The 57,671-nt window shown below is 39.9% G+C and carries 45 protein-coding genes, 29 tRNA genes and 1 pseudogene (2 of these 75 cut by a window edge); 30 read left to right on the top strand and 45 right to left on the bottom strand.

Going from position 1 to position 57,671, the window contains the following annotated elements; genetic code table 11:
- Both PNIG_RS05850 and PNIG_RS05845 read right to left on the bottom strand, forming a co-directional pair.
- A protein-coding gene (locus tag PNIG_RS05850; protein WP_016899201.1) for an efflux RND transporter permease subunit crosses the window boundary here: on the bottom strand, nucleotides 1-1,768 show its 5' portion. Its footprint begins 1,397 nt before the window's first position; only the first 1,768 of its 3,165 coding nucleotides appear in the window; the start codon lies at nucleotides 1,766-1,768; its stop codon lies off the left edge, out of view.
- Nucleotides 1,769-1,782: 14 nt separating this feature from the next.
- Nucleotides 1,783-2,859: pseudogene (locus tag PNIG_RS05845) on the bottom strand (efflux RND transporter periplasmic adaptor subunit); the annotation flags it as partial.
- Nucleotides 2,860-2,866: 7 nt separating this feature from the next.
- Between PNIG_RS05845 and PNIG_RS05840 the strand changes: the two are divergent.
- Nucleotides 2,867-3,451, top strand: a complete 585-nt coding sequence (locus PNIG_RS05840; protein WP_244181064.1) for a caspase family protein — start codon at nucleotides 2,867-2,869, stop codon at nucleotides 3,449-3,451.
- A gap of 468 nt (nucleotides 3,452-3,919) precedes the next feature.
- A complete protein-coding gene (locus tag PNIG_RS05835) occupies nucleotides 3,920-5,827 on the top strand; it encodes an aminotransferase class V-fold PLP-dependent enzyme (protein ID WP_089367987.1) in 1,908 nt (635 codons plus the stop codon).
- A 232-nt stretch (nucleotides 5,828-6,059) separates the two neighbouring features.
- Here PNIG_RS05835 and fbaA read toward each other — a convergent pair whose 3' ends face one another.
- The gene (fbaA, locus tag PNIG_RS05830) at nucleotides 6,060-7,142 is read right to left on the bottom strand and encodes a class II fructose-bisphosphate aldolase (RefSeq protein ID WP_011327779.1); all 1,083 of its coding nucleotides are present in this window, start codon (nucleotides 7,140-7,142) and stop codon (nucleotides 6,060-6,062) included.
- A 66-nt stretch (nucleotides 7,143-7,208) separates the two neighbouring features.
- Entirely contained in the window at nucleotides 7,209-7,343 is a 135-nt protein-coding gene (locus PNIG_RS20260) for a hypothetical protein (RefSeq protein WP_011327778.1), read from the bottom strand.
- Nucleotides 7,344-7,905: 562 nt separating this feature from the next.
- On the opposite strand from PNIG_RS20260, the gene gloA reads away from it, so the two are divergent.
- On the top strand, nucleotides 7,906-8,307 hold the full coding sequence (gloA, locus tag PNIG_RS05825) for a lactoylglutathione lyase (RefSeq protein ID WP_011327777.1): 402 nt from the start codon (nucleotides 7,906-7,908) through the stop codon (nucleotides 8,305-8,307).
- A gap of 54 nt (nucleotides 8,308-8,361) precedes the next feature.
- On the opposite strand, the gene PNIG_RS05820 is transcribed toward gloA, so the two are convergent.
- From PNIG_RS05820 to PNIG_RS05765, 12 genes are all read right to left on the bottom strand, one after another.
- Nucleotides 8,362-8,628 (bottom strand): DksA/TraR family C4-type zinc finger protein, encoded by a 267-nt coding sequence (locus tag PNIG_RS05820; RefSeq protein WP_089367986.1) that lies wholly within the window; start codon nucleotides 8,626-8,628, stop codon nucleotides 8,362-8,364.
- A gap of 124 nt (nucleotides 8,629-8,752) precedes the next feature.
- Complete coding sequence (locus tag PNIG_RS05815; RefSeq protein WP_089367985.1) at nucleotides 8,753-11,620, bottom strand: M16 family metallopeptidase; 2,868 nt, start codon at nucleotides 11,618-11,620, stop codon at nucleotides 8,753-8,755.
- Nucleotides 11,621-11,904: 284 nt separating this feature from the next.
- A tRNA-Glu gene (locus PNIG_RS05810) sits at nucleotides 11,905-11,980 on the bottom strand.
- A 178-nt stretch (nucleotides 11,981-12,158) separates the two neighbouring features.
- Nucleotides 12,159-12,234 (bottom strand) — tRNA-Glu (locus PNIG_RS05805).
- A gap of 89 nt (nucleotides 12,235-12,323) precedes the next feature.
- Nucleotides 12,324-12,399, bottom strand: a tRNA-Glu gene (locus tag PNIG_RS05800).
- A gap of 144 nt (nucleotides 12,400-12,543) precedes the next feature.
- A tRNA-Glu gene (locus tag PNIG_RS05795) sits at nucleotides 12,544-12,619 on the bottom strand.
- Between the two features lie 178 nt (nucleotides 12,620-12,797).
- Nucleotides 12,798-12,873 (bottom strand) — tRNA-Glu (locus tag PNIG_RS05790).
- Nucleotides 12,874-12,962: 89 nt separating this feature from the next.
- A tRNA-Glu gene (locus PNIG_RS05785) sits at nucleotides 12,963-13,038 on the bottom strand.
- Between the two features lie 144 nt (nucleotides 13,039-13,182).
- Nucleotides 13,183-13,258: transfer RNA gene (locus PNIG_RS05780), tRNA-Glu, on the bottom strand.
- 174 nt (nucleotides 13,259-13,432) lie between these two features.
- Nucleotides 13,433-13,508 (bottom strand) — tRNA-Glu (locus PNIG_RS05775).
- A 144-nt stretch (nucleotides 13,509-13,652) separates the two neighbouring features.
- A tRNA-Glu gene (locus tag PNIG_RS05770) sits at nucleotides 13,653-13,728 on the bottom strand.
- A 37-nt stretch (nucleotides 13,729-13,765) separates the two neighbouring features.
- Nucleotides 13,766-13,841: transfer RNA gene (locus PNIG_RS05765), tRNA-Ala, on the bottom strand.
- A gap of 735 nt (nucleotides 13,842-14,576) precedes the next feature.
- Here PNIG_RS05765 and PNIG_RS05760 point away from each other — a divergent pair.
- The 10 genes from PNIG_RS05760 (at nucleotide 14,577) to PNIG_RS05710 (ending at nucleotide 18,602) form a co-directional block, all read left to right on the top strand.
- Nucleotides 14,577-14,652 (top strand) — tRNA-Val (locus PNIG_RS05760).
- Between the two features lie 150 nt (nucleotides 14,653-14,802).
- Nucleotides 14,803-14,878: transfer RNA gene (locus PNIG_RS05755), tRNA-Val, on the top strand.
- 156 nt (nucleotides 14,879-15,034) lie between these two features.
- Nucleotides 15,035-15,110, top strand: a tRNA-Val gene (locus PNIG_RS05750).
- A 151-nt stretch (nucleotides 15,111-15,261) separates the two neighbouring features.
- Nucleotides 15,262-15,337 (top strand) — tRNA-Val (locus PNIG_RS05745).
- A gap of 158 nt (nucleotides 15,338-15,495) precedes the next feature.
- Nucleotides 15,496-15,571, top strand: a tRNA-Val gene (locus PNIG_RS05740).
- Nucleotides 15,572-15,721: 150 nt separating this feature from the next.
- Nucleotides 15,722-15,797, top strand: a tRNA-Val gene (locus tag PNIG_RS05735).
- A 56-nt stretch (nucleotides 15,798-15,853) separates the two neighbouring features.
- Nucleotides 15,854-15,929 (top strand) — tRNA-Val (locus PNIG_RS05730).
- A 523-nt stretch (nucleotides 15,930-16,452) separates the two neighbouring features.
- Nucleotides 16,453-16,543: transfer RNA gene (locus tag PNIG_RS05715), tRNA-OTHER, on the top strand.
- 57 nt (nucleotides 16,544-16,600) lie between these two features.
- Nucleotides 16,601-16,692, top strand: a tRNA-OTHER gene (locus PNIG_RS19885).
- A gap of 269 nt (nucleotides 16,693-16,961) precedes the next feature.
- Nucleotides 16,962-18,602 carry a tetratricopeptide repeat-containing response regulator gene (locus PNIG_RS05710; protein WP_011327774.1) on the top strand — a complete coding sequence of 547 codons (1,641 nt, stop codon included), beginning with the start codon at nucleotides 16,962-16,964 and terminating at the stop codon, nucleotides 18,600-18,602.
- A gap of 5 nt (nucleotides 18,603-18,607) precedes the next feature.
- On the opposite strand, the gene msrB is transcribed toward PNIG_RS05710, so the two are convergent.
- The 17 genes from msrB to PNIG_RS05620 all read right to left on the bottom strand — a co-directional run bounded on the left by msrB (nucleotide 18,608) and on the right by PNIG_RS05620 (nucleotide 38,838).
- Entirely contained in the window at nucleotides 18,608-19,048 is a 441-nt protein-coding gene (gene msrB, locus PNIG_RS05705; RefSeq protein WP_089367984.1) for a peptide-methionine (R)-S-oxide reductase MsrB, read from the bottom strand.
- An 87-nt stretch (nucleotides 19,049-19,135) separates the two neighbouring features.
- Nucleotides 19,136-19,576, bottom strand: coding sequence for a hypothetical protein (locus PNIG_RS05700; RefSeq protein WP_011327772.1), 441 nt, complete (start codon nucleotides 19,574-19,576; stop codon nucleotides 19,136-19,138).
- A 2-nt stretch (nucleotides 19,577-19,578) separates the two neighbouring features.
- Nucleotides 19,579-20,094 (bottom strand): DUF2919 domain-containing protein, encoded by a 516-nt coding sequence (locus PNIG_RS05695; protein ID WP_011327771.1) that lies wholly within the window; start codon nucleotides 20,092-20,094, stop codon nucleotides 19,579-19,581.
- Complete coding sequence (locus tag PNIG_RS05690) at nucleotides 20,091-20,435, bottom strand: DUF3392 family protein (protein ID WP_089367983.1); 345 nt, start codon at nucleotides 20,433-20,435, stop codon at nucleotides 20,091-20,093. The genes PNIG_RS05695 and PNIG_RS05690 overlap by 4 nt, the downstream gene beginning before the upstream one ends.
- Complete coding sequence (gene ligA / locus PNIG_RS05685; RefSeq protein ID WP_089368944.1) at nucleotides 20,428-22,449, bottom strand: NAD-dependent DNA ligase LigA; 2,022 nt, start codon at nucleotides 22,447-22,449, stop codon at nucleotides 20,428-20,430. The genes PNIG_RS05690 and ligA overlap by 8 nt, the downstream gene beginning before the upstream one ends.
- 81 nt (nucleotides 22,450-22,530) lie before the next feature.
- Nucleotides 22,531-23,277, bottom strand: a complete 747-nt coding sequence (gene zipA / locus PNIG_RS05680; protein ID WP_089367982.1) for a cell division protein ZipA — start codon at nucleotides 23,275-23,277, stop codon at nucleotides 22,531-22,533.
- A gap of 68 nt (nucleotides 23,278-23,345) precedes the next feature.
- The gene (locus PNIG_RS05675) at nucleotides 23,346-26,759 is read right to left on the bottom strand and encodes a chromosome segregation SMC family protein (protein WP_089367981.1); all 3,414 of its coding nucleotides are present in this window, start codon (nucleotides 26,757-26,759) and stop codon (nucleotides 23,346-23,348) included.
- Nucleotides 26,760-26,812: 53 nt separating this feature from the next.
- Entirely contained in the window at nucleotides 26,813-27,544 is a 732-nt protein-coding gene (locus PNIG_RS05670) for a TrmH family RNA methyltransferase (RefSeq protein ID WP_089367980.1), read from the bottom strand.
- Between the two features lie 67 nt (nucleotides 27,545-27,611).
- Nucleotides 27,612-29,663, bottom strand: a complete 2,052-nt coding sequence (locus tag PNIG_RS05665) for an FUSC family protein (protein WP_089367979.1) — start codon at nucleotides 29,661-29,663, stop codon at nucleotides 27,612-27,614.
- Nucleotides 29,663-30,523 carry an efflux RND transporter periplasmic adaptor subunit gene (locus PNIG_RS05660; RefSeq protein ID WP_086997979.1) on the bottom strand — a complete coding sequence of 287 codons (861 nt, stop codon included), beginning with the start codon at nucleotides 30,521-30,523 and terminating at the stop codon, nucleotides 29,663-29,665. Before PNIG_RS05660 ends, PNIG_RS05665 begins: the two co-directional genes overlap by 1 nt.
- Nucleotides 30,523-30,732, bottom strand: a complete 210-nt coding sequence (locus PNIG_RS05655) for a DUF1656 domain-containing protein (RefSeq protein ID WP_011327763.1) — start codon at nucleotides 30,730-30,732, stop codon at nucleotides 30,523-30,525. The genes PNIG_RS05660 and PNIG_RS05655 overlap by 1 nt, the downstream gene beginning before the upstream one ends.
- Before the next feature lie 233 nt (nucleotides 30,733-30,965).
- Nucleotides 30,966-31,889, bottom strand: a complete 924-nt coding sequence (gene speB, locus PNIG_RS05650) for an agmatinase (RefSeq protein ID WP_011327762.1) — start codon at nucleotides 31,887-31,889, stop codon at nucleotides 30,966-30,968.
- Between the two features lie 2 nt (nucleotides 31,890-31,891).
- Nucleotides 31,892-33,805 (bottom strand): biosynthetic arginine decarboxylase, encoded by a 1,914-nt coding sequence (gene speA / locus PNIG_RS05645; protein ID WP_011327761.1) that lies wholly within the window; start codon nucleotides 33,803-33,805, stop codon nucleotides 31,892-31,894.
- A 374-nt stretch (nucleotides 33,806-34,179) separates the two neighbouring features.
- Nucleotides 34,180-34,623, bottom strand: coding sequence for a hypothetical protein (locus tag PNIG_RS05640; protein WP_011327760.1), 444 nt, complete (start codon nucleotides 34,621-34,623; stop codon nucleotides 34,180-34,182).
- A 201-nt stretch (nucleotides 34,624-34,824) separates the two neighbouring features.
- Nucleotides 34,825-34,995 (bottom strand): hypothetical protein, encoded by a 171-nt coding sequence (locus PNIG_RS20015; RefSeq protein ID WP_167376930.1) that lies wholly within the window; start codon nucleotides 34,993-34,995, stop codon nucleotides 34,825-34,827.
- A gap of 1,354 nt (nucleotides 34,996-36,349) precedes the next feature.
- Nucleotides 36,350-37,915 carry a BCCT family transporter gene (locus PNIG_RS05625; RefSeq protein ID WP_089367978.1) on the bottom strand — a complete coding sequence of 522 codons (1,566 nt, stop codon included), beginning with the start codon at nucleotides 37,913-37,915 and terminating at the stop codon, nucleotides 36,350-36,352.
- A 569-nt stretch (nucleotides 37,916-38,484) separates the two neighbouring features.
- A complete protein-coding gene (locus tag PNIG_RS05620) occupies nucleotides 38,485-38,838 on the bottom strand; it encodes a YkgJ family cysteine cluster protein (RefSeq protein ID WP_011327756.1) in 354 nt (117 codons plus the stop codon).
- Between the two features lie 352 nt (nucleotides 38,839-39,190).
- Here PNIG_RS05620 and cysZ point away from each other — a divergent pair, with 352 nt between their 5' ends.
- The gene (gene cysZ / locus PNIG_RS05615) at nucleotides 39,191-39,904 is read left to right on the top strand and encodes a sulfate transporter CysZ (RefSeq protein ID WP_172459247.1); all 714 of its coding nucleotides are present in this window, start codon (nucleotides 39,191-39,193) and stop codon (nucleotides 39,902-39,904) included.
- 72 nt (nucleotides 39,905-39,976) lie between these two features.
- Here cysZ and rlmM read toward each other — a convergent pair whose 3' ends face one another.
- The 11 genes from rlmM to hemA all read right to left on the bottom strand — a co-directional run bounded on the left by rlmM (nucleotide 39,977) and on the right by hemA (nucleotide 49,860).
- Nucleotides 39,977-41,062, bottom strand: a complete 1,086-nt coding sequence (gene rlmM, locus PNIG_RS05610; protein ID WP_011327753.1) for a 23S rRNA (cytidine(2498)-2'-O)-methyltransferase RlmM — start codon at nucleotides 41,060-41,062, stop codon at nucleotides 39,977-39,979.
- 9 nt (nucleotides 41,063-41,071) lie between these two features.
- Nucleotides 41,072-41,440, bottom strand: coding sequence for a DUF423 domain-containing protein (locus PNIG_RS05605; RefSeq protein ID WP_041454382.1), 369 nt, complete (start codon nucleotides 41,438-41,440; stop codon nucleotides 41,072-41,074).
- A 19-nt stretch (nucleotides 41,441-41,459) separates the two neighbouring features.
- On the bottom strand, nucleotides 41,460-42,089 hold the full coding sequence (locus PNIG_RS05600; RefSeq protein WP_089367977.1) for an alpha/beta family hydrolase: 630 nt from the start codon (nucleotides 42,087-42,089) through the stop codon (nucleotides 41,460-41,462).
- A 1-nt stretch (nucleotide 42,090) separates the two neighbouring features.
- Nucleotides 42,091-42,987, bottom strand: a complete 897-nt coding sequence (locus tag PNIG_RS05595; protein ID WP_011327750.1) for a transcriptional regulator GcvA — start codon at nucleotides 42,985-42,987, stop codon at nucleotides 42,091-42,093.
- Between the two features lie 110 nt (nucleotides 42,988-43,097).
- Complete coding sequence (gene kdsA, locus PNIG_RS05590) at nucleotides 43,098-43,952, bottom strand: 3-deoxy-8-phosphooctulonate synthase (protein ID WP_011327749.1); 855 nt, start codon at nucleotides 43,950-43,952, stop codon at nucleotides 43,098-43,100.
- Between the two features lie 9 nt (nucleotides 43,953-43,961).
- Nucleotides 43,962-45,215 carry a DUF819 family protein gene (locus tag PNIG_RS05585; protein ID WP_011327748.1) on the bottom strand — a complete coding sequence of 418 codons (1,254 nt, stop codon included), beginning with the start codon at nucleotides 45,213-45,215 and terminating at the stop codon, nucleotides 43,962-43,964.
- A 14-nt stretch (nucleotides 45,216-45,229) separates the two neighbouring features.
- Nucleotides 45,230-46,060, bottom strand: coding sequence for a tetratricopeptide repeat protein (locus tag PNIG_RS05580; RefSeq protein WP_011327747.1), 831 nt, complete (start codon nucleotides 46,058-46,060; stop codon nucleotides 45,230-45,232).
- Nucleotides 46,061-46,208: 148 nt separating this feature from the next.
- On the bottom strand, nucleotides 46,209-46,583 hold the full coding sequence (locus tag PNIG_RS05575) for a SirB2 family protein (protein ID WP_011327746.1): 375 nt from the start codon (nucleotides 46,581-46,583) through the stop codon (nucleotides 46,209-46,211).
- An 83-nt stretch (nucleotides 46,584-46,666) separates the two neighbouring features.
- Complete coding sequence (prmC, locus tag PNIG_RS05570; RefSeq protein ID WP_086997954.1) at nucleotides 46,667-47,506, bottom strand: peptide chain release factor N(5)-glutamine methyltransferase; 840 nt, start codon at nucleotides 47,504-47,506, stop codon at nucleotides 46,667-46,669.
- A gap of 5 nt (nucleotides 47,507-47,511) precedes the next feature.
- A complete protein-coding gene (gene prfA, locus PNIG_RS05565) occupies nucleotides 47,512-48,597 on the bottom strand; it encodes a peptide chain release factor 1 (RefSeq protein ID WP_011327744.1) in 1,086 nt (361 codons plus the stop codon).
- A gap of 6 nt (nucleotides 48,598-48,603) precedes the next feature.
- Nucleotides 48,604-49,860, bottom strand: coding sequence for a glutamyl-tRNA reductase (hemA, locus tag PNIG_RS05560; RefSeq protein WP_041454381.1), 1,257 nt, complete (start codon nucleotides 49,858-49,860; stop codon nucleotides 48,604-48,606).
- Nucleotides 49,861-49,943: 83 nt separating this feature from the next.
- On the opposite strand from hemA, the gene lolB reads away from it, so the two are divergent.
- From lolB to PNIG_RS05480, 16 genes are all read left to right on the top strand, one after another.
- A complete protein-coding gene (gene lolB / locus PNIG_RS05555) occupies nucleotides 49,944-50,531 on the top strand; it encodes a lipoprotein insertase outer membrane protein LolB (RefSeq protein WP_089368943.1) in 588 nt (195 codons plus the stop codon).
- Between the two features lie 2 nt (nucleotides 50,532-50,533).
- Nucleotides 50,534-51,388, top strand: a complete 855-nt coding sequence (gene ispE, locus PNIG_RS05550; protein WP_089367976.1) for a 4-(cytidine 5'-diphospho)-2-C-methyl-D-erythritol kinase — start codon at nucleotides 50,534-50,536, stop codon at nucleotides 51,386-51,388.
- Nucleotides 51,389-51,475: 87 nt separating this feature from the next.
- Nucleotides 51,476-52,423, top strand: coding sequence for a ribose-phosphate pyrophosphokinase (locus PNIG_RS05545; RefSeq protein WP_011327740.1), 948 nt, complete (start codon nucleotides 51,476-51,478; stop codon nucleotides 52,421-52,423).
- Between the two features lie 170 nt (nucleotides 52,424-52,593).
- The gene (locus PNIG_RS05540) at nucleotides 52,594-53,208 is read left to right on the top strand and encodes a 50S ribosomal protein L25/general stress protein Ctc (protein ID WP_011327739.1); all 615 of its coding nucleotides are present in this window, start codon (nucleotides 52,594-52,596) and stop codon (nucleotides 53,206-53,208) included.
- An 18-nt stretch (nucleotides 53,209-53,226) separates the two neighbouring features.
- A complete protein-coding gene (gene pth, locus PNIG_RS05535; protein ID WP_011327738.1) occupies nucleotides 53,227-53,811 on the top strand; it encodes an aminoacyl-tRNA hydrolase in 585 nt (194 codons plus the stop codon).
- A gap of 52 nt (nucleotides 53,812-53,863) precedes the next feature.
- Nucleotides 53,864-54,955 carry a redox-regulated ATPase YchF gene (gene ychF, locus PNIG_RS05530; RefSeq protein ID WP_011327737.1) on the top strand — a complete coding sequence of 364 codons (1,092 nt, stop codon included), beginning with the start codon at nucleotides 53,864-53,866 and terminating at the stop codon, nucleotides 54,953-54,955.
- A gap of 319 nt (nucleotides 54,956-55,274) precedes the next feature.
- Nucleotides 55,275-55,351: transfer RNA gene (locus tag PNIG_RS05525), tRNA-Met, on the top strand.
- 65 nt (nucleotides 55,352-55,416) lie between these two features.
- A tRNA-Leu gene (locus tag PNIG_RS05520) sits at nucleotides 55,417-55,501 on the top strand.
- A 36-nt stretch (nucleotides 55,502-55,537) separates the two neighbouring features.
- Nucleotides 55,538-55,612: transfer RNA gene (locus PNIG_RS05515), tRNA-Gln, on the top strand.
- Nucleotides 55,613-55,617: 5 nt separating this feature from the next.
- Nucleotides 55,618-55,694 (top strand) — tRNA-Met (locus PNIG_RS05510).
- A gap of 92 nt (nucleotides 55,695-55,786) precedes the next feature.
- Nucleotides 55,787-55,871: transfer RNA gene (locus PNIG_RS05505), tRNA-Leu, on the top strand.
- Nucleotides 55,872-55,909: 38 nt separating this feature from the next.
- Nucleotides 55,910-55,984, top strand: a tRNA-Gln gene (locus PNIG_RS05500).
- 84 nt (nucleotides 55,985-56,068) lie between these two features.
- Nucleotides 56,069-56,153 (top strand) — tRNA-Leu (locus tag PNIG_RS05495).
- A 38-nt stretch (nucleotides 56,154-56,191) separates the two neighbouring features.
- Nucleotides 56,192-56,266: transfer RNA gene (locus tag PNIG_RS05490), tRNA-Gln, on the top strand.
- 70 nt (nucleotides 56,267-56,336) lie between these two features.
- Nucleotides 56,337-56,421 (top strand) — tRNA-Leu (locus PNIG_RS05485).
- A 39-nt stretch (nucleotides 56,422-56,460) separates the two neighbouring features.
- A tRNA-Gln gene (locus tag PNIG_RS05480) sits at nucleotides 56,461-56,535 on the top strand.
- Between the two features lie 283 nt (nucleotides 56,536-56,818).
- Here PNIG_RS05480 and PNIG_RS05475 read toward each other — a convergent pair.
- On the bottom strand, nucleotides 56,819-57,671 hold the 3' portion of the coding sequence (locus tag PNIG_RS05475) for an FAD-dependent monooxygenase (protein ID WP_089367975.1). 317 nt of this gene lie beyond the right edge of the window; 853 of the gene's 1,170 nt are visible here — the last part of the coding sequence; its start codon lies off the right edge, out of view; it ends in the stop codon at nucleotides 56,819-56,821.

The raw sequence follows: 57,671 nt of genomic DNA, 5'->3' as shown, positions 1-57,671 counted from the left end.
GAATAAGCTTGTCTGTTTGCTGCAATAACTCCCTTGCTTTACCAATTGAAATACCGGGATAGGTAGTAGGCATATACATGAGATCGCCTTCATCCAATGGCGGAATGAATTCACTACCAATTTTATCGACAGGCCAAAAGCCAACGATAGTCACTAATATTGCTGCTACTATTGTCGATTTTGGAAACTTCATGACTTGCTTTAAAACAGGCATGTAGATAGCAATCAATAATCGGTTTAACGGGTTTTTCTTTTCAGAAACAACTTTGCCTCGAATAAAGTAGCCCATCAAAACAGGCACCAATGTGATCGCCAAACCTGCTGATGCCGCCATTGCATAGGTTTTTGTATAGGCGAGCGGAGAGAACATTCTTCCTTCTTGCGCTTCCAAGATAAATACAGGTAAGAATGAGACTGTAATGATCAGTAAGCTAAAAAATAGTGCAGGGCCTACTTCACTCGCAGCCTTAGCAACAATTTGCCAGCGATTTTCATCTGTTAGTGGTGTTTTCTCCATATGCTTGTGCATATTTTCAATCATCACTATTGCACCATCAGTCATCGCACCAATCGCAATAGCGATACCGCCTAAAGACATAATGTTGGCATTGATGCCTTGCATATACATGATAATGAACGACACCAAGATACCTAATGGCAGAGTAATAACTGCCACAATAGATGAGCGAAGATGAAATAGGAAAGCCACACAGACAATAGCCACGACTGCAAGCTCCTCTAGCAACTTGCTCCAAAGGTTATCAACAGCACGATCTATTAACTTCGATCTGTCATAGACAGGGACAACCTCCACCCCCTCTGGTAAAGAAGATTTGAGCGACTCAAGCTTTTCTTTTACCCCATTTATGGTTTGTTGAGCATTTTCACCAAAGCGCATAACGACAACACCACCAACAACTTCGCCTTCGCCATTAAGTTCTGCGATACCACGGCGCATTTGAGGACCAAGGTTAACGTTGGCAACATCTCCAATACGCAACGGCGTGCCTTGTTCGTTAATACCAAGTGGAATTTTCTCTATATCACTAACTGATTGAATATACCCCGTTGCGGTAACCATATATTCAGCTTCAGCCATTTCCACAACGGATGCGCCAGTTTCTTTGTTCCCTTTTTGTAAGGCTATTTGTATTAAACTTAGAGGAATATCGTAAGCTCTCAATTTGTCAGGATCTACTTGCACCTGATATTGCTTAACCATACCGCCAACGGCGGAAACCTCAGACACGCCCGGAACAGTTTGTAGTTCATACTTTAAAAACCAGTCTTGAATACTTCTTAATTGGCTTAGATCATGGTTTCCTGACTTATCTGTTAAAGCGTAGATGTATACCCAACCCACTCCTGTCGCATCAGGTCCTAATTGTGGTTTTGCCGAATCAGGCAGGCTTGATGCTACTTGGCTTAAGTATTCAAGTACTCTGCTTCTAGCCCAATACAAATCAGTATCATCATCAAAAATGATATAGACGTAGGAATCACCAAAAAATGAGTAACCACGAACAGTTTGCGCTCCCGGTACTGACAACATGGCTGTAGTAAGGGGAAACGTCACTTGATCTTGCACTACTTGTGGTGCCTGTCCCGGATAGCTCGTCTTAATTATCACCTGCACATCAGAAAGATCGGGGAGTGCATCTACTGGTGTTTTTTGTAATGAATACAAACCACCAAACGCGATAATTAAGGTAATCAACAAAACAAAGAAACGATTGCCGATAGACCATCTAATAATTGATTCAATCATTATTTTTCTCCCACTTAATGATTAGAATGATCAACAGCAGCTTTATTTTCCTTGCCGTGTTGTTCATCTGATTCAAGAGAAATGTCAGTGATAACTAAGTCATCTCTAACCTCAAAAGTGAAAGTGACATTATCACCGACATTGAAATCAACCATTTCTATATTGTCCGCGACGATAAAATCCATCGTCGCAGCAGGTCTATCCCATTTCTCTATTGGGCCTCTGCTAATATTTAGAATCCGTGTATCAATATCAATCGCATTGATCAAACCAGATACTGTTGCTGATGATACTTCAGGCTCACTCATGATATGAATTCCAGTAATTTCATATCCACCGTCTTCGGTTTTGCTCACTTCAAAGTGCAAAGATTGACCTGACTTTAATGAGTCAATATCGACTTTTTCAGCCACAGTAAAATCCATAACCATTTCAGGCCAATCCCAAGCTTCAGCAGGGCCATGTGAAATATTAACCATGCGGTGCCCTGCCATAACACTATTAACATCCCCTTGCATCCAAACAGAGTTAGGCACTTCATCATGAGTCATTCGTTTAAAGTCAGAGCTTTTACTTGATTCAGAATCAATCAAGAATTGGGCAGATGTCACCACAACGTCATCTTCATTTAAGCCGTCTAATATTTCGATGCTGTCGATATCAACCCGGCCAATAGTCACTTCAATAGATTTAAATTGCCCATCACCTAACGCAAGTACTACTCTGTCCTGTTTACCTGTTCTAATAACGGCTTCTTTAGGCACGAGGATGGTGCTATCAGCTTGATTAGCGTGAATAGAGACTTGTGCAAACATATTTGGTTTTAATTGATAGTCTGTGTTATCAAATTTCAATCTCACTCGGAGTGTGCGTGTTTTACTGTTCAATGTTGGATAAACATAATCAACGACACCAGCCCAGTCCTCACCGGGTAAATAATCCAGTGTCATTGATACAGGAAGTCCTTTTTTAATTAAAGCTGCGTCACGTTCAAACACTTCTGCTTCAACCCAAACTTGATCTAGCTGGCCAATGCTTAATAAGGTGTTTCCCGGCTTTACATAAAAACCTTCTCTAACCTTCAAACCATCGAACAGCTTGCAGTATGACCTACAAGGCCTTTTCTATGGATTATCCTCAAAAGATCGCCTTATTTTTTATTATGTTGGTCACGGCTTTCATAATGGTGTAACTAATTACTTATCTACTTACGATATGCATCCAATGAATGTCGATAAAACTGCAATTTCACTTCGCGATGTTTTATTAGATCCACTGTCTAAGTCGGAGTGCAATTCTGCGATGATTTTTATTGATGCTTGTGCACAGTCATTTGTATGTGCCAATAGCAGGAATACACTGTCTAATATTGATGTTGATGAAATAAAGATCATATTAAGTGATAGTAACTACTTGGCATCATATTTTTCGTGTCAACCAGGACAAAGCTCGTATTCATGTGACAACTTAAAGCAAGGGATTTGGACATATCACTTATCTCAAGCTATGAAAGGTGAAAAACCTGATGCTGTTTTATCAAAAAAATACGTAACAGATAGATCTTTGAGTGATTATTTGGCTAAATCAGTAACTACCTATGTTAAAGACGAGCTTGGATATGTTCAAAATCCGAAGTCAATCTTAGATGCTGATAGCGAAAATGTATTAGTTCAAATTCCATAAGGCCGAGACCAAGCTATAAATTTTCACCTGAGAAAATGCCTATGCTGATATCTTGAATAAAATAAAGCACTGGCATTGTAGGATGGTTTCTAACTAAGAACACACTCAAGACAATTTATTCAAAATAGTTTTTCATAGTATGGGCAACAAGCCGTCCTCAGTCCGTAACTCATTTTTGTCCAAAAACGAGTTTAACCGACCGTCTGCTTCTCGCTCATAGCTGTAAGTCAGATATGAGCTACTTCAACTCAATAATTAATGCGCATTCCAGTATTACTTTTTGTTTTTTAAAGTAGGTGGCTGACTTTGGCACCTTTGATTTTTCATACCTTGCAAGTCAATTTAAATAAAATCTATTTATTCGTGATTTTGCGTAATTATTGGCGCATTTTCAAAGTATTAATTTCACAAGTATCAATCCTTTAGTTATGCTACTAAACATTATGAAATTTTATTGCGAAAACGCCTATGTTACCTTTACTTCGTATCTTGTTAATTGAGCAAGACCCTATCATCTTGCAAGAGCTTTCAACGAATCTGTCGAAAACGATCCCTAACTTTGAGCGAAATGATGTTCATATCGACATAATTGAATGTCTTGATTTAAAGCAAGCGTTGGAATATGTAGAGGAAGATGGCGATATTCAAGCCGTGGTTCTCAGTTGGGATGTACACAACAAGGGTGAGAGAACTTATAGTCGCTTTATCGAGCAGTTAAAGGGGATCCGTATCGAGTTGCCTGTGTATGTTATTGGCGACGACACGAAAGGATTAGAGATAGTTAACGAGTCGGAGGAAATTGAGTCTTTCTTTTTTAAAGATGAGGTAATTTCTGACCCGGAAGCGATTTTAGGCTATATGATCAACGACTTCGATGATCGAGGAGAAACCCCATTCTGGACGGCATATCGTCGTTATGTTGGCGAAGCAAACGATTCATGGCACACACCTGGCCATAGTGGCGGCTCTAGCTTTAGAAACTCTCCCTACATCAAAGATTTTTATCAGTTTTATGGCCGTAATGTATTTGTTGGCGACCTGTCGGTTTCAGTCGATTCGCTAGGTTCATTGTCAGACAGTACCAATACCATTGGCCGTGCTCAAGAATCAGCCGCGGCGACGTTTGAAGTTAAGCATACCTATTTCGTCACGAACGGTTCATCTACCTCAAATAAAATCATTTTGCAGACACTGCTGCGCAAGGGCGATAAAGTAATCATCGACCGAAATTGTCATAAATCGGTGCACTATGGCATATTGCAATCAGCTAGTTTTCCTATTTATTTGTCGAGTATTTTAAATCCTAAATATGGGATTTTCGCGCCACCCTCGTTGGCCGATATAAAGCAGGCGATCGAGCAAAATACCGATGCAAAATTGCTGGTTCTTACTGGTTGCACTTACGATGGCTTACTGAGCGATTTGAAACAAGTGGTAGCGTTTGCCCATCAACATGGTATTAAAGTGTTTATCGACGAAGCGTGGTTTGCTTACTCCCTTTTTCATCCCAGCTTACGCTATTATTCTGCCATTCATGCTGGAGCCGACTATATCACCCATTCTGCGCATAAAGTGGTATCGGCGTTTTCTCAGGCGTCTTACATTCATATTAACGATCCAGATTTTGATGCCGATTTCTTTCGAGAAATTTACAGTATTTACGCCAGCACATCGCCAAAGTATCAGCTTATAGCGTCGCTTGACGTGTGCCAAAAGCAGTTAGAAATGGAAGGCTATAAGCTGCTCAATGCCTTGCTAAAACATGTGGAAGAATTTAAACAACAAATGGCCTCGCTCAACCATATTAAAGTGCTTGGTAAGCAAGACTTTATGGAAATATTTCCGCATTTTAGCGGAGACAATATGGGCCATGATCCACTAAAAATTCTCATCGATATTAGTCAATTGCCTTATTCGTTAAAAGATATTCATAAATTCCTGCTGGATGAAATTGGGCTAGAAATAGAAAAATACACTCACAGTACTATCTTGGTTTTACTGACGCTTGGAGGTACGCGTTCGAAGATCATTCGTCTGTACAATGCATTAAAAAAACTCGACAGCGGTAAGGTAAAACTGTCAACATCGACGCGTCGCTCCCGCTTGCCGGAGAATTTACCTGCCATCGACCTAGCGTGTATTCCAAGCGATGCTTTTTATGGCGAGCGCGAATCTGTGCCTATTAGCAAAAGCAACAACCGCATTTGTGCCGGTTTAGTTACGCCATATCCACCGGGCATCCCACTGTTGGTTCCGGGGCAGCATATAACTGAAGATCATATAGAGTATCTGAAAGAGTTAGCGGGACAAGGATTGACGATTCAAGGAAGCTTCGATGGCGAGATCTATGTTCTTAAAGGCAAGGTTAAGAAGTAAAGCGTCTTTTGGTCATAGTCTTTTTACTGAGCAGCTGTGTCGCTAGGCATTGCTGCTGTATAAAGCGTTATTGAGTTAATTTTTGAATTACTATTTTAATGTTTAGCTGTATTTTATTTAACGAATAAATAGCTTAGCCATAGAAAACGGTGTTATTAGTATTAAAAGGCTCAACAGATCTGTTGAGCCTAACATAACGAGTAACTTACCTTAGCTTACTAACAAGCTATTTTTATGAGCTGTACCGATTTACACAATTTAAATCGTTAAAACATTGCTCTAGTCTTGCGGCCATATGCTGCTCTGTATGACGAAGCCATACGCGAGGATCATAGTATTTTTTATTAGGCTTGTCGTCCCCTTCTGGGTTACCAATTTGCCCTTGTAAATACGCTTGTTTGTCTTGGTAATAGTTTAAAATACCGTTCCAACACGCCCACTGCGTATCTGTATCGATATTCATTTTTACTACGCCGTATGTTAACGACTCTGCAATTTTATCGTACTCAGAGCCACTACCGCCATGAAACACAAAATTGATTGCGTTATGCTCTAAGCCAAATTGTTTTGCTACATAGGCCTGTGAGTCTTTTAATATAGTAGGAGTAAGCACAACATTACCCGGTTTATATACCCCATGAACATTGCCAAATGACGCCGCTATAATAAAGTTTGGACTAATACGACTTAAGCGCTCGTAAGCGTAAGCTACATCTTCTGGCTGGGTATAAAGCGCAGAACTATCGAGATGTGAGTTATCCACCCCGTCTTCTTCACCACCGGTGCATCCTAGTTCAATTTCTAGGGTCATGCCTATTTTTGCCATGCGCGCTAAGTAACGTTCACATATTTCAATATTTTCTTCTAAAGATTCTTCTGAAAGATCGATCATGTGCGAACTAAAAAGCGGCTTGCCAGTAAGTGCAAAATGCTGCTCGCCTTCATCTAATAAACCATCAATCCAAGGTAATAATTTTTTTGAAGCATGATCGGTATGTAGCATAACCGCTACACCATAATGCTTAGCAACAGAGTGAACATACTTAGCAGCACTAACCGCGCCAAGTACAGCCCCTTGGTGTTCAGGTAGCGACAAGCCCTTACCACAAAAAAACTGCGCTCCACCATTTGAAAGTTGAATGATAACCGGTGACTTCATTGTTTGCGCGGCTTCAAGAGTTGCATTTATAGACGAGGTACTAACAACGTTAACTGCAGGTAATGCATATTGATTTGTTCGGGCATGCTTATATACCGCACTTACTTCATCGCCAACTATAACGCCAGGTTGAATAGTTGTAGCTAAATAATTCATTATAGGTTCCTTACTGTTTTAAAGCTTTTATACAAGCATCTGTAATTGCTCGCCAGTTTTGTTGCTCTACTCACCCTTTTTAGCAACGCCTGTTACGGCAAAAACTAACAGAGCAAAAAATACAGCCGATAAAAAATCAATACCATCACACAAAGATGGCGGAAAATGTTTTTGCTCATCAAAGCCGTATTTTAACGCCATAATATCACGGTATTAAAAACACCGGGCAATACTGGCACATTACAGTTAACAAGTTTGCTGAGTGATTTTGGTTACGTAGCAGTTGTACCTATTAAATCGGTACCCACTGCACATACTTGCTCTAGTATAGCTGTATTTATGACTGTACCTGTACCTACTTTACGCTTCGGCTGGTGTTTTTATTGCTTTTAATACCTCAACTAAGCTTGCGCCTTAGTAGAAACAGAGCAATTAGATTGCTGCACGCTAAATAAATCCCATAGTGAAATTGTTTAAGAGGTTGTGCAACCTAGATGTATTGCAAATCTATATGAAAACCATAGAATGTGCATCAAGACTTACTACTGTTATATTTTCTGGCCTGCGCTGAATACACAATTATATTTTGAGTCTCAAATTGCAGTGTTTTACTCTGTGTATGGCCAAAGTAGCTGCTAAGCAAACATGCGATATATTATAAAAATGAGTTTTAGCTTACTTTTATAATAAGCGCTATTTTGCGCAGTCTTCGTCATGTTGTAACAGTATTTTTTAAATTTAAAGACAATCCAAGGGTGCTTAAATGCGTTTATTACACACTATGTTACGTGTTGCTGATTTAGAAAAATCAATCGAATTTTATACCAAAGTACTTGGGATGAAAGAGTTACGCCGTGCAGATAACGAAGAATATCGTTATACCTTAGCCTTTGTTGGTTACGGAGACGAAAAAGACAATACGGTATTAGAGCTAACCTATAACTGGGATCAAGACAGTTACGACTTAGGCAATGCTTATGGCCATATAGCCATTGAATTTGATGATATTTACAAAACATGTGCTGATATTAAAGCTGCCGGTGGCAATGTTAGTCGTGAACCTGGGCCTGTAAAAGGTGGTACTACTGAAATTGCTTTTGTAAAAGACCCTGATGGCTATGCAATTGAGCTTATTCAGAAAAAAGAAGATATGAGTCGTTTTTAAATTTGTATTAAAGCAAGTAGGTTTAAATTAAAAAGGTGCTTTTAGCACCTTTTTTTAGCGCAATTGACTGTCTTTACTGCCTCGGCGATTAAAAGCCCCCACTGTTGCGCTCTTGCCTTCAATTGCTTGCTGGCATGCAACACAATAACGAACACCGGGTAACGCCAATCTACGCGCTTGAGGGATCGCAGCATCACATTCTTCGCACAACTCAGCACTTGAGCCTGAAGCCAAATTACTGCGAGCGTACTGAACAGCATCGTTAACACTTGCGTCTATTTGATCTTGAACTGCACCTTCTCGTGCCCATCCACTTGCCATATATAACCTCCTAATGAGTTGGACGTTTATACTTATAATAGCTATTAACAGCTTTATTGGCACTGAATAGAACAAAAAAGCCGCTTGTAGCGGCTTTTTGTTTTTAATCGATTAATTTTAACAGTTATAAACTGTAATCAATCACCTGCATGCCTAACTTTTCAAGCTCAGGGCGCAAGGTTTTGGCATCACCAACAACTAAATAAATCATCTCTTTAGTGTTTAAATGTTTTTTAGCTAAGGCGTTAACTTCTTCTTTGCTAATATTACTAACAATTTCATTTCTTTCTTTTACAAAGCTAGGTTTTAAATCAAACTCTAATATTTGTGCTAAAAAGCCAAGTTTTGCATTAGGTGTTTCGTATTTAAGCGCATCTTTTTGGTTAATAGCTTTGCGCATAAACATAAGCTCTTGGTCTGTTACACCATTTTGAGCGTAGTTATTAAGCTCGTTGGTAAACTCTGTAATAGACGCAGCAGTAGAATCTGCTCTCACCGCTGCAGAGGCTGTAAAGCCACCTGATGTTTTATCACCCCAAAAATGAGAGCGAGCACCATAAGTGTAGCCTTTATCTTCGCGTAAATTTAGATTGATACGGCTGTTAAACGTGCCACCCAATGCAAAGTTCATTAAGTTAGCTTTAAAAAACTCACCGGTAATATCTTCAACCATGCCACGCTTACCAATACGAATTTCTGATTGCGGTGCGCCAGGCTTATCAACTAAATAAATTACATTTGTTTGTACTTTTGGCTCAGCAAAATTTAAATCAACGCTTGAAGCTTTGCCCTGCCAGTTTGTAAGGGCAGCTTTAATTTTAGGTTCAATTGTTGATTCTTTTAAATCAGAAACAATAATAACTTGGGCACCCTGCGGTTTAAAGTTTGCATTATAAAAAGCTTTAACATCATCGAGCGTAATGGCTTCTATACTTTCAACAGTACCGCTACTTGGTAGTGAAGCTATGTTATTTCCGTATAGTAATTTGCTATACGTATTAGAGGCTAAATAACCTGCATCTTTCATTGAATGTTGGATGTTTTGAATGCTTTGCTTTTTATTACGCTCAAAGTCATCTGCATTAAATGCCGGTTTAAATAACTTTTCTTCTACAAGCTTTAATGTTGCATCTAGATTTTTAGTTAAGCTAGAAACATATACATTTGTATGTGTTTTATCAGCGTATATGCTTACTTGACTACCCAACTTTTCAAGCGCGTTACTCATTTGCTCTGTGGTGTAGTTTTGCGTAGCCTCACTCATTAGCGATGCAGTCATTGACGATAAACCCACTTTACTCGCTTGTTCATTATACAAGCCACCCGGAACTTTAATAAAAATAGCAGTCGTTGGCGTTTCGGTGCTTTGAGTACCTAATATTTTAATACCGTTTGCAGTATTAGCTTGCCAAAGTGCAGGAACATCCACAGCAGGATTTGCACCGGCCTCTGGATGAACACTTCGATCAAATGTATCAACTGCTCTTCGTGCCACTAAATCATCAGCTGAAGTGGTCGATGGCCCTCCAAAATCATGCGCTTTAGGAGTAAAGTTGTCTGGGGCAGCTATAAGTTGAGTCTGCCCTTCTGGCACAACACTCATAATAACGGCAGATTTACCTTTGATATATTGATTAAAAACACGCATAACATCAGCTTTTGTAACTTTGTTATAACGTGCAATCTCATCTTTAGCTGAGTTTGGGTTACCTGTAAACGTTTCTGACGCGGCAAGTTGAGAGACTTTTCCTGATACGCTTTGCAGACCAAAAATTGCACCCGATTCTATTTTAGCTTTTACTTTATCTAAATCATCTTGTGTAACACCACGCTCTTCAAATTCAACAAATGAATCACGAATAATTTTTTCCATATCAGCTAACGTTTTTCCTGCTGTAGGATTAGGTAAAGCATAAAGACTAATTGAGCATGCTAACTCTTGGCATGGATGGTTTGCACTTGCTTGAACTGCAAGCAGGTTTTTAACTAGGTTTTTGTATAGTAATGAATTGTTCCCCCCACCTAATATTTCTGCAAGTATATCCAGCGGTGCTTCATCTTCAGAGCGAGCGTAAGTCGTTGGAAAACTCATACTTAATAAAGGTAAGTGAACCTTATCTTCCATTGAAATATATCTATCAGCATTTAGTGTTACCGCTGTTTTTTCTACTTTAGGTATTGCAGGGCCTTTTGGAATTGGCGCAAAGTATTTAGTAACCAGTGGTAGTATTTCATTAGCGTTGATGTCGCCACCAATGGTAAGCGTTGCATTATTAGGGCCATACCACTTTAAAAAGAATGCTTTTAAGTCATTCACATTTACACGGTTAAGGTCATCCATAAAACCAATTACAGGCCAAGAATACGGATGCCCATCTGGATACATTGCTTGAGCAACACGCTCACCTAAACGACCATAAGGGCGATTATCAACGCGTTGGCCGCGCTCATTTTTTACTGTTTCGCGTTGTACTTCAAATTTTTCTTGGGTTACAGCATCTAGTAAAAAGCCCATTCGATCAGCTTCTAGCCACAACATTTTTTCTAATTGATTTACAGGTACGGTTTCAAAATAATTTGTTCTATCTGAGTTAGTTGTACCATTTAAAGTACCGCCTGCTTCAGAGATTATTTTAAAATGTTCCTCATCAGCAACGTTTTCTGAGCCTTGAAACATCATATGCTCAAAAAAGTGAGCAAAGCCTGACTTACCCAACTCTTCGCGAGCAGAACCAACGTGGTATGTTACATCAACGTGTACTAAGGGATCTGAATGATCCTCATGCACAATTACAGTTAAACCGTTATCTAGTTTATATTTTTTATACGGTATGTTGATTTCACCTGCGTTTGATTTCACTGATTCAATAAGTGTAACGCCTGGGATTGATGCTTCTGTAATAATCTTTTTATCAACAGCTTGAGTTGAGCTATTACATGCAGCTAACCCTGATGCAAGTAAAACAGCAAGTGCGATTTTTGTGAGTTTCATTTTTTAGTCCATATTTAAATTAACTCAATGAGTTTAAAGACTAATTAAAAGTACAACAAGGAATATGAAACAATTGTAAGATTGGTTTTGTAACGAAGTGTAAATAGATAGATATAAAAATGAAGTGTGAAATGAGGGTATAAATTTGTAGTTTTATTCTTATAACACTGCACTAGCTTATTAAATAAATTAAGCGGCATTTACAAGATATAATTGTTCTTGATAACGTCATGAATAGAACGTCTGGTATCACACTGCTTTATACAATACTTAAAATAAGTAAGTGGCGTCCCCAAGGGGATTCGAACCCCTGTTACCGCCGTGAAAGGGCGGTGTCCTAGGCCTCTAGACGATGGGGACGCAGAAATTGGTTTGCAAATCATTGATTTGCTATTTCTGTGTAAGATGAGACCGAGCCTGTGAGGCGAATGGCATTATCTTCTCAGAAACATTTTCTGTGTCACTAGGACAACTGAATTTTTAGACTCGTTTCAGGCGAGCTTTCTTAATAACACTGCACTGACTATTAAATAGTAAGTGGCGTCCCCAAGGGGATTCGAACCCCTGTTACCGCCGTGAAAGGGCGGTGTCCTAGGCCTCTAGACGATGGGGACACATAAATGTGTCACTAGGACAACTGAATTTTTAGACTCGTTTCAGGCGAGCTTTCTCAATAACACTGCACTGACTATTAAATAGTAAGTGGCGTCCCCAAGGGGATTCGAACCCCTGTTACCGCCGTGAAAGGGCGGTGTCCTAGGCCTCTAGACGATGGGGACACATAAATGTATCACTAGGACAATTGATTAGTTTAACTCACATCCTGAGTTTTAAGGTAATTGCGCTTAATACAAGTAAAGACTCGAGCTTTAATTGTGACGCTATTTTCTCGGTAAAACCGCCTTTAACTAATTAAAGCTAAATGGCGTCCCCAAGGGGATTCGAACCCCTGTTACCGCCGTGAAAGGGCGGTGTCCTAGGCCTCTAGACGATGGGGACGCAGAAATTGGTTTGCAAATCATTGATTTGCTATTTCTGTGTAAGATGAGACCGAGCCTGTGAGGCGAATGGCATTATCTTCTCAGAAACATTTTCTGTGTCACTAGGACAACTGAATTTTTAGACTCGTTTCAGGCGAGCTTTCTCAATAACACTGCACTGACTATTAAATAGTAAGTGGCGTCCCCAAGGGGATTCGAACCCCTGTTACCGCCGTGAAAGGGCGGTGTCCTAGGCCTCTAGACGATGGGGACACATAAATGTGTCACTAGGACAACTGAATTTTTAGACTCGTTTCAGGCGAGCTTTCTTAATAACACTGCACTGACTATTAAATAGTAAGTGGCGTCCCCAAGGGGATTCGAACCCCTGTTACCGCCGTGAAAGGGCGGTGTCCTAGGCCTCTAGACGATGGGGACACATAAATGTATCACTAGGACAATTGATTAGTTTAACTCACATCCTGAGTTTTAAGGTAATTGCGCTTAATACAAGTAAAGACTCGAGCTTTAATTGTGACGCTATTTTCTCGGTAAAACCGCCTTTAACTAATTAAAGCTAAATGGCGTCCCCAAGGGGATTCGACCCCCTGTTACCGCCGTGAAAGGGCGGTGTCCTAGGCCTCTAGACGATGGGGACGCAGAAATTGGTTTGCAAATCATTGATTTGCTATTTCTGTGTAAGATGAGACCGAGCCTGTGAGGCGAATGGCATTATCTTCTCAGAAACATTTTCTGTGTCACTAGGACAACTGAATTTTTAGACTCGTTTCAGGCGAGCTTTTAATAACACTACCCTACTATAAATAGTAAGTGGCGTCCCCAAGGGGATTCGAACCCCTGTTACCGCCGTGAAAGGGCGGTGTCCTAGGCCTCTAGACGATGGGGACACATAAATGTATCACTAGGACAATTGATTAGTTTAACTCACATCCTGAGTTTTAAGGTAATTGCGCTTAATACAAGTAAAGACTCGAGCTTTAATTGTGACGCTATTTTCTCGGTAAAACCGCCTTTAACTAATTAAAGCTAAATGGCGTCCCCAAGGGGATTCGAACCCCTGTTACCGCCGTGAAAGGGCGGTGTCCTAGGCCTCTAGACGATGGGGACACAGAAAACTGCTACCCTAGGACAAACACTAATAAGTTGGTGGAGCTATGCGGGATCGAACCGCAGACCTCTTCACTGCCAGCGAAGCGCTCTCCCAGCTGAGCTATAGCCCCAACTTATTTACACACGCTGTGATAAACACGTCGTGTATTGCTTAGTGCGGGGCGCATTCTATGCACCACCCAAAATAAAGTCAACAGTTTTTTGTTCTGCTTTATTTAAATGGTTTATTTTTCAACAAACTGGCTACCAAGCAGGCTAAAAAGGGCAATTTACAGTAAATTAGCCCCTTGAGTGTATTATAAATTATGGCTGGATGATTAGATAACCCCTGCTCTGCTTGTTTTAATTTTTATTGAGCATAGAAAAGGTATACATTTATATGCAAATTCAACTTGGCATATTTAGTTCATCGTTCAATGACGTATCCTTACTTTATGCCTTGGCATAATAACCACTTTACGCACTATTAGATCGCATTGGTTTTTTGCGGATTAAAATTGGTTTAATTTAAAGGCGATTTAATCACGGCGTAAATTTATAACTTAAGTGATTACTTTATATAAGCTGCACTTTATGATCAATAAACACACCACAGCAACTAAGTTAAAATAGATTGGCTTATTACTTTCTTGATTTTCGATATTAACTATCTAAGCCTAAACAGATAATACGGCGTTTATTTAAACACTAAGCATTGATTTGTCGATAAAACAAACTCCAAACATTACTTGTTGTTTATAAAACCCCCACTCAGCACATTTTTATCATTCAAGTGTTGACACATTTACAACTCTATCTATAATAGCGCCCCACAACAACGCAGCATTGTGTTGTTGTTTAGATGTGGGTGATTAGCTCAGTTGGGAGAGCATCGCCCTTACAAGGCGAGGGTCACTGGTTCAAGTCCAGTATCACCCACCACTTTTTATAAGTGTTCACATCTAAATTTCTATATGAGTAATTAGCTCAGTTAGAAAAAGAGAGCATCTCCGCTACTAATAAGCAACGGCGAAGTTCACTGGTTAAAGTCCAGTACTATTTATTTTAATAGTAGCGTTTTAATTTATATGTGGGTGATTAGCTCAGTTGGGAGAGCATCGCCCTTACAAGGCGAGGGTCACTGGTTCAAGTCCAGTATCACCCACCACATATAAAACCTATGATTATATAATAGTCTTGTTTTAAAATTGTAATATGGGTCGTTAGCTCAGTTACAAAAAGAGAGCATCACCGCTACTTACAAGTAATGGCGAAGTTCACTGGTTAAAGTCCAGTACTATCTATAGATAGTAGCATGTAATATGGGTCGTTAGCTCAGTTGGGAGAGCATCGCCCTTACAAGGCGAGGGTCACTGGTTCAAGTCCAGTACGACCCACCATTTTTAAAATGGTGTATATTACAAAAATCTAAATGGGTAATTAGCTCAGTTAGAAAAAAGAGAGCATCGCCGCTATTTACAAGTAAAGGCAGTGTTCACTGGTTAAAATCCAGTACTATTTATTTTAATAGTAGCGTTTTAATTTATATGTGGGTGATTAGCTCAGTTGGGAGAGCATCGCCCTTACAAGGCGAGGGTCACTGGTTCAAGTCCAGTATCACCCACCACATATAAAACCTATTATTATATAATAGTCGCGTTTTAAAATTTTAATATGAGTCGTTAGCTCAGTTACAAAAAGAGAGCATCACCGCTACTTACAAGTAATGGCGAAGTTTACTGGTTAAAGTCCAGTACTATCTGTATAGGTAGTAGCATGTAATATGGGTCGTTAGCTCAGTTGGGAGAGCATCGCCCTTACAAGGCGAGGGTCACTGGTTCAAGTCCAGTACGACCCACCATTTTTAAAATGGTGTATATTACAAAAATCTAAATGGGTAATTCGCTCAGTTAGAAAAAAGAGAGCATCGCCGCTATTTACAAGTAAAGGCAGTGTTCACTGGTTAAAGTCCAGTGTTAACTATCACCCTTGATAGTTAATAATGTAATTTGGGTGATTAGCTCAGTTGGGAGAGCATCGCCCTTACAAGGCGAGGGTCACTGGTTCAAGTCCAGTATCACCCACCAAATTACAGTTTAAATGTTTAAAGCATTTAATTAAGCGTTATACCTATTTTATATGTGGGTGATTAGCTCAGTTGGGAGAGCATCGCCCTTACAAGGCGAGGGTCACTGGTTCAAGTCCAGTATCACCCACCACATATAAACACTTCTTAGTATCTCGGAATATCTCCATCAAATACTTAAATAATATATAAATCCTTTTGGGCAATTAGCTCAGTTGAAAGAAAAAGAGCATCGCCGCCCTTTAGAACGAATGGCAAGGGTCGCTGGCATCAAGTCCAGTATCACCCACCACATATAAACACTTCTTAATATCTCCATAAAATACTAAAATAATATATAAGTCCTTTTGGGAAATTAGCTCAGTTGAAAGAAAAAGAGCATCGCCGCCCTTTATAACGAATGGCAAGGGTCGCTGGCATCAAGTCCAGTATCACCCACCACATATAAACACTTCTTAGTATCTCGTAATATCTCCATCAAATACTTAAATAATATATAAATCCTTTTGGGCAATTAGCTCAATTGAAAGAAAAAGAGCATCGCCGCCCTTTATAACGAATGGCGAGGGTCACTGATTCAAGTCCAGTATCACCCACCACATATAAACACTTCTTAATATCTCCATAAAATACTAAAATAATATATCAGTCCTTTTGGGCAATTAGCTCAATTGAAAGAAAAAGAGCATCGCCGCCCTTTATAACGAATGGCGAGGGTCACTGGTTCAAGTCCAGTATCACCCACCACATATAAACACTTCTTAATATCTCCATTAAAGACTAAAATAATATAAAAGTCCTTTTGGGTAATTAGCTCAGTTGAAAGAAAAAGAGCATCGCCGCCCTTTATAACGAATGGCGAGGGTCGCTGGTATCAAGCTAAGTATTACCCACCACATATAAACACTTCTTAATATCTCCATTAAATACTAAAATAATATAAAAGTCCTTTTGGGCAATTAGCTCAGTTGAAAGAAAAAGAGCATCGCCGCCCTTTATAACGAATGGCGAGGGTCGCTGGTATCAAGCTAAGTATTACCCACCACATATAAGCCTATGAATGCATATTAAGTACTTAATAAAGTTGAGTAATAACCTAAATTCCCTTGTAAGCAGCTAAACTGTTGATTATAGTCTGTGTTACACGTAATCACTGTTAAGCCAAATGCCAACAAAGATCTATTCAACAGCCAAAATACTTATAGTGGAGGAGCAACCGCTCGCCCAAAGCTATATGAAACAATCGCTAGAAAAGCTTGGCTTTGGACAGTTACGATTTGCAGATCATGCTAACTCGGCAAAAGAGCAGTGTATAAACGAGCAATTTGATTTAATTGTATGCTCATTCAATCTAAATAAGCATCAAGATGGTTATCAGCTTTATGAGGAATTGCGAATAAAGCAGTTAATTAAAAGCTCCACTGGGTTTATTTTTATTTCTGCAGAAACAAGTGGCTCGCTTGTACATAGTGTTCTTGAATTACAACCCGATGATTTTTTGGTTAAACCATTTACAGCACAAGAGCTTAAAATACGTATAGAGCGTATTTTAAAACGTAAACGTGATTTACAAACAGTTTACAACTTTATTGATGACGGTAATGATTCCAAAGCACTTAAGTACATAAGTGCAGCATTAAATAAAAACAACAACTACAGCCCTATTTTACTGCGATTAAAAGGTGATGCCCTACTACGCCTTAATCGTAACCAAGAGGCCAAAGACTTTTTTAAGTCGGTACTCGATATCCAAAAATTTGCATGGGCTAAAGTAGGTTTAGTAGAAGCACTGATAGAAAATAATGAACATATTTTAGCCCAACGCATGCTTAAAACCATGTTAGAGCGCAACGAAACTCGTTTAATCGCGCTTGATTTATTAGGTCGTTTAGAAATAAAACTTAATCAATTTGAGCTCGCACAAGAGTTTTTAAGTCAGGCTGCGGATATTGCTCCTCTTAATATTATGCGTCAAAAGTCTTTGAGTAATGTATCGTTAATTAATCACGATTATGAAAAGAGCTATTTAACCCAAAAAGATATTGCAAGCTATGCAAAATACTCAATTCACGATAGCCCAGATATTTATTTAAATGCGGCGCGTGCCGGTATCGACTTTGCGCTAACCACAGATCAAACGGATCAAATACAACGAATTTCTCGCCAAACTAATCAATATATTAATGATTTAAAAAAGCAGTTTCCTAATAATGTAAACCAGGCGCAAATCGATGTATTAAACGCACGCCTACACTACTTAAAAGATGAACACCAAAAAGCTAAGCGACTAATAGAGCAGCTTGATGAAGATGATACACAAATTCGCTCTGTAGACGGCGCACTCGATAAAGCAAAAGCATTTCACGAACTTGGCTTTCATCAAAAAGCCCAAAATTTATTTGCCCAAATAATTACGCATTGCCAGCGTCATCCAAGTGTAAGCGACACAACCTATTTACGTTATATTCAACAACAACAAAGCGAGCGTCGTGATATTAAAATGGGGCCTAAAGAGTTAAACAACCATGCTGTGAATCAATTTAATAGAGGGCAATTAAATACGGCACTAGAAGCGTTTACTCAAGCATTTAGGGTGATGCCTCGTAATCAGAGTATCGCACTTAACTTATTACAGTGCTTGTTTGATTCGACCAAGCAACAAGGGGGGGATTCGTTTAATATGGGGCTTGCTAAAAAATGCTACGCCTTACTGAGCAAAGCTAAACTACCTGCAGATCAGGCGCAGCGTTTAAATAAAATTTTGCATAAAGCAAAAGATATGCAGCTAGATATTCAAGCCGACTAAACGCGTTAAAGCTTTTTCATTGACGCGGCATTAACGCAGTATCGCAGGCCAGTCGGTAATGGGCCATCAGGAAACACATGACCTAAGTGCGCATCGCACACATTACATACTGCTTCAATACGCTGCATCCCATGAGTGTTATCACTAATATAGGCAATAGCTTCTATTGTTGCGGGTTTTGTAAACGAAGGCCAACCCGTACCGCTATCAAACTTTTCATCTGCGTCAAACAATAAGTTATCGCAACATATACATATATACTTGCCTGGCTCTAACAATGTGCAGCTACCGGAGCTGTGCGGTCGCTCAGTGCCTTTTTTACGAGTAACGTAATAGGCATCTTCAGATAATAACTCTTGCCACTGAGCGTCGGTTTTAATAACCTTTTTCGGCGGCGTTGGATTGCCATTATTGGCAAAATTAATAACATCATTCCACTTCAACATAACAGCCTCTTTAAATGCTTGCTTAGCTATAATCGTATTTAGCTCTATTGGTTAATTATTACGTTATTACATTTGCTTAAGATCAACTTAATCAAATGTAATACTTCGTCTTTCTGAATTAGTCAGTATCTGCTGTAAAAAAGCATCTAGCTCTACTTTTGACGCAGGTAAACTAATACTAAATTGCGTTTGCTGGTAGCTGTGTACTAGCAGTTCATTATTGCGGGTTGAAAGGTGCTTAATATTTTTAATTGCTAACCACTGCGGGCCAGATTTTTTATCAAAAAATCCCGCTAAGCTAAACAATACTAAATGTTTTGCATCGCGCTTAATAAAATCATTAACTTGGTTTCGTGTTTTAAACAGTGGGGTTAATCGGTAACAACAAGAGCAAAAAACAAATACCCATAAGACAAATAAAAATATAAACCAAGGCTGCTCTGTAAGCTTTGTAGTTAGCATTAGCACACTAAGCGCCACACCTATAAACAGCACCACCACCGCTATTTTTTTATTTATAGCGTCCACTTTTAATCCTTATTAAGGCGTTTTTCTGCTGCGGCTTTTTCGGTAGGCTCAGGCCAATCATTAAAAAACACTGTTAAATAACGACTTTTAGCTAAGTACCACAGCACCCATAATACAACCACCATTTGAATCGCTAAAAATAACGAAAAATGATAATAGCTATGAGCCGCTTGAATACTTAACCAAGTTAAGTCTATTACCGCACACAAAATAAGAGGCCAGCGCATATAACGCCAAATCTTAGCTAAGCGTTCACTACTTTTATGAGACTCGCGGGGTCGACGCAAACAAAATAAAATAATTGGTACTATGGCTATAGCGCCAATGGCAATAGCAATAAAAAAATCGTTTTTAGATTTAAAAAATATCGACATCAAATCCAATTCTGGGCGTCGGCTTAACCCTGCCACTATCCAAATAAAGTAAGCTCGTAACAATACCAGCACACTTAAATGAAAGGCGATGGGTGTACGGTAACTGCCGTACTTATCCCAGTACTCTGGGCCATAGCGGCTCATAATTGATTTTTCCTATCGGCAATAGTGCCCAATATAAAAAATGCTGCTAACAAGGTAACACCTAACCACTTAGTGCCAAAAAACAATAACGCCTTAATCAGTAGCGGGCTAAGCCACACAACCACAAAACCAAATCCAAAGGCGGTGATCAATACAAAGCACAGCACTCTTACTATAAAATGACGACGTGCAACCAGCCCTTTGGTTAGCTTTATAATATCGCCTGCGTATAAAGACACTAAGCACACCATTATCAGCATAGATAAATGATATAAATAACTATGCAGCCACTGCCCTACGTTAATTAAAAGTGAATTTAATATATTTAATAAATCAGCCATTATGTTGCTCTAATAAATTAATTAAATCTTCTTCTGTCAGTACATCTATACCTAAGTCTTGTGCCTTAGTTAGTTTAGAGCCGGCCTTTTCGCCTGCTACTAACGCATCGGTTTTAGCCGACACACTACCCGACACTTTAGCACCTAACTGCTGCAAACGTGCTTTGGCGTCATTACGGTTTAATGTGTTTAAGGTACCGGTAAGCACATAAACAAGGCCAGCTAATGGCTGCTCTTGCGCTGAAGGTGGAGTAAGTTCAGGCCAATTAATACCCTGTTCTACCAGCGCATTTACAACATCTAAATTATGCTGTTCGGAAAAAAAGCTACGTACATGGGTTGCTACTATTTCGCCCACATCACTTACTTGAGTTAAACTATCAATGCTGGCATTTATTACGTTTTCAAGGGTTAAGAAATGATTAGCTATATTTTGTGTGGTTGCCTCACCCGCTTCACGAATACCCAATGAGTATAAAAACTTAGCCAACGTTGTCGCTTTAGCGTCTTGAAGCGCAGTAACCAAATTTTTAGCCGACTTTGGCCCCATACGCTCAAGCGATTCAAAATGTCCTTGCTTTAAAATAAACAAATCTGCAGGGGTTTTAATCAGCTCTCTGTCGACGAGTTGATCAACAATTTTATCGCCAAGGCCGTCAATATCGAGTGCTTTGCGCGATGCAAAGTGTTTAATCGCTTGTTTACGTTGCGCCGGGCACACTAAACCACCAGTACAACGCGCTACGGCTTCACCTTCTACTTTTTCTACATGGGAGTCACAAATTGGGCAAGTTACCGGAAACTCAATATCGCGGGCATCATCAGGGCGGCGCTCAAGTACTACTTGCGTTATTTGTGGAATTACGTCCCCTGCACGGCGAATAATTACCGTGTCGCCCACTTTTACGCCTAAGCGCGCTATTTCATCGCCATTGTGCAAGGTAGCGTTTGATACAGTAACACCACCAACAAATACCGGCTCTAAGCGTGCAACGGGTGTAATTGCTCCCGTACGCCCCACCTGAAACTCTACATCGAGTAATTTGGTTATTTCTTCTTGGGCCGGAAACTTATAGGCAATAGCCCAACGCGGAGCGCGTGCTACAAAGCCTAAACGCTCTTGTAAGGCTTTTTGATTTATTTTTATTACCACGCCATCTATTTCATATTTAAGCTCGCCACGGCGCGTTAAAATATCAGTATAATAAGCCAGTGCAGCTTGTGGGCCTTCTACTAATTTTGTTTCAGGGCAAAGTGGTAACCCCCAATCAGTCAATTTTTCTAATTGCTGATAATGATCCTCTGCAATGCTACCGTCGGCTACAAGACCTGTGCTGTAGGCATAAAACATCAGTGGGCGTTTAGCCGTAATTTTAGAGTCAAGCTGGCGCAGGCTACCTGCGGCGGCGTTGCGTGGGTTTACAAATACTTTTTCACCACGTTTTTCAGCTTCAATGTTAAACTTTTCAAAGCCTGCATTATCCATAAACACTTCGCCGCGCACTTCTAGTTCAGCAGGATAATCGCTACCTCGTAATTTAAGTGGCACATTACGAATTGTTTTAACGTTTTGAGTTACATTTTCTCCCGTCAACCCATCACCTCGGGTCGCGGCTTGCACTAGTACGCCATCACGATAAATAATCGACACAGCTAAGCCATCTAGTTTTGGCTCACAACAAAAAGTAAGCTCTTCGGTACTCATTAAACGCTCTTTTATACGGCGATTAAAGGCAATAAACTCATCTTCGCTAAAGGCGTTATCAAGCGATAACATAGGCACTTGGTGCGCTACTTGCTCAAATTTACTTAGCGCAGCACCGCCCACTTTTTGGGTTGGTGAGTCGGCAGTTATTAATTCTGGGTGCTGAGTTTCTAGTGCGCTGAGTTGTTGTAATAAACGGTCGTATTCAGCATCAGGAATACTGGGGGTATCAAGTACATAATAATTGTAACTGTGCTGTTCAAGCGTACTACGAAGATGGTTTATTTGCTCACTAATGCTGCTTGCCATTTTGACCTCAAAAAACATAAAAAAAGCCACTTTGACGAGTCAACGCCCAGTGGCTTATAAAAATTTAACCTATTGCGTTAATTACGCAGAAAATGCACGTACCTGTTCAACATATTGACGAACGCGATCTACGGTCATTTCTTCACGCTTCGCATCTAAAATTTGCGCACCAAATTCGTCGCTAAGCTTTTTAGCTGCACTGTGCAGCATATTAAATGCTGCTAAGCCATCACCTTCACACGGTAAGGTCATAAATAAGCTAACGCCTGCGGTACTAAATTGTTCCATATTATCAATATCGAAGGTACCTGGGTTATACATATTTACTAGTCTAAATAATACCGGGCCTTGGCCTGCTGGATCTAAATGACGATTAAAAAAGCCTTCCTCTGAGTATTTAAACCCTAAGGTGTTTACCGCGGGCAATAATTTACTGCCTTGCATGCTCATTCCATCTGGCATTTGAATATGCACAATCACAAAGTCTGAAACCTCTGCAGGCTCTTCGCTTGGCTCAAGGTCATGCTCTGCCTCAATTACACTAAGGTCATCTTCAATTGGCACTTCTGGCACGCTAGTATCTGTTTGCGGCTCGTTGGCATCAAAATTTAGTTCACCAAATTGTGGTTCTTCTTGCTCAAAGGCAACGCTCTGTGCGGGCTCTGCACTTGGCGAATGAGAGTGAGCTGTGTGTTGTGGTTCGACCCGCTCGTTAGCAGGTATTTCTGGGTTGTCTTTTTTTCGCACTGACCATAAACCGTGTACTAATAAGCCACCTATGACAAATACACTGATCACGATTAAAACCCATCTTAATTCTTCGGCCATCCCCTCACCTTTTTTATTTTATATGCCTAAACCTGTGTATTAGTTAAAACCTAATACGTTTAATTTAACTATGCCTGTGCAAGTTGCACAGCTTGTTCAATATCTACAGCCACTACGCGCGATACACCTGGCTCAGCCATGGTAACACCTGTTAATCTACCAGCCATTTCCATCGCAATTTTATTATGACTAATATAAATAAACTGCACCGATTGTGACATTTCTTCAACCAAACGGCAAAAACGTACCACGTTGGCATCATCTAGCGGTGCATCTACTTCATCCAGCATACAGAATGGAGCTGGATTGAGCCTGAATATAGAAAACACTAATGATAATGCGCTCAGCGCTTTTTCTCCACCACTTAACAAATGAATTGTTGAATTTTTTTTACCTGGTGGTCGTGCCATTATACTAACACCACTTTCGAGTAAATCGTCACTGGTTAATTCTAAATAAGCACTTCCACCACCAAAAACCTTTGGAAATAGCTTTGCAAAGTCTTGGTTAACTTGATCAAAGGTCGCTTTAAAGCGAGTTTTGGTTTCTATATCAATTTTACGAATAGCCCCTTCTAGGGTACTCAGCGCTTTTGTTAAGTCATCTAATTGATTATCAAGATATTCGCTGCGCGCTTTGGCTTGATCAAACTCATCAATAGCGGCTAAATTTACCGCACCTAAGCGCTCCAACTGATTAACAATATCTGCGAGTTTATTTTGTGCTGTGCTTATAATGAGTGTTTCTGGTAACTCATCAAGCACCTGCTTTAGGTTTTGCTTTAACTCTTCTAGCGGTTCAAGCGCCAACTGTGCTTTTATTAATAAACTTTGCTCTTCTATGCTTAATTTTTGATGCTGCTCTTGTAGCGCCACCAGCTCACCTTGTGAACTTTTAAGACTCGCTTGCTTCGTGCTTAAGCTCTCTTTTGCTTGGTTTAATTTATTTTGTAATGTGTTTAAGTTTTTCTCGCCTTGCGCATGCTGTTTAAGTAACTGGGCTATTTTTTCAAGTAGTTCTTGCTCGGGTATTAGCAGCTGGGTTAATTGATCGTGTAATTCTTTTGCACCCTGCTCTGCACTTAAATGCGCTTGCTCTGCATGGCTTAGTTTAGCTTGGCTTAATTGCCACTCGCTACGTGACTGTTGCTCTGCAAGCGTTGCTTGATGGGCTTGCGTTTTATATTGCTCAAGCCTAGCTAATACTTGGCTATAATTTGTATCACTGTGGGTGCGCTTGTTATTTGCAGTAGCAAGATCACTGCTTAAACTTAACTGTTGCTGCTTAAGTGTTTCAAACTGCACTGTTTGATCTTTAAGCACCCCTTTTATTTGTGCTAACTGTATAACCAATTGCTGTTGTTGCGTTTGGTACTGTTGCAATTGCTGCTGGTACTGCGCTACTTGCTCTTTTAACATATCGTTGCGCGTACTCGCTACGGCAATATTTTGAGCCAGCTGATGTATGGTTTCTTTAAGTTCACTTTGCTGCGTACTAAGCTCACTTTGCAGTGCTTTTTGCTGCTCAAGCACTTGGGCTGCGAGTTGTAACTCACCCTCTACATTTTTTAGCTGCGCTGTTTTAAGCTGCAATTGCTTGTGCTTTACCAGTAATGAGTTTTCAGCATTTCGATCTGAGCTTATATGCCAGTTCCGACCATGCAAAGCGGCGGTTTCATCCATTACGGCAATATAAAAATTATCCTCTAATGCTTTAAGTTCGCCGCTTTTACTATAAGCAATACGGCTCAATACTTCAGGGTAAACCCCCTGAGTTATAAATGCCGCTAAGCTATTTTTTACATTTGCCTGATTGCTTTTTGTTGATGCGATATGCCACACACTATTATTTGCCGACTGCTCACTTACATTTAAATGCTCAAGCGATTTAAGTGCTTGTTCAATACAGTGCTCAAACCCGTCTTTAACCTTTAATTGGTTAAATAAGGTGTTGTGGTGCTCGCTCTCATTATCTAGCCCTAATGTACTGCTTAGTCCTGCGATACTGGCTTTTAGCTCGTTAGCTTGCTGGCTAAGTTGCTGATATTGCTGCTCGGCATTGTTTAACTGCGAACTTTGCTCTAAAAGCAGCATTTGGCCTTTACTGTGCGCCGTTTGCTTAGTTGCTAACTCTTGAGTAAGCACTTGCCTTTGTTGTTTTTGAGAAGCTAACTGCTGTTCAACATCGCTACTTTTTAGGTGTGTAATTTGCTTATTTAACTGCTCACTTTGTTCATTAACGTGTTTGCTTTGCTGCTGAGTTTGCTCAATATTATTTGCTTGCATCTGCAACTTATTATTAAGTTGCTGCAGTTGCTCGCTAAGCGATTGCCAATCCTCAGTGTGTTGCTGCTTTAGCTCTAAAGCACTCTCAAGCTCTTGGCTTAACTCACTTACTTGCTCGTTGCGCATTAAGTTGTTTTCTATTGCCTGCTGCAAAGCGTGTTCTAGTTGTTCGCACACTGTTTGCTGCTGCGTTTTAAGCTCTAAACTATGCGTTTGGCGCTGCTGTAGTTTAATCTGATTTTGTTTAAGCGTTTGAATTTGTTGCTTTATGCTTATTTGTTGTTGCTCAGATCGCGTAAGCTCAGTGTGTATTACATGTTGTTGCTGTTGCGCATCACTTACGCTTTCTTGCGAGGCTTGTACTTGGGTTTCTAAGCTTGCAAGTACGTCGTCGTGACCAGAATGAGCCGTTTTAAAAAACGTAACTTGCTCATTTAATTTATTTATTTGTTGGCTTTTTTCGAGTTGTTGTTGGTGTAGTTTTTGCCATTTTAAAACGGCAATTTGCCCTTTTAACGTTCGCTCTTGCGCTTTTAACTCGCGGTATTTTTTAGCATCAACCGACTGCACCGCTAACTTAGTAAGTTGACTTTGTAACTCTTTGCGTACATCGAGTAAGCGCTCTAAGTTTTCACGGGTGCTTTTTATTCGAGTTTGCGTTTCGCGGCGGCGCTCTTTGTATTTAGATACTCCTGCGGCTTCTTCTAAAAACACCCTAAGTTCTTGCGGTTTGCTCTCTATTAAGCGCGAGATCATGCCTTGCTCAATAATGGCGTAACTACGTGGGCCAAGGCCTGTGCCCAAAAATATATCAGTAATATCGCGTTTGCGGCATTTACTGCCATTTAAAAAATACAACGACTGACCATCGCGAGTAACTAAACGCTTTATTGCAATTTGATTACGATCGGCAAAGGTATTAGGAAAGTCGCCTTTGTCGTTATCAAAAGTAAGCTCTACCGAGGCCTGCGAAATAGCTTTACGATTAGTTGAGCCATTAAAAATGACATCGGCCATGGCGTCGCCACGTAAATTTTTAGCCGAGCTTTCGCCAAGCACCCAGCGCACTGCATCAATAACATTAGACTTGCCGCAGCCATTAGGGCCTACAACACAGGTCATTTGATCAGGAAATGGAATTTTAGTTGGCTCTACAAACGATTTAAAGCCTGCCAATTTTATAGTGCTTAAGCGCATCTTTTTGTTATTACCGAATATTATTGGTTATAAACATTAACCTTGCTTTAGTTTTAAGCTTGGCGTTTAAAATTATCTAAAATAATACCGGTTGCCATAGCCACGTTCAGCGACTCAGCCTGACCAAAAGCCGGTATGGTTATTTTATCAGTTACTAATTTGGCACACGCTTCGCGTATACCGTGCGACTCACTGCCCATTAATAACACGCCTGAACCTGTAAATTGAGTGTTGTGCACATTTTCCCCGTCTAAAAAGGCACCATAAATTGGTAATTTTAATGTGGCTAAATACGCAGGCAAATCGACTTGGCTTACCGACACTCTTACAAACGAGCCCATAGTGGCACTAATTGTTTTAGGGTTGTATGCATCGGCGCTATCTGTACTGGTTACAATATGTTTAATACCGTACCAATCAGCAACTCTAATAATAGTGCCTAAATTGCCCGGATCAGATACACCATCAAGTGCTAATATTAAGCCACTGGTTTGTAGTTGTGCTGCTTGTGGCATATTTACAATAGCAATGGCGGCATTGTTACTAACCAGCGTACTTGCTTTTGTTAGCAGCTCTTCCTCGGCGCAAATAAAATTAATACCCAGATACTGTGCTTGATAGGTATTTATAAATGCCTCGGTAGCAAATATATCAACCGCCTTTAATGGGCTGTTTAATAACTCAAGTACGTTTTTTTCACCTTGTACAAGGTATTGATTAAATTGCTTGCGGTACTTTTTTTGGCCAAGTTGGCGAATAAGTTTGAGTTGGTTTTTTGAAATCATAACAGCCCCATAAAATGATGCGCACAGTATAGCAGATCTCATACCGACTTCTGAACTCGAAAAATAGCTAAAGTAGTGAGTTTGGGGTCTTAATACTATTGGCGCTGCGCTCAAAGGTTAAGTTAATCCGCATAAACATTCCTTGTATTGCCTCAACCTGCTGCGACTCTCCTAATATACACACTAACTCTTGATATAACGCGTCGCATGCATGTTTAAACCGCTGATCAACTTGACCTTTACTTGCCAGCAAAAATGCATCGGCAAGAGCATGCTGCCACAGTGCAAAATATTTTAGATCTTTACCTGCTACGTTTTCGCACACAGAGCGTAATCGCACTGCTGCGTGGCCTAAATTTAATGCGGTTAATGCCAAGTCAGTAATAGCGCGAGACTGCGAACCTTGGTCGTAATGAGTGAGTCGTAATAATCGGTCGGCCATCCGCTGGTTATACCAAACAATAGGCGCACTGTGTTTATTAATATCGAGCAGGTCTTGATGGGTTGCTTTAAAAATTCTATGCACTAATAACTGGGCGCTTGGCCCTGTAATTAAATGAAAAACCCAAAATAAAATAGCTACCCCAGTAAAAATAGCCATTGCCGCACTCAGCGTATAATCAATTGAAAATGCTCGGCTCATATCGGTACTTGGGCTCACCAAAATAGAAAACGGTATACAAAAGCCTAATCCGTAAGGCAGGGTTTCTCTATCGGCAAGTAGTAATAAACCAATAAAGTAAGGGCCAGCTAATACCAATATGAGTATTTCTAATTGCCCACCACTGTAGGCTAATAAGTTAAGTGCATAAAAAATACTGACAAAACTAGCAACCACAACTCCAATCATTATCCGCTTTAACACCACACGCAAAACAATGAGTGGAAAACGCGCTAACATAATTGAAAATATCACCGGTAAAATCATAATCATTATTGCTGCCGGCGATCCTGTGCTTACCCAAATACACGCGCCAATAAAAAACACCATAACGGTGCGAAACCCAACAATTATTGCCGCTAACGGATCACGGTAAGTTACTGTGCTAGGTGCATTTAGCAGCCTTGTATCGCGCTCTTCAAGGGCGCGATAAGCACGCAGCAACACTGTTAACTCTGTGGTTATATCAACACTAACATTGAGCATATGCGATTCAAAGGGCAGCTCACTGCTGTTATTCGCACGATATTCGGTTAACTCTCGGCGCAAGTTTTTTACTTGTTCTATGCAATCATCAACACTGTTTGCTTGCGCTATATTTGCTAAAACCTGTTTGAGCTGAGTAAATAATTGAGTCAGTAGCGGGCTCATCAATTTTGTATGGCTACGTTGTAAACGGCCAAATATTTGAATTAACGCCAGTAAAGATAATACTTTTTGCGACAGTTGATTTGCTGCACGAGCGCGCCCAGGACCTTTAGGGCCTTCGTAACGCACCGCGCTAGAATCTTCGTTAACTGCGCCTAAGGTTGCCAAAATGCCATCTATTTGCTGGTGTCGTTCTTCGTGCGAGCCTTGTATGTTTAGCTCAGTAACTAGGTAATTAAGGGTTTGGTTTATTAATGACTTTGCCTGAATTTGCAGCCCATTTTTCACTTTTACTGGCCAAAATAAATGGCTCACAATGCCGGCGCAAATTGAGCCAATTATAATTTCGCTCATACGCGATTGGGCAATACTAAATACAGCTTGGCTACTTACGGTGGTAGGGCTTGCTATTACCAGTAACACTATAATTTCGGCGGTAACCGCCGCCATAGCAAACCCATAAATAAAATTTGTTTGCCTAACCAAAGCCGATAACGTTGAGTTAATACCCAGCCACAACCCCAGTATGCCCAGTGCTAAGTAAGGGTAAGATATGAGCTGCGTTAATAGTAATATGCCAAACAAGCCGCCTATAACAGTGCCTACTATTTGGCACAGAGCTTTTTCGGCCACTAAGCCACTCTCTGGGCGTATTTGTAAAAACACCGCTGAAACTAAAGCCCAGTAAGGGCGATCTAAATTAAGAAACAAAGCAACTGTAAGCGCCATTGCCATAGCAATTACGCCTTTTAGTGCAAAAATAACAGCCTGCTTTTTAGGTAAAAACAGGTTACGCAGCACAGCCTCCATTAGCGCTCAACAAGTCGAATAGTTGCGGTCATTCCGGCACTAAGCTGAGTATCTGCAGGAAACGCGTCTAATTTAATATCCACCGGAATGCGCTGCGATAAGCGTACCCAGTTAAAGGTTTGCTGAACTTGTGGTAAACGCTGGCCATTACTTTGCGTATTAGTATTAGCAATTGCTTTACCTATACTCATTACCTGACCAGTTAAAGGTTTACCACCACTTAACAAAGCTACATTTGCGTGTTGCTTTAAATGAATAAGAGGGATTTTGGTTTCTTCAAAGTAGCCGGTTACATAAAAAGAGTCTGCTTGTACAATGGCAAATACCGACACGCCTTGAGCAACATAATTGCCTTGGCGTAAATCTAAGTTAATTATGTAACCCGACACAGGTGCAACAACTTGGGTTCTATCAAGGTTTAACTGCGCTACTGCTTGTTCTGTTTTAGCGAGTTCATAGTTTGCTTTTGCTATTTTTGTATTAATTCGCGTTGCTTCTAAACTTTCTTCACTAATTGCTTGTTGGCTGTTTAATGCTATTCGACGCTCGTATTTATGCTTAGCAAGCTCCCAGGTATATAATGCATTTTCGGTACTGGCTTTACTGCGCTCTAGCGCTGCCTGATAACGCTTAGCATCAACACTAAAAAGCAGATCCCCTTGCTTTACACTTTGCCCGTCAATCATGTTTAAATGAGTTACCCAACCAGACACATCTGGCGCTACCGTAACTATATTGGCTCTAATGCGGCCATCGCGGGTCCATGGTGTATGCATGTAATCATTCCATACCCAACGCCCTGCAAATACGGCCATAAAAATAACCAGTACTGTAACTAAAATACGTAAATATTTGGCCATTAAATTATTCTTCCACTTAATAAATATACGGTTAATGCTAAGTAACATACAAATAAAGACACCTCAAACCAGGCAACCCGCCAAATGCGATCGTGCCAATCTAAACGGTGCAAAATAAAACGACTCAGCGCTGTTAATAAAAATGCTATGGGAAAATAAACAACCAAAGGACTAAATTCTAGCCCTCCTAAAACAACAGCCTGAAGCATAAAAAGGTATCCTATTTTAGTTTTTATAAGTGGATAATTAAGCTCAGTATAGACTGAGCCTGACGAGCTTATAATAGAATGATATGTAAATAACCTAAATTCAGGTTAAATAACACCAAATTACTGCATAACGGTATTAAATAAACACGACTAAAAAATTATACTACTTTTATGGGACGCAAAAAAATAGGGCACGCTTTAAGGGTGCCCTATTCATTAGTATTTTCTTTAGTTTAATACTTATTTTTATATGCCCATAAGTGCAAAAGCTCATGCGCAATGGTTGCTGCAGCAATGGCGGTTACTTCACTTTGATCATACGCTGGCGATACTTCTACTACATCCATACCTACCATATTAATGCCTTTTAAAGCACGTAATATTTTAAGCACTTTGTCTGATGTTAAACCACCACACACGGGAGTGCCTGTACCAGGTGCAAACGCAGGATCAAGGCAATCAATATCAAAGGTTAAATAAACCGGTAAATCGCCTACTCGCGCAATTATTTGCGCAGCAATATCGTTTGCCGATAAATCGTTGGCTTGCATGGCATCAATCACTGCAAACCCATGCTTGCTTTGATCAAAGTCGGTGCGAATACCAATTTGAATACTGTGCTCTAAATCAATTAACCCTTCCATTGGTGCATGATAAAACATGGTACCGTGGTCGTAGCGTGAGCCATTACTGTAAGTATCTGTGTGGGCATCAAAGTGCACCAAAGCCATTTTGCCATGTTGTTTTTCATGCGCACGTAGCAATGGTAAAGTCACAAAATGATCGCCACCTAGCCCTAACAAGGTTTTACCTTGGCTTAATATTTTACTCGCGGCTTGTTCAAGCTGCGCCGTAAAATACTCAGCGTCGCCTACCGGATAAGTAAAGTCTCCAGCATCGGCCACTTTTAAATGCTCAAATAATGGAAACGTCCATGGATACTTAGTGCCTTCCCACGCTAAATGCACCGATGCACGACGAATCGCGTCTGGGCCTAAACGTGCACCTGGGCGGCCCGAGGTCGCCATATCAAATGGTAAACCAAGCACTACTACATCAGCGTCAATCGCGGTAATATTTTGCACCATAGGACAACGTAAAAAGGTCATCCCATTGGAATACAATGAGTGATCTGGATGATCAAACAAAGTCGACATACTTATAGCTCTTCTAAATAAGTGTAGCCATCAAGGCCATTTTGCAATTCGTCTAAAACGCTTTGCTGTTCGTGTTCTGCAATTTTGCTACTTACCAACTGCTGATACGACTGCTGAAAACTCTCAACGTCTAAATGCACGTAACGCATCATATCGGCTACTGTATCGCCTTGGTTTATTTCGGTAATGCTGGCTACGCCGTGCTCATCCATATTCACCATAGCGCTGTGCGTATCGCCAAATAAATTATGCATATCACCTAATATTTCTTGATAAGCACCCACCAAGAAAAACCCCATTAAATATGGTTTATCTGCACTAAACTCAGGTACTGGTAGTGTACTTTCAATGCCTTGACCATCAACATAATGATTAAGTGCACCGTCAGAATCACAAGTAATATCCAGTAATACTGCACGTTTTTTTGGCGCTTCGGTTAAGCCACTTAATGGCAACACCGGAAACACCTGATCAATTCCCCACGCATCTGGCAGTGATTGAAACAACGAGAAATTTACAAAAAACTTATCGGCTAAACGTGCATTAAGCTCGTCAATTATTGGCCGATGAAAACGGTTTTTGTTGTCCATGTGCTTATTAAGCTCATAACACACGCGTAAATTTGTTTGCTCAGCCCACGCACGCTGGGTTAAGTTTAGTAACCCCATTGCAAACTGATTATGTGCTTCGGCTAAATCCCCTTGGCTATCGTGATAAATCTCAATTAATGCACGGTCATCAGTTAATACATGCAATTGCTGCCACGACATCCACATATTTTTAAGTAACTGCGGGGCATCATCAGCCGGTGCTTCAATTTCTTCAGGTGTATAACTTTCAGTACCAATCACATTTGAAATAAGCACAGCATGGTGCGCGGTTAATGCCCGCCCCGACTCCGAAATAATAGTTGGAAACGGCTGTTCATACTGCTTACAAATGTCGCCTATGGTGTACACAATATTGTTAGCGTATTCAGCTAAGCTATAGTTCATTGAGTTATGTGACTGGCTACGAGTACCATCGTAGTCAACAGCTAAACCACCGCCCACATCAAGACACTCAATTTTTGCACCTAGTTTACGTAACTCGCAGTAAAAACGTGCTGCTTCGCTTACACCTAAACGTACATCACGAATATTCGCCATTTGCGAACCTAAGTGAAAATGCACCAACTGGACTAAATCAAGTTGATCCGATTCTTTCAAACGATTAACCACATGCAAAACTTGTGATGCCGATAAACCAAATTTTGATTTTTCGCCGCCACTTGCTTGCCATTTACCTTTACCTTGCGATGCCAAGCGCACGCGAATACCAATGCGTGGCTTTACATTTAATTCTTTAGCTTGGCTAAGAACCATGTCGAGTTCAGAGAGCTTTTCAAGCACTATGTATACTTTATGGCCTAGCTTTTCGCCTATTAGCGCTAAGCGTACATATTCTTTGTCTTTGTAACCGTTACATACAATCACCGCACTGGTTTTTTCAGCCAATGCAAGTACGGTTAATAACTCTGGTTTGCTACCTGCTTCTAAACCTAGTTGTTTTTTTTCTAGTTGTGCTTGGCTGGCAACAATTTCTTCAACCACTTCACGCTGTTGGTTTACTTTAATTGGGTAAACTAATAAATAATCTTTAGGGTAGCCGTAATCTGCAATCGCGGTATTAAATGCAGCACATAAGCTGTGCACACGATGATGTAATATTTGCGGAAAACGTACTAATGCAGGCAAACTTAAGCCTTTATCTTCTAGTTGCTTAGCAATGTCCGTCAGTGCAATAGTTTGCTCTGGCGCATCGGCTTTAGGGGCAACATATACATCACCTTGTTCATTAATACCAAAAAAACCTTGGCTCCAATGACGAACATTGTAGCTCGTACGAGCTTGTTCTAGTGATGTTGTTTCTTTCATTTATCTTTCTCTTTTATTTAGAAATGCCGAACTGGCTAATTGCGCGCATTAAAAGAAAAATAGCGGTTTAAGTCCAACAAGAATTTTTACTCGTAACGAGTAAATTTTAATGTTAAAAATTAGAAACAAAGTAACGCTAAAGATCATAGCGCCTCAGAGGCAGGTAACATAAAGGAAGAATCTAAATTGCGCTTAATATACGGCTTTTATTACAACTTTTGTTATTAAGGATTGCAGATATATAGCGTAAAATTAGTTGCTAAATTGCGGCTTGAAAAGCCAATATTAGCGATATTAAAATAAAAACAGGGTACAAGCTAAAGTCGGATAAACGCAGCGCCACCCGACAAATTATAGCTTATTTAATAACTCACCTAGTCCAATACTTTTATCTGATTGAGTGATGTTATATTTATATGCGTTTGAAAATAGTACTTTCCTGTTTTTTTACCCATAGCGTAAAAATCAATTATCATACGTTTAGCCTCGCCCGTAACTTCAACTGTTTTATTAATAAAATATAAATCGGGCGAAGTTCCATACTTTTTTATAAAAGCATTTACTGTTCTAGGGTGAATAGCGACACTCACATTTCTTCTATCTCTATAATCCAATTCTGTATTTAAATAGATACCACTGTTTTGAATGCCCGCCGCCTTTATTGATAACTTAAATACGCCTTTTATTCCTGCAGGAGCGACTTCTTCGGTGAGGGCAATTAAATTCATAGTGCTGGTTATATCCGAGTTAGATATAACTTTAGGTGTTGATGTACACCCACTAAGAATTAAAATAGAAATTAAAACAAAATACTTCATCTATACAACTTCCTTGTTAATCAAATTTGTGAGGCTAGCGTACTTTTACTTAAGCCTAATATTAATAATAAATGAGCTACTATAATACGCTATAAGCAACTTTATTAGTTTAAAAATATATTATGCGCCCTTAAATAAAACGTAGTATTTATTAGTCGCTTTTACCTAAACAAACACATGGCGCAAAAATAATGCCGCTAATTAGTCTTTTTTATCTATCGTTATTTCAAGCGTTTTGCTATTCCCAGCAAACCACTTCTGAACATACAAAGATCCAACAATAGGGGCAACGCCTTCATCTGGGACTTCTTTGTAACGAACACTGTTTTTTGTTTCTTTTTCGTATTCAAAAGTTACTACTTTTTTCGACATAAAATACTCCTTATACTCACATTTATACCTAGGATAATAATTTAATAGTTTTAACAAATAACTTAAAGTATTGCTACGTAATCATTTTTAAATAATCTAAAAATATTTTTCCGCTATAATTACGTATTACATTCAAGGCCGTCATACTCTTTAAAAGTGTTGGTTAATATTACCGCCCCCTTACAAGCCAAACGCGTAGAATATAAACCAATTTAAAACAATACCTTAACTAAATTAATACTTAAATGAGTACTGCTTTCAGTTTAAAAATAATGGTTATTTAACCCATAAATTTAATCTTTAATTAAAGCATCTAAGAGAGCTTGAAGTTATTATTTAAGCTGCTATATTGGAGCTATGAAAACATATATTTTTTTATTTAATTATATTATTTGTTTGGGGAGCTTCGCCCTAAAATTCCCCGCTTAAGCGGACGCTTCTCTGCGTCCATCTGTTTCACAGAATTTACTATTAATTTTTAATTTAACTTTTAATTTAGGCCATTCTCGGCAAGCTTTCTATCGCCTAGATTAAAGTGAGATTTAAATATTACTGTGTTTTTATTATCAATATTATTTATGCGCTATTGTTTAGCGTGTGGCAAATTTGGTTATTAAATACAGTAAAAGCATAAAGTTTCTTCGTTTAGTTTTAAGCAATATAAACGAAGATCAGTAATTATTTAATCTTATTAAAGGAGGTGAATAGCCGATTGATATTGTTTCTTTAATTTTTAGTTTACTAAAAGCAGAAGTAATTAATTTGTTATTTATTAATAGGTGATGATATGTCTAAAAATGATATGAAAAAACCACAGTTATCGTTAAAAGAAAAACGTAAGTTAAAACAAGAATCGAATACAACAGAAGTAGCAAAGCCAAGGAAAAAGAGAAAGGCTTAAGTTACTTTAAGTAACGCTAACTTTTAATGTTATTAGCTATGCCTTTAATTAGGCAAATAAAGTGAGCTGCGGTGGTTATTTACGATGAAGCCGAACGTGGATCAGCCGGCTTATCGGTAGAAGGAAACTAACCCCGCTCCACTTTTAATGCGAATAATTTATAAGTAACTAACGTTTATTTTCGACAAAGTCTGGAGGTAACTTACCTTGATTGTTGTTAGGTTTTTAGTTTGTGAAAAAAGCATTTTAAATTAATCTATTATTTATTGTTTAGGTGGTGAATATGTCTAAAAATGATAAGAAAAAACCCGCTTTATCGTTAAAAGAAAAACGTAAACTGAAAGAATCAAATACTGTTGAAGTTGCAAAACCAAGAAAGAGAAAATCTAAGTAATAACAAAAAAGGGCGCCAATAATATTGGCGCCCTTTTTTATGCTCTAATATAAGCTGTATTATTTATATAAACCTTGCTCAGTAGCCATTTTTTTCGCAATTTGTGGGGCCGTCCAAAGTGATGGTAACAACACAAAAGACACTGGTACGGCGGTTACTACAATAAACGACTGCAATGCAGAAATACCACCTGAACCTATCGAAATTAATATTGCTGCCATAACTCCCATCATAATGCCCCAAAACACTCTAATGGGTGTTTGCGGATGATCGTTACCCGTCATTACCATAGATACCGAGTAGGTCATAGAGTCACCCGTGGTTGCTACAAATATTGTGGTTAAAATTAAAAACAACACCGATATAACAAAACCCATAGGCAGCTGCTCAGTAATGGCCAACAGCGCAGCGGGTAAATTTAAGCCCGCAAAGGGTTCTGAAATAACACCCGGGTTTGCTAACTCAAAAAATATTCCTGAACCACCCACTATCGTAAACCAAAAACAAGTAATAACAGGAGCAATTATTGAGATAAGCGTGATCATTTCACGAATAGTACGGCCGCGCGAAATTCGTGCAACAAACATAGCCATTAAAGGTCCGTAACCTAAAAACCAGCCCCAAAAGAATACTGTCCACCAGTCTAACCAAGCGGTATCGGCACGAAAGGTGGCCATAGGAATAAAGTTATTAATATAAAGCCCAAACGAATGAATATAGCTATCAAAAATAAAGGCTGTAGGCCCCATCAGCAAAATAAACAGCATTAACGCCACGGCTAAAATTACATTAAAGCGACTGAGTAATTGAATTCCTTTAGTAACACCACTTACGGCAGATAGAGTATAAATTGCAATTAAACTAAACAAAATGGCCACTTGAGTGGTGTAAGTATCTGGAATACCAAATAGTTTTTCTAAACCAAAGCTTACTTGCAAGCCTAAAAAGCCAATAGGGCCTACCGTGCCTGCTACTACAGCTATAACACAACACGAATCGACAATAGCACCAAATGCGCCTTTCATTACGCGATCGCCAAATACCGGATACAACAAAGTACGCGGCTTAAGCGGTAAACCTTTTTCGTAATGTAAATGCATATACACTATGCCAGTCAGGCTGCCTAAAATAGCCCAGGCTAAAAAACCCCAATGCATAAAGCTTTGCGCTAAAGCATTAAATGCAGCCTCTTTAGTGCCTGATTCACCACCAAAAATTGGCGGCGGCGAAATAAAATGTGCCATTGGCTCAGCAGCAGCCCAAAACACCCCGCCACCAGCAAGGAGTGTACACATAATAATGCTGATCCACTTAAAGGTAGTAATCTCTGGCTTTTTTAAGCCACCTAATACCACTTTCCCGGTACGTCCAAAGGCTAAAAACAACCCAATTATAAAGGTCGAAAGCAATAATATTTGCCAAAAGGCACCAAACGTTTTAGTAGAAAAAGCAAAGGCGGTATTGATCCAACCCGACATCAAATCAATATCATAAAGTGCTAGCACAGCAAATAGCACAAGGATGCCACCACTGATTAAAAATACCGGTATATCAACCCCTGCCAAATACTTTATTGTAGATGAATGCTCATCCTCATGTTGTTTTGTTACTCCAGTGGTACTCATTTATCGTCTCCTGATGGATTTTTAGTTACCGACATAGCGACATACCACAACACCCACCCTAAATACGAAATTACACAATGAAGCGACGCTAATCAAAAGGTTAAATTATCTTTCGATCTTGCTTTATTTCGAGTTTAGAAAATGCCATAACAAATATCTTAACTGCCAATTTGTGAATATTTTACCCTTTTCAGCAACCTAATCCAACGGTACTCTAATTATTAATAGTGAATTTACACAATAGCAAAGCCTTGCTTACAGCTATTTTTAATAATAAACAAATATAAAACAACAATTTTGAAGGGGCTAGGCAAACAGAAATGGCAATATAAATAAAGAGATGCAAAAGTACTGCGATAAAAAAAGGTACATAAGGCTAAGTATATTAATAGTCAAATGCATAATTAATCTCGTAATAAGTTTAATATGTATTGATAGTATTTTTGTAAAATAACTAAGAGAGTGTTTGGAATAAACTTATTGATGGTTTTTAAATTATTAGCAACGCGTATAACACACATAAAAAAAGCGCTTAATAAGCGCTCTATTACTTTAATAAATACCGATACTTACACCAATACTTGACGCGTATTTGCTATAAAGTGATGTACTTCACGCTCAATTTTAGGGTCAACAGGCTCATCTGGTCGACGATCATTCGGGCAAGGCATTCTTGGCGTAGTACCAAATAAGCGACAAATTAATGGACGCTCGTCATATACAGTGCAGCCATTGGGACCAAGATGTACACAATTGAACTCGTTTAACGCCGCTTCATGCTCAGCATCTGTTTTTACCGGTAAGCGCGACATTTCCTCTGAAGACGTTGTTACTGGCCCGCAGCAGTCGTGGCATCCTTTTACGCATTCAAACGCTGGAATATTAGCGCGTAATCGTAAAATTACTTCCTGATTTTTGTACATCACTATTTATACCCTTTATTTTTGCAACGCACTGACGCGGCAACTTTACTAATTTCTCCACAACGCATCAAAGCGATGCCTAAGCCTAGAGTGGCTAGATCAGCTATAGTACGCTTTGCACTGCCCAAAAATCAAGCTAAGTTAGCATTTAGTTACGCCATAGCGCTAATATACACAGCTTATAAACTAAATATTATTTATTAAGCAGGATGAATAAAGTAGTAAGCTGGCCGTTGTTATTATTTTACTTAAACACTTTGTTACCTAAAAATACTGTTTAAAATTACTCAGCTATTTATACTAGTGCAAATGAAAAATATTTTTTGAGGTAGTTGTGCAGATCATACAAGGTATGGAGTATTTTTTTTCGGGTTTTAAATTAATTACTCAAAAGGGATTAAAGCGTTTTGTGTTTATTCCGTTGTTAATTAATATTTTACTTTTTGGTAGCTCGTTGTTTTTTTTATTTGGCTGGTTAAGCGACAGTTTTAGCTACATAAATAATATGCTACCCGAGTGGTTAAGCTGGCTTGAGTGGTTAATGTGGCCCATTGCCCTGTTAATAGTGCTGTTTAGCTACAGTATGTTATTTACTGTAATCACAAACTTTATTGCCGCACCTTTTAATGGTTTACTCAGTGAAAAAGTTGAGTTGCATTTAACAGGTCAAAAAATTAATGATGATGGCTTTGCTGAGTTATTAAAAGATGTGCCACGCATGCTTGGCCGAGAGTGGACAAAACTTTGCTATTACCTTCCCCGCGCCATTGGCTTTTTTATATTGTTATGGGTGTTGCCGGTTATAGGGCAAATACTGTGGGTGCTTTTTTCGTGTTGGATGTTTGCCGTGCAATACCAAGATTACGCGTTCGATAATCATAAAATCAGCTTTAAGCAAATGAAAACCGATTTACAAAGCAAGCAAGGTTTATCGTACGGGTTTGGTTTTGCAGTAATGTTGCTAACAGCCATTCCGTTGGTAAATTTAATTGTAATGCCTGTTGCTGTTTGTGGTGGCACCAAATTATGGGTTGATAACTTTCGCAGCCAATACCGAAATCAATAATATGAAATAAAAAATGGGTCACTTGACCCATTTTTGATTTAACCTTAACTCTGGTTATTTACTAATTCATCATTAGCTATACAAGCTTTGTGGCACTTTGGTCACATTTAAGTGCACGGTCACTTCCTCACGATCATGATATAAATGCTTAGCTTGTAACTCGTAGCTTATACCGTATTTTTCCAGCTCTGCTCTGATCATGCTTAAGCACTCGTAAACACTATCAAAGCGTTTTTTCATTGGCAGCTTTAAGTTAAAAATAAGCTCTTTAGCATATGCATTTACTGCCCAATCAATCATTAGGCTGGTTACTTTAGTTGGCTTTTCTACCATGTCGCATACTAACCAAGTAATGTTGCGTTTTTCTGGGCGATATTTAAAGCCATCGGCCCTAAAGTGCTTTACCTGCCCTGTTTGCATTAAATCATCGTTCATTGGGCCATTATCTATCGCGCTTACAAACATACCACGGCGCACTAACTGATAAGTCCAGCCACCTGGACACGCCCCTAAGTCAACACTGCGCATTCCGGCTGCAACGCGTGACTCGCGTTGTTGTTCTGGAATAAACACATTAAATGCTTCATCTAATTTTAAAGTAGAGCGGCTTGGCGCATCACTTGGCATACGTAAACGTAAAATACCCATAAAAAATGGCGAGTTATTAAAGCTATACGAGTAACCGACATAAGCGGTGTTGTTAGTTAAAAACAGTACATGCATTACTGGGCGGTTTGCTTTTGGCTCGCGCAGTACAATATTACGTTTTTCGAGGGCTTTTTTAAGGGGCGTTGATATTTTTTTACAAAAGGTTAAAAGCTCTTTGCCTTCGTTGGTATCGGGGGTTTCTACACGTAGCTCAGAGCACAAGGTAAAATCTTTAGCAGCCTCTACAACCGCCCCTACACGATCTTCTACTGGCATGTTTTCGATCAGCGTACCAGCAAACCATTGACGAGCAAACACCATGTTTTTAAAATCAACTTTTTTAATTATTTCGTCGCCATGCTGCGCGTCAAAACACTCATAAATAACATAACCGGTATTTGGTTTTGCTTTAACATAACCGGCAAAACCTTGCTCGGCAGCGTGGAACGTTATTTCAGCAGCGGCATCGTTTTCAAACCCACTACGACAGTAAATTACAACACTAGACATATTAACCCTTTAAAACTTAAATCGTGCAACTTGCACTAAAATAACAATCCAACCAATAATAAAGCATAAACCACCCAATGGGGTTATTGGGCCTAGCCACTTCATACCTGTTATGGCAAGTAAGTATAAACTGCCACTAAAAAGCAGTGTGCCCGCAATAAAAAAACCGCCAGCCCAATTGAGGTTAATACCCCACTTAATTAACACCGCCACAGCTATAAGCGCTAATCCATGCACCATTTGGTACTCAGCTGCGGTTTTAAACACACCTAATGAGTACTCCGACAGTCGGCTTTTTAAACCGTGGGCGGCAAACGCCCCTAGCATTACCGACAGCATACAAAAAAAGCTCCCGGTCATTAAAAATAATTTAATCATTTATTACTCTCTCGAATACTTATTTAACAATGCATTTTATAAAGCGCACAGCACTTTGTACTGCAGTTGCTCGATTTTGCGCCTCACTAACGCCACTTTTTTTACGCGGTTTTAGTGAATGGTCGCCATCGGGTAGCCAGCAATATTCTGGTTGCTTGGGCATTAACATAGTAGCTAGCTCCTCACGAGTACCAAACGTATCGCGCTCACCTTGTAATACCAAAAATGGGCAGCCTATATCAGCAAAGTGATCGGTGCGTAGCTTTTCAGGCTTGCCTGGCGGATGAAACGGATAGCCAAACGCTAATACACCTAAAATAGCATGCTCGCTAGTACAGGCAAGCATTGACGCCATTCGTCCCCCCATAGATTTGCCACCAATAAATAACGGCAACCCTGGCTGTGCATGGCTAAGTATTTGCTCATAGTAGCTAAGCAATTTAGGCGCGCGATCGGGTGGGCGGCGTTTATTGGTTTGTTTCGCTATTTGCATATATTCAAAATCAAATAAACCAACATCAATCCCTTGCTCACTAATGAGTTGTGCCATATTTTGCATAAACTCATGGTCGCTACCTGCCCCTGCACCATGGGCAAAAATAAACTGTGCTATAGCTGGCTGCTGTGTATTTTTAAACCATTCAATCATATTAATACTCTTGTTCTTGCTCTACTAAGCTCAGCATCCATTCTTTAAATGACACTATTTTACCCATTTCAGTTTGCGACTCGCGCAGCACTAAATAATAAGCGTTTTTACTCTCTAAACTATGATTAAACGGGATCACTAATCGTCCGGCGTCAATATCGGGCTTAGCGAGTACACTATTGCCTATAGCCACACCTTGGCCATGTACTGCGGCTTGTAACACCATAGATGAGTGACTAAAAATGGGCCCTTGGTTAACTTGCACATTACGTACACCGGCGGTTTTCATCCATGTTTTCCAATTTTTACGTGTGGTGTCGTGCAATAAGGTATGGTGCGCTAAATCACTGGGTTGATTAAGTGGCTTAATGCCATTTAATAATAGCGGGCTACATAGCGGCACTAAATACTCGGTATGTAACTTAAAAGTTTGCACCCCACTCCAATGCCCACGGCCATAATAAATAGCAACGTCGACATCGTCGGTTAAAGAGTTTTCGTCTAGATCTTGCGCTTTTATTCGCACGTCTATTTCTGGGTGTAACTCATTAAATAAACTTAATCTGGGCACTAGCCACTGAATCGCAAAGCTTGGCGTTAAGCTTACCGTTAAAGAGCCTTTCGCACCTCGTGCTAGTAATTTTTCGGTGGCGTCTATTAGTTGGGTAAATATTTCTTTTATATCGAGAAAGTAACCCTGCCCTTCTTCGGTTAATAATAGCGAGCGGTTTCTGCGTATAAATAGCTTTAAGCCCAAATGTTCTTCTAATGTTTTTATTTGATGACTTACAGCGGCTTGCGTTACATATAGCTCTTCTGCAGCTTTGGTAAAACTTAAATGACGTGCTGCTGCTTCAAAGGCTTTAAGCGCGTTTAATGGAGGGACCCGTCTTGACATGATAACCACGCTTTGAATTAGTTTTTCTTATGCATGGAATTATATATTTAAGGTGTAAAAAAAGCGACCTTAGTCGCTTTTTAAATATTACCTAATATATAGGTTATAAATTATAAATCGCTGGCACTGGTATCAAGCGGTGCGAAGCTTTTAATTAAATCATCTACAGCTTTCATTTGCGTCAAGTAGCCTTCTAATTTACTCAATGCTAGTGCACATGGGCCATCGCATTTTGCTTCATTTGGATTTGGGTGTGCTTCTATAAATAAGCCCGCAATACCAAGTGCCATACCACTGCGGGCAAGCTCTGCTGCTTGGGCGCGACGACCATCAGCCGAATCTGCACGGCCACCTGGGCGTTGTAGTGCATGGGTAGCATCAAAAATAACAGGTGCCATTACTTTCATGTCATCCATGCCGAGCATATCAACCACTAAGTTATTATATCCAAAGCTTGAACCACGCTCACACAGTGCCACGTTGTTATTACCTGCTTCGTTAAATTTAGTAATAATATGGCGCATTTCGTGTGGGGCTAAAAACTGTGGTTTTTTTACATTTATAATTGCGCCGGTTTTTGCCATAGCAACAACCAAATCTGTTTGGCGGGCTAAAAATGCCGGTAACTGAATAACGTCAACTACTTCAGCAACAGGTGCTGCTTGATGTGGTTCGTGTACGTCGGTAATTAACGGAATATTAAATGTTTTTTTAATTTCTTCAAATATTTTTAAACCCTCGTCTAAACCCGGGCCGCGGTAAGAGTTGATTGATGAGCGATTAGCTTTATCAAACGACGCTTTAAATACATAAGGGATATTTAATTTAGTGGTTACTTCTACGTAATGCTCTGCAACACGCATGGCTAAATCACGAGACTCTAATACATTAATACCGCCAAACAATACAAACGGTTTGTTGTTTGCAAGTTCTATGTCATTAATTTTAATAATTTGGTTGTTCATTTTTATTCCTTATGGTGCAACTGCTTGCATCATTAATCCACAAATATAAGCCATATAAGTACCTACGCCATAGCCAAGTACCGCTAATAATACACCTACAGGAGCAAGCGACGGGTGAAATGCAGCGGCAACAACGGGTGCAGATGCCGCGCCGCCTACGTTGGCTTGTGAGCCTACCGCCATATAAAATAACGGTGCTTTAATTAGTTTAGCTACAATTAACATTAAGCTCGCATGGGTAAGCATCCATATAATGCCAATTACAAAATACATTGGTGTTTCAAAAATCGCCGTTATATTCATGTGTAAGCCGATTGATGCAACCAAAATATACAAAAATGTAGAAGCAACTTTCGACGCGCCAAACGATTCTATATGGCGTACTTTAGTAAACGATAAACTAATACCAATAGTGGTTGAGATCACGATTAACCAAAAAAACTTACTGTTTAAGCTGTACTCTTGTGCCCATGGGAAATTAGCACCAAAGTAAGGGCCTAAAAAGTCAGCACAAAAATGTGCCAAGCCGGTAATACCAAAGGCAATGGCAATAATCATCATATAATCGTTAAGCGTTGGCATGCGCGCATGCTCAGCATGATATTTTTCAACCCGGTTTTTAAGATCTTCAATGGCGCTGGTATCGGCACCTGTTCTTGCATCAATGGCTTTATGATTAGCTGCCATTAATAATAAAACGGCCATCCATAAGTTAGCAACAATGACATCTACCGTCACCATGGCCGAAAATATATCACCGCCAACTTCAAACATTTCTTTCATTGATGCTTGATTAGCACCGCCACCAATCCAGCTACCTGCTACTGTGGTCATACCGCGCCATACGGCATCGGGGCCATGTCCGCCAATTGCTTCTGGGTACACTGCACTCATAATTAAAATAGCTAAAGGGCCACCAATAACAATACCAGTAGTACCGGTTAAAAACATAATGAGTGCTTTGGGGCCTAAGTTTATAATGGCTTTTAAATCAATACTTATAGTCAGCAGTATTAAACACGCTGGCAATAAGTAGCGTGACGCTACGTAATATACGTTTGATTTATTACCATCAACAATACCAAAGGTATTAAGTAATGAGGGCAAAAAGTAACATAACAGTAAAGCGGGTACATATTTATAAAATGCTTTAAAACCTGGGTGCTGGCTGTTAGAGGTTTTAAACACAAACCCTAAAATAATAGCCAGTAAACCAAGTACCACAGCATCGTTAGTAATTAATGCAGTTTGGGCTTCAACCATAGTTATTCCTATTTTTAATGGTGAGTTTTATTATTATTGTCTTCTAGTTCTTCTATTTGGTGTTGAATAATCTCTATTGCAGGATCGTCTGGGCATTCATCTACAAAAAACTGTAAATCGTCACGTGCCATTTTAGGGCAACCTAATTGATTGAGTAAATACCCTCTGTCGCGTCGCTCATAAGGGTCGTCACCAATTATATCCATCAGCATTTCGACGCAGTTTAACGCATGACCAAATTTATTTTCGCTAATAAACGACCACTTTTGCTGGGCTAAAAATAATTTATATACTTCGTCGTCAAAAATAAGCTCAAGTGGCTCTTGCTCTTGGGCATTATCTTCATCAACGTTTTCAGGAATGATATACCAGCTTTGTTGGCCGCTGCTTGGCTCAATGGTATAGCCTTCTTCATCACTCATAGCTACATGTATACCAATATCACCTTGGGTAATACTTACACAAGCGTCTAGTTTGGCATGTTGTAAAAAATGGCTGAGTAAAATAGCAAGTGTTGTTGGTGAACCACTGCGCATAGTTAATGTATAGCTTATGCAATTTAATTTGTACTCTGGCACTTTTAAGCTAGAAGCACTAAACAGCCATTCACTATAAAAGCGATCTAATAGCTTATCTAAACGCACATGCTCGTCAGATGTTTGCAGACACAAAGCATCTATTTCCTGTTCAAAGGAAGTTAAAATTTCATAGCTAGGCGTTAAGTCAATCTGAGGGTCCCATTTAGATTCGGCTTGAATACAACGATAAATCGCCGGTGGCAAAAAATCATCATAAGCTTCATCAAAATAAGAATCATCGTGTTCATCAAACCCGAGGGTGGTCATTCATACTACAACATTTTAGAAAACGAAGGCGTAGTTTACTACTTTTTAAGCTAGATACCAATGTAGAGGGGCTTGAATGTGAACTTATGTTTAGAAATAGTTGAGCTTTGTACACAATTATACAAAGCTCAATTGGGCTAATTATTACTTATAAAAGCAGTGCCGACTTAGCGGTTGCTAAATAACCGATAGCTAAAATAACCAAAGTGTTAAAAATGGTATATGCTACTTTTGGTGCTGTTTTTGTTTGTTTTGAGCTAACAATACCAACGGCAATATAAATAACCACTAGCACTATCTTTTCTAGTAACCAATATTGCTCAAACGGATTAATTTTAGCGATCCCCATTAGCATTAATGCTGAAACAAGTAACAAAGTGTCTATGCCGTGGCTGCCAATAAACACCAGTTTATTTTTTGCCAACTTACCACTACCCATGCGTGAAAATGAGCGTACATAAAATAAAATTACACTCAACATCGCAATAGCCATGTGTGAATGTTTAACTGCTAAATAATCCATAGTTTTAATACTTCTGTTTAGTTAAATGTTTTTATTTTTAAAAACGAATAAGCAGTGCAAATATTACACTGCTGTAATTTAGTTTAAGAGCACTGTGCAAGTGTAACGCGATCGTTATTGCCTAAGTCTTTCACTGTTTTAATATTTATAAACCCCATTTGTGCAAAAAATTGGCTAACCGCACCACTTTGCTCAAAACCATGTTCGATCAAAAGATAACCTTTAGCGTGAAGATAGTCACGTGATTGGGTAATTATTTGTTTTATATCAGCCAGTCCATCATCATCTGCAACAAGTGCTGAGAGCGGTTCAAAGCGCACATCACCTTGCTTGAGGTGTATATCGGTTGTTTCTATATACGGCGGATTAGATACAATTAAATGAAACTTTTCGCCATTAAGCGCGCTAAACCAATTACTTTGCTTTACTTGCACATTATTAATGGCTAATCGCTGCTGGTTACGTGTAGCAAGTGCAACAGCATCAGCTACTCTATCTACTGCGGTAATTTGCCAAGTGGGCATTTCGCTCCCCAGTGCTAACGCGATTGCGCCAGTCCCTGTGCCTAAATCGAGCACCTTTGCATTACTTGGCACCGCCATTTCAAGCGCTTGCTCTACTAAGGTTTCGGTATCTGGACGCGGTATTAAAGTGGTGGCATTAACCTCTAGCGATAAACTCCAAAATTCACGTTGCCCTGTAATATGTGCAACTGGCTCGCCATTTAAACGCCTTTGGCAAAATGTATCAAATTGCTGCTGTTGCTCTGTACTAAGCGTGCTTTCTGGCCAAGTAAAAAGATAACTGTGAGGTTTTTGCAATATATGCAGTAGTAAAACTTGCGCGTCTAATTTAGCGCTTTCGCTGCTAGGTGCTAATAAATTAGCGCCTGCAGCAATTGCTTGTTCGAGGGTTTGGGTCACTATTATTACTCATCGCCCATGGCCGCTAGTAAGTCGGCCTGATGCTCTTGCATTAATGGCTCTACAATACAGCTTAAATCACCGGCTACCACTTCGTTTAAGCGATATAGGGTTAAGTTAATACGGTGATCGGTAATACGACCTTGTGGATAGTTATAAGTACGAATACGCTCAGAGCGATCGCCACTGCCTACTAAGTTACGACGCTCAGAGGCTTCTGCTGCATCGCGCTTTTCGTCTTCAGCTTGTTGCAAACGCGCTGCAAGTACCGACATAGCTTTAGCACGGTTTTTATGTTGCGAGCGCTGATCCTGACACTCTACAACCACACCGGTAGGTATATGGGTAATACGAATAGCAGAATCGGTTTTATTTACGTGCTGACCACCCGCGCCTGATGCACGAAACGTATCAACTTTAAGATCGGCCGAATTAATTTCAATTGCCTCAGCTTCTGGTACTTCAGCCATTACCGCAACCGTACACGCAGAGGTATGAACTCGACCTTGCGATTCGGTTTCTGGTACACGTTGTACACGATGCACGCCAGATTCAAATTTCAGCTGACCAAAAACGCCTTCACCACTAATATTAGCAATTATTTCTTTATAGCCGCCGTGCTCACCTTCGTTGGTGGTCACCACATCTACTTTCCATTTTTTAGTTTCGGCATAACGGCTGTACATTCTAAATAAGTCGCCGGCAAATATAGCCGCTTCGTCGCCACCAGTGCCCGCTCGCACTTCTAAATACACGTTATTATTGTCTTTAGGATCTTTTGGCAGCATTAATACTTGAATTTCATCTTCTATGGTCAGTATTTGTGCTTTAGCTTCTTTGTATTCTTCTTGCGCCATTTCACGTATATCTGGGTCTGAATCTTTCAGCATTTCTTCTGCGCTTATTACATCTTGTTGCGCTTGTTGGTAGCTTAAAAACGTTTTTACTACCTCTTCTAAATCTGAGTATTCTTTAGAAAGTGCACGAAAGCGGTTTTGATCACGAATGACCGATGGGTCGCTTAGTAGCGCTTGTACTTCTTCATAACGCTCAACTAAGATTTCTAACTTATGATAAACGGATTCTTTCATTAACTGCTATTCCTGATCAATACCTAACATTTTTTTCAATTGGTTTAACTGAGCCACTTCACCTTTTTTCGCTGCATCTTGAATAGCACGGGTAGGCGCGTGCATTAAGCGGTTGGTTAACTTATTGGCCAGCTCTAAAATAACTTTTTCGGCATCTTTACCTGTATTGAGCTGACTCACTGCTCGCTCTACAAGTTCGGACTTTATTGTTTGTACATCGTTTCGATAGTGGCGAATTAAATCCACCGAATCGAGTGAGCGTATCCACATTAAAAACTCTTTAGTGCGCTCGGTAATAATAACTTCAGCCTGCTCAGCGGCTTCTTCTCGGGCACTCATATTCTCGCTAACAATGGTTTGTAAGTCATCAACAGAATATAAATAAGCATCGTCAAGTTCACCCACTTGGCTTTCAATATCGCGAGGAACCGCAATATCAATAAACAACATAGGCTTATAACGACGCTGTTTAAGTGCTTGCTCCACCACACCCTTACCAATAATAGGCAGTGTGCTGGCGGTAGAACTAATAACAATATCGGCTTTATGTAAACGCTCAGGTAGCTGAGCAAGTGCAATTACATCACCCGATACTTGATCCGCTAAACTACGTGCACGCTCAAGGGTTCTGTTCGCAACCGTAATGTTTTGCGGCTCATTTTGGTACAAATGTTTGGCTACTAGCTCAATTGTTTCACCGGCACCAATGAGAAGTACATTGGTTTTATCGAGCTTGCCATAAATATGTTTAGCTAAATTAACCGCCGCATAAGCAACCGACACTGCACTGGCACCAATGTTGGTTTCAGTACGTACTTGCTTAGCAACTGAAAACGTTTTTTGAAATAATCTATCAAACGTCACGCCCACAGCATTATGAGTTTTAGCACTGTTATACGCTTGCTTTATTTGCCCCAAAATTTGCGGCTCGCCCAGTACGAGTGAATCTAGGCCACAGGCTACGCGCATTAAGTGATTTATAGCATCACTACCTTCATGGCAGTAAATGTTTTTACTCAGTTCATGTTCATCCAAACCATGGAAACTAGATAACCACTGCAACAGTGTTTGGGAATTTTGCTGTGCAAGGCTACAATACACTTCAGTTCGATTACAGGTGGAAACAATCACTGCCTCATTAAAATGGGCGTGGCCACTTAATTGCTGTAGCGCCTCTGAAATTTGCTCAGGGGAAAAAGCCACTTTTTCACGTAATTCTACGGGAGCGGTTTTGTGATTAATACCAAGTGCGATTATGGTCATATTTGCCAAATATTGATGAGCCCTACTTTAAAGGCCGCAATTTTATCAAAAATCTCAGGAATATGGAAAGTAAGGAGCAACATTTGATTCGACAATATTTTATTTTAGCTATGTTTTTCTTGTTTTTAGCCGGCTGCGCTCAAAAAAGAAAATTAGAAACAACCACTTACGAAAACTGGAAAACACATCTTGCTGAGCAAAGTATTTGGCAAGTAGAAGGTAAACTTGCTTTTATTAGCCCCGATGAGCGCCAATCTGCAAACTTAAACTGGCAACAGAGCCAAAATAACAATAATTTAGTGCTCACCACTTTTATTGGTACACGTATATTGTCACTCAAACAAACTGCAAATACGGCAGAACTAAACTATGATGGCGAGCAGTATTTTGACACCAATGCAACGGCATTACTAAAACGTTTAACCGGTTTTGCTTTACCGGTAAATAACGCCGACAGTTGGTTAAAAGGCACCATTGATGACCAAACTTTAAAGGTTGATCAATTAGGCCGCGCTAAAAGCGTATTATGGTTTGATAGTACAGGTAAAAAATGGCAAATTGAGTACGCTAGCTTTGTGCAAAAAAGCGGCTACTGGCTACCCAACAGACTGACCTTAACCCATCAAAAAATTAAAATTAAAATTCAACTCTACGATTGGCAGTTTAATTAACCATGAATAATATCACTTCATTTTCACTTATTGCGCCGGCAAAGCTCAATCTTTTTTTACATATTAATGGCCGCCGAGATGACGGTTACCATGAACTAGAAACCCTGTTTACGTTTTTAAATTATGGCGACGAACTTAGTTTTGAGTTAAGCGATTTACCTGCAATTATTGTTACCGGCGACACAAATGGCATAGCCACAACCGACAACCTTATCTATAAAGCGGCTTTATTATTGCAAACACAGTGCAAAACAAAGCAAGGCGTGAAAATAAATTTAATTAAACGTTTGCCAATGGGCGGCGGTGTTGGCGGTGGATCATCAGACGCTGCCAGCACATTATTAGCCTTAAATAAGTTGTGGAAAACAGCCCTCAGTTTAGATGAATTAGCTCATTTAGGCTTACAACTAGGTGCCGATGTACCCGTATTCATACATGGTAAAAGCGCCATAGCGCATGGGATTGGTGAGCAATTAGAACAAGTAATGCTTGAGCAAAAGTGGTATTGTGTGGTCTTCCCTAATCAACATGTAAGTACTGCTAAAATATTTACTCATCCTGAACTAAAACGCGACACGCCAAAAATTTCAGGAGACTGGCAACAGCATATTTTAACTAACGATTGCGAATCTTTAGTGAAAAAGCTGTGTCCCGAGGTTGAAAAAACCCTGCAGTGGTTGCTAAAATACGCTCCATCAAAGATGACCGGAACAGGTTCATGTTGTTTTGTAGAATTTGCTACGCAAGTTCAAGCACAAGATGTACTTGCTAATCTCCCCCATACTTGGCAGGGGTTTATCGCATCAAGCGTTAATACTTCTCCCGCTCATACGGAGTTAGCCGCCATATTTGATTGAAGTAACGTACAAGTAGTCATAAGTTAACACGCAGTGGTTTAATTATTGCCTGTTAGTCCAAAAATTCAGTGCCTGAGGAACCCTACCGTGCCTGACATGAAGCTCTTCGCTGGTAACGCAACACCTGAGTTAGCTCAAAAAGTTGCAAAACGTTTATATATTGAATTAGGCGATGCTGTTGTTGGCCGTTTTAGCGACGGTGAGATCAGTGTTCAAATTAATGAGAATGTTCGTGGATCGGATGTTTTCATCTTACAATCAACCTGTGCCCCTACAAACGATAACCTTATGGAACTTATCGTTATGGTTGATGCTCTACGTCGTGCATCTGCCGGTCGTATTACTGCCGTTATTCCTTATTTTGGTTATGCTCGTCAAGATCGTCGTGTACGTTCTGCCCGTGTACCCATTACCGCTAAAGTCGTTGCCGATTTCTTATCTAGTGTAGGTGTTGACCGCGTTCTTACGGTTGATTTACACGCTGAGCAAATCCAAGGCTTCTTTGATGTACCTGTAGATAACGTATTTGGTAGCCCTGTTTTACTTGAAGATATGAAAGCACGTCATTTTGACGACGTTGTTGTTGTATCTCCAGATATTGGTGGCGTTGTACGTGCGCGTGCTATTGCAAAACTACTAAACGATACCGATTTAGCTATTATTGATAAACGTCGCCCACAGGCAAACGTTTCTCAAGTGATGCATATTATTGGTGATGTTGAAGGTCGTGATTGTATTATCGTTGATGATATGATTGATACCGGCGGTACATTATGTAAAGCAGCTGAAGCACTTAAAGAACACGGTGCTAAGCGCGTATTTGCATATGCTACTCACCCTATTCTTTCGGGAAAAGCGGCTGAAAACTTGCGCAATTCAGTGATTGACGAAGTTATTGTAACTGACTCTATTCCACTGTCTGCAGAGCTTAAAGCACTAAATATTGTTAAAGTACTTACACTTGCCGACATGCTTGCAGAAACTATTCGTCGTATTAGTAACGAAGAGTCTATCTCAGCAATGTTTGAGCATTAATTAAAGATCTACTTTAGCGAAGCTAAGTAACTTTAATTTTAAAAAGCGCCTTTTGGCGCTTTTTTCGTAACTGTTATATATTTTGCTGGGGGGCGATGTTATGATAGCGCGCCTTTTGGCTAGGGACCTTGGTCGCAAAGGCCCTATACTTTTAATTATTGGAAACTATTATGTCAAACAAAACTTATGTATATAACGCAGAACTTCGCGAGCAAACTGGTACTGGTGCGAGCCGCCGCCTACGTCGCGAAGACAAAGTGCCTGCTATCGTTTACGGCGCAAACAAAGAAGCTACTTCAATCACTTTAGATCATAAAGATGTGATTAAAGCTCAAGAAAGCGAAGGTTTTTACACGCAAATTCTTACACTTAACATTGGCGGCGAGTCTGTTGAAACTATCCTAAAAGATATTCAACGTCACCCTTTCAAGCCTAAAGTTACACACCTTGATTTCCAACGTATCGATGCAAACCAAAAGCTACATACTATTGTTCCAATCCACTTTGTTGGTGAAGACGTTGTAGAAAAACTTGGTACAACTGTTGTTCGTCAGTTAACTGAAATCGAAATTTCTTGTTTCCCTAAAGCAATCCCTGATTTCGTAACAGTAGATGTTTCAAAATTAGTTGCAGGCGATTCTCTACATATTTCTGATGTTGCATTACCAGCTGGCGTTTCATCAATAGATTTAGCAAAAGGTCCTGGTCACGATCAGTCTATCCTAATTGTTAAAGCTAACAAATCAGCTCCAACTGAAGATGAAGCTGAAGACGCTGCAGAATAATATTTAAGGCTTAACACCTTGAATTCTATTCAAATGCTTGTGGGCCTGGCTAATCCAGGCCCCGAATACGCAAACACACGCCACAATGCAGGTGCTTGGTTCATTGAGCAACTCGCTGCACGCTATAACTGCACTCTAAAACACGATCCTAAATATCACGGCCTTACAGGTAAAGTGATTATTCAAGATCAAGAATTCAAATTATTGATCCCCACTACTTATATGAACTTAAGTGGTAAAGCGGTCGGTAGTTTAGCTAATTTTTTCAAAATTCCTGTGGAAAGCATTTTAGTTGCCCACGATGAATTAGACTTAGAACCTGGCGTTGCCAAATTAAAGAAAGGCGGCGGACACGGCGGTCATAATGGCTTAAAAGACATTATTGCAAAAATGGCAAATCAAAAAGACTTTATGCGCTTGCGCATTGGTGTAGGTCATCCGGGGCATCGTGAAATGGTAACTGGTTGGGTGCTAGGAAAAGCGGCCAAAGCAGACCAAGAAAAAATGGATGCTGCCATTGATGAAGCGGTACGCTGCATGGAAATACTTGCAAAAGATGGTGTGTTAAAAGCACAAAACAGACTACATTCGTTTAAACCCTAGTAACTTGGGTACAAGTTCGCCGTTTAAACGAATCTAAACAAGGTATCTTACTATGGGTTTTAAATGTGGCATTGTTGGCTTGCCTAATGTGGGTAAATCGACACTTTTTAATGCATTAACAAAAGCGGGTATTGAAGCCGCTAACTTTCCTTTTTGTACCATTGAGCCTAATACAGGTGTGGTACCAGTGCCTGATCCTCGCCTAGACGCACTTGCTAAAATTGTAAACCCACAGCGCATTCTTACAACAAGTATGGAGTTTGTAGATATTGCCGGTTTAGTAAAAGGCGCATCTAAAGGTGAAGGTCTTGGTAACCAGTTTTTAGCTAATATTCGTGAAACTGACGCCATTGGCCACGTAGTTCGCTGTTTTAATGATGATAATATTATTCACGTAGCTGGCACTATTGACCCTGCTGATGATATTGACGTTATAAACACTGAATTAGTGCTTGCCGATATGGACAGCGCTGAAAAAGCATCGTTCCGTAATGCTAAAAAAGCTAAAGGTGGCGATAAAGACGCAAAAGAGCAAAATGCAGTACTTGAAAAAGTAAAAGTACACCTTGATGAAGGCTTAACATTGCGTTCTTTAGAGTTAACTAAAGAAGAAAAAGCAGCTATCAGCTCTATTAACTTTTTAACTATCAAACCAACAATGTATATTGCTAACGTTGCTGAAGATGGTTTTGAAAACAACCCATACCTTGATGTTGTACGCGCTATTGCCGCAGCAGAAGATGCGATTGTTGTTCCTGTATGTGCTGCTATTGAATCTGAGCTTTCTGAGCTAGATGAAGAAGACAAGCTTGAGTTTATGGCTGATCTTGGTTTAGAAGAGCCAGGCCTTAACCTTGTTATTCGTGGTGGCTATGAATTACTGCAATTACAAACCTACTTTACAGCAGGCGTAAAAGAAGTACGCGCATGGACTATTCCTGTAGGTGCAACTGCGCCACAAGCAGCAGGTAAAATTCATACCGACTTTGAGCGTGGCTTTATTCGCGCACAAACGATTGCTTTTGACGACTTTATTGCCTTTAAGGGTGAGAGCGGCGCAAAAGAAGCAGGTAAAATGCGCCAAGAAGGTAAAGAGTACATTGTAAAAGACGGCGATGTAATGAACTTCTTGTTCAACGTATAAATATACATTACCCAAATTTAGTGTGGTGATGATTTTAAAGGCTCGTTTTTACGAGCCTTTTTTATTTCTTTAATACCTGCTGTGGTTTTTTAACGTCTGTATTTGTTTAGCAAAATTGAAGAACTGCGAATAAGTTTAAGTTTAGTGTTTTTAATGCAGCTAAAAAAACAGCATTTATGCTAAATTTTAGCCGCTTAGCTTACTTTTCCTGCAAACAAACCAAGTTAAGTGTTTTTTTGCAAAAAAGGTGTTGACGAATTTGGGCCATATCAGCATAATACGCCCCGCACTCAGCGATGAAGTGCTAACGAAAAAATATGGCTAAGTAGCTCAGCTGGTTAGAGCACATCACTCATAATGATGGGGTCACAGGTTCAAATCCCGTCTTAGCCACCATTATTTTTTTGTTACTCAATGAAGAGTTTAAAATAACTACCTAGTGTTTAATTACACAAAGTAATGCGGGAGTGGCGGAATTGGTAGACGCGCTGGATTTAGGTTCCAGTATCTTAGGATGTGAGAGTTCAAGTCTCTCCTTCCGCACCATTCTTGATAAGAATTAAAACTATCAATTGTTTTTGTTGGGATATCGCCAAGCGGTAAGGCACCAGGTTTTGATCCTGGCATTCCCAGGTTCAAATCCTGGTATCCCAGCCAACAATGGCTAAGTAGCTCAGCTGGTTAGAGCACATCACTCATAATGATGGGGTCACAGGTTCAAATCCCGTCTTAGCCACCATTTCTTCTTTTAGAAATGGCTCTGCAAGAGTTAAATTGCAGCTCAATGAAGAGTTTAAAATAACTACCTAGTGTTTAATAACACAAAGTAATGCGGGAGTGGCGGAATTGGTAGACGCGCTGGATTTAGGTTCCAGTAACTTCGGTTGTGAGAGTTCAAGTCTCTCTTTCCGCACCATTTCTTGATAAGAAATAAAACTATCAATTATTCTTTGTTGGGATATCGCCAAGCGGTAAGGCACCAGGTTTTGATCCTGGCATTCCCAGGTTCAAATCCTGGTATCCCAGCCAACTTCTTCTACCAAGGAAAGTTGTTTAAAGAATAGCTCAGCTAAGAGCTTAAAATTGCAAACTGTGTTTTATTACACAAACGATGCGGGAGTGGCGGAATTGGTAGACGCGCTGGATTTAGGTTCCAGTAACTTCGGTTGTGAGAGTTCAAGTCTCTCTTTCCGCACCATTTCTTGATAAGAAATAAAACTATCAATTATTCTTTGTTGGGATATCGCCAAGCGGTAAGGCACCAGGTTTTGATCCTGGCATTCCCAGGTTCAAATCCTGGTATCCCAGCCAACTTCTTCTACCAAGGAAAGTTGTTTAAAGAATAGCTCTAGCTTAGAGTTTAAATTAGCAAATTAGTGATGCGGGAGTGGCGGAATTGGTAGACGCGCTGGATTTAGGTTCCAGTATCTTAGGATGTGAGAGTTCAAGTCTCTCCTTCCGCACCATGTTCTTAACTAGAACGAAAACTTGTACAAATTTATAGTTGGGATATCGCCAAGCGGTAAGGCACCAGGTTTTGATCCTGGCATTCCCAGGTTCAAATCCTGGTATCCCAGCCAATTTGTTTATACTTCCTACTTAAATTACTCTTCCTTTTGTATTACTCATAACTACTCATAAGTACTCATAACTACTCATTTTAAATCTATTTATTTTAAACTTCTGTATTTTTAATCTATCTATAAAATCTTATTTTAATAACTGTATTTAAATAGCCGTATTTTAGTGGCTATATTTTATTAGCAAACCCTCTGCTACCGCACTTTTAATCAATAAATAAGCATAAAAAAAGACCCATAAATGAGCCTTTTCAATAGTTCGCAAATGTTATAGCAATTAGTATTAATTTAACTCGCCGCTAATAGCGTATTTTAAAACCCAGTTTTTTACCGGTCCGGTATTGTTAGCTATTTTTAAAAATTGGCTACGCGCCCATTTTAATGGCGCAATTTGATTAGAAAAGCCAAAGTAGCAGGCATCCATCATACTCATCATTAATAAGTTTGCTTTGCGGCGCGATTTTTCATACTCATTTAATTTTAATGGGCAACCTATGTCATCAGCACTTAATAGCACCTGTGCAAGCGCTACAACGTCTTGAAAGCCTAAATTTACGCCCTGCCCGGCTAATGGGTTAATAGTATGTGCAGCGTCACCTACAAGCACTAGTCGCCCTTGCGAATATTTGTTTGCGTGCTGGCGAGCCAGTGGAAACACCGCGTGCTTTAACACGGTAAAATCACCGGCAAGCTCAGGAAATTTTTTAACAATATGTGTTTTAAGTTGCAGCGGGTTTAAACCTTTAAAGCTTTGCAGTGTATTGGCATCGTCATACCAAATTAAATTAGCGTAAGGAGCCTGCATAGGTAAAAAGGCCAAAGGGCCGGTGGGAGTAAATTGCTGCCACGTTTTTACTTGTTGCGGCGCATCAAGTTTTATAAGTACGCCCATGCAGTGCTGCTGATACTGCCAACCGGTTATACCTATGTTGGCTTTAGCGCGTAATTGCGATTGCCCGCCGTCGGCTGCAATAACTAAATCAGCGGTATACGTTTGCTCACCATACACTAGCGTAATTGCATCTGAGGTTTGCTCAATACTCGTAATAGGCGCTGCTTGCTCAATAACTCCAATGTTGTATTGCTCAAATTGCTGCCATAAACTGGCTTGAATTAGGTTATTTTCAATTAAGTGG

Source organism: Pseudoalteromonas nigrifaciens (assembly GCF_002221505.1).
In the GTDB taxonomy this organism is placed as follows: domain Bacteria; phylum Pseudomonadota; class Gammaproteobacteria; order Enterobacterales; family Alteromonadaceae; genus Pseudoalteromonas; species Pseudoalteromonas nigrifaciens.
This window is presented reverse-complemented; position numbering and strand designations above follow the sequence as displayed.

Excerpts from the sequence above, each read along its gene's own strand:
- PNIG_RS05835 (WP_089367987.1), top strand. The coding sequence starts at position 3,920 with ATGTTACCTTTACTTCGTATCTTGTTAATTGAGCAAGACCCTATCATC.
- fbaA (WP_011327779.1), bottom strand. The coding sequence starts at position 7,142 with ATGAATTATTTAGCTACAACTATTCAACCTGGCGTTATAGTTGGCGAT.
- PNIG_RS20260 (WP_011327778.1), bottom strand. The coding sequence starts at position 7,343 with ATGGCGTTAAAATACGGCTTTGATGAGCAAAAACATTTTCCGCCATCT.
- gloA (WP_011327777.1), top strand. The coding sequence starts at position 7,906 with ATGCGTTTATTACACACTATGTTACGTGTTGCTGATTTAGAAAAATCA.
- PNIG_RS05820 (WP_089367986.1), bottom strand. The coding sequence starts at position 8,628 with ATGGCAAGTGGATGGGCACGAGAAGGTGCAGTTCAAGATCAAATAGAC.
- PNIG_RS05815 (WP_089367985.1), bottom strand. The coding sequence starts at position 11,620 with ATGAAACTCACAAAAATCGCACTTGCTGTTTTACTTGCATCAGGGTTA.
- PNIG_RS05710 (WP_011327774.1), top strand. The coding sequence starts at position 16,962 with ATGCCAACAAAGATCTATTCAACAGCCAAAATACTTATAGTGGAGGAG.
- msrB (WP_089367984.1), bottom strand. The coding sequence starts at position 19,048 with ATGTTGAAGTGGAATGATGTTATTAATTTTGCCAATAATGGCAATCCA.
- PNIG_RS05695 (WP_011327771.1), bottom strand. The coding sequence starts at position 20,094 with ATGAGCCGCTATGGCCCAGAGTACTGGGATAAGTACGGCAGTTACCGT.
- PNIG_RS05690 (WP_089367983.1), bottom strand. The coding sequence starts at position 20,435 with ATGGCTGATTTATTAAATATATTAAATTCACTTTTAATTAACGTAGGG.
- ligA (WP_089368944.1), bottom strand. The coding sequence starts at position 22,449 with ATGGCAAGCAGCATTAGTGAGCAAATAAACCATCTTCGTAGTACGCTT.
- zipA (WP_089367982.1), bottom strand. The coding sequence starts at position 23,277 with ATGGCCGAAGAATTAAGATGGGTTTTAATCGTGATCAGTGTATTTGTC.
- PNIG_RS05675 (WP_089367981.1), bottom strand. The coding sequence starts at position 26,759 with ATGCGCTTAAGCACTATAAAATTGGCAGGCTTTAAATCGTTTGTAGAG.
- PNIG_RS05670 (WP_089367980.1), bottom strand. The coding sequence starts at position 27,544 with ATGATTTCAAAAAACCAACTCAAACTTATTCGCCAACTTGGCCAAAAA.
- PNIG_RS05665 (WP_089367979.1), bottom strand. The coding sequence starts at position 29,663 with ATGGAGGCTGTGCTGCGTAACCTGTTTTTACCTAAAAAGCAGGCTGTT.
- PNIG_RS05660 (WP_086997979.1), bottom strand. The coding sequence starts at position 30,523 with ATGGCCAAATATTTACGTATTTTAGTTACAGTACTGGTTATTTTTATG.
- PNIG_RS05655 (WP_011327763.1), bottom strand. The coding sequence starts at position 30,732 with ATGCTTCAGGCTGTTGTTTTAGGAGGGCTAGAATTTAGTCCTTTGGTT.
- speB (WP_011327762.1), bottom strand. The coding sequence starts at position 31,889 with ATGTCGACTTTGTTTGATCATCCAGATCACTCATTGTATTCCAATGGG.
- speA (WP_011327761.1), bottom strand. The coding sequence starts at position 33,805 with ATGAAAGAAACAACATCACTAGAACAAGCTCGTACGAGCTACAATGTT.
- PNIG_RS05640 (WP_011327760.1), bottom strand. The coding sequence starts at position 34,623 with ATGAAGTATTTTGTTTTAATTTCTATTTTAATTCTTAGTGGGTGTACA.
- PNIG_RS20015 (WP_167376930.1), bottom strand. The coding sequence starts at position 34,995 with ATGTCGAAAAAAGTAGTAACTTTTGAATACGAAAAAGAAACAAAAAAC.
- PNIG_RS05625 (WP_089367978.1), bottom strand. The coding sequence starts at position 37,915 with ATGAGTACCACTGGAGTAACAAAACAACATGAGGATGAGCATTCATCT.
- PNIG_RS05620 (WP_011327756.1), bottom strand. The coding sequence starts at position 38,838 with ATGTACAAAAATCAGGAAGTAATTTTACGATTACGCGCTAATATTCCA.
- cysZ (WP_172459247.1), top strand. The coding sequence starts at position 39,191 with ATGGAGTATTTTTTTTCGGGTTTTAAATTAATTACTCAAAAGGGATTA.
- rlmM (WP_011327753.1), bottom strand. The coding sequence starts at position 41,062 with ATGTCTAGTGTTGTAATTTACTGTCGTAGTGGGTTTGAAAACGATGCC.
- PNIG_RS05605 (WP_041454382.1), bottom strand. The coding sequence starts at position 41,440 with ATGATTAAATTATTTTTAATGACCGGGAGCTTTTTTTGTATGCTGTCG.
- PNIG_RS05600 (WP_089367977.1), bottom strand. The coding sequence starts at position 42,089 with ATGATTGAATGGTTTAAAAATACACAGCAGCCAGCTATAGCACAGTTT.
- PNIG_RS05595 (WP_011327750.1), bottom strand. The coding sequence starts at position 42,987 with ATGTCAAGACGGGTCCCTCCATTAAACGCGCTTAAAGCCTTTGAAGCA.
- kdsA (WP_011327749.1), bottom strand. The coding sequence starts at position 43,952 with ATGAACAACCAAATTATTAAAATTAATGACATAGAACTTGCAAACAAC.
- PNIG_RS05585 (WP_011327748.1), bottom strand. The coding sequence starts at position 45,215 with ATGGTTGAAGCCCAAACTGCATTAATTACTAACGATGCTGTGGTACTT.
- PNIG_RS05580 (WP_011327747.1), bottom strand. The coding sequence starts at position 46,060 with ATGACCACCCTCGGGTTTGATGAACACGATGATTCTTATTTTGATGAA.
- PNIG_RS05575 (WP_011327746.1), bottom strand. The coding sequence starts at position 46,583 with ATGGATTATTTAGCAGTTAAACATTCACACATGGCTATTGCGATGTTG.
- prfA (WP_011327744.1), bottom strand. The coding sequence starts at position 48,597 with ATGAAAGAATCCGTTTATCATAAGTTAGAAATCTTAGTTGAGCGTTAT.
- hemA (WP_041454381.1), bottom strand. The coding sequence starts at position 49,860 with ATGACCATAATCGCACTTGGTATTAATCACAAAACCGCTCCCGTAGAA.
- ispE (WP_089367976.1), top strand. The coding sequence starts at position 50,534 with ATGAATAATATCACTTCATTTTCACTTATTGCGCCGGCAAAGCTCAAT.
- PNIG_RS05540 (WP_011327739.1), top strand. The coding sequence starts at position 52,594 with ATGTCAAACAAAACTTATGTATATAACGCAGAACTTCGCGAGCAAACT.
- ychF (WP_011327737.1), top strand. The coding sequence starts at position 53,864 with ATGGGTTTTAAATGTGGCATTGTTGGCTTGCCTAATGTGGGTAAATCG.